The organism is Synechococcus lacustris Maggiore-St4-Slac, from assembly GCF_024345595.1.
Classification (GTDB): domain Bacteria; phylum Cyanobacteriota; class Cyanobacteriia; order PCC-6307; family Cyanobiaceae; genus Synechococcus_D; species Synechococcus_D lacustris.
Window position 1 is genome coordinate 1 of the sequence record NZ_JAGQBK010000008.1, and the last position, 53,967, is coordinate 53,967.

Sequence of the window (53,967 nt, forward strand, 5' to 3'; positions counted from 1 at the left end):
GCCCTGTGAGGATCACATCCATTCGGCTTGGCCGCTGCCCCAAGGTGGCCACTACTTCCGCTTCATCAAGCAACCCATAGGCCAGCGCAAGCCCCAGCTCATCCAGCACCACTAGATCGGCAGCACCTTTACGGCGATCAACGCCATTGCCATCAGCTTTGAATTCATGCCGCCAGCGTTGCAGCGTTGTTAATCCAACGCCCATGAACTTGGCCAGTTCACTTGCTCCTGCGCCAGCAGCAATCCCTTCTGCAAGGATTTGCAATGCCTTCTGGCGATCAGCCGAAGACGTTAGTCATCCCCATCCTCTCCCTTGAAGGCCTGAATCTTTTTTGCAGCATATCGCTGCGCGGAAGCCTGCGGCTACAACAATGCTGCTGCCATGGCCTACGGCCCACTCGGCTATGCCGAGTAAACAGCAAGTGCTTTTTCCTTACGGCGTAGATCCTGTTTTAGTGCCTTAATTTCCTTGTGATCCTGCTGGTGGAGTTTCATTAAATCCCGCTGCTCCGCCATGGTTAGCACTGCGTTTGCATTTGCATCCTGCCGATTGGGAGGGCTCATCCTTTTACGTACATCAGCTTGAACAGCACTTCTTCATAAACAGCCCGGCTGTAAGCAGTCATTAAGTTGCTTCATTAAGCCCCCAGGGATTCAATTAACAGGGGTGACAACTTTGCTGGCAGAGGGGGCCCCGTGAGCAGGGCTTCCTCGCGGGTCGGCTGCTCGGCAAACCAGCGCTGCACGGTCCCAACATCAAAGTGAACCTCCCTCGTTTTCAAGGTCAGTAGCCAAAGAGTTGCTTTCGGTAGCTACCAGCGATGTTGTCTGATTTGTTGGTATCCATTTGCTTGCACAATCCTAACGGCCGCAACCCTCGAATCAGACTAGAATTCTGGTCTAAAGTTCAAGGATGGACTCCGTGGATCAGGCAGTGTCTCTATCGACAGCAAAAACCCACTTAGCCGGCTTGGTGCAGGCGGCGGAAACAGGCGAGGTTGTTCACATTTCACGCCATGGCAAACCTGTGGCCGTTCTGATCTCAGAGCAGGCCTACTCCTCATTGCAGGGCCACCAGTCAAAACGAGGTGTGTGGTCTGCCATCGCGGATTGGCGTGCAGTTGTCCATGGGCGCCATGCCGATGATTGGCCCCTGGACTCAGGCCCAGTTGGCACACAGGAGATCCAAGCCTGGCGCGATCGCTCATCGGGCCGGGAGGTGCAGCTCGGATGAACGTGCTGCTGGATACCAATGTGCTGTCTGAACCCCTGCGAGAGCTGCCAGATCCGGCTGTGATGGCACAGCTGGAATCTGAAGAGCATGTTTTGCATACAGCCAGCGTGGTGATCCACGAACTGAGCTACGGCATCCACCGTTTGCCTTCCGGGCGCAAGCAGCAACGGTTCAACAGCTATCTGCAGGGGTTGCTGAGCAGTGGCCTCACCGTGTTGCCCTACGACGGAAAGGCTGCTCTGTGGCATGGCGAACAGCGTGCCAGGTTGGATGCCAGGGGTCTGCGCCCAGCGTTTGCGGATGGCCAGATCGCGGCCATCGCCGCAACAAAGGCCTTGGTGGTGGTAACGCGCAATACCCCTGATTTCGGAGTCTTTGAGGGCTTAGATGTGCTGAATTGGTTCTCACATGGAACAGCAGCGGCTCGATAATTTCGAGACTGCGGTAGCTGTCCGGAAAGATGTCGTCTCTACCGCGAGCTCCCGGTCCAGCAGCAATGGGCTTCCCCCGTTTTTGTGGATAGTTGCTTAAGCAACTTTTTTGATTACCCTACCTTTGTTAAAGCACGATTTTCGTAGTTAATCGGAATTAGGTAGTCATTACTTGAATGTCGTCTATTTAAACTGTAATATTTTTCGATTCAACCAATGGTTTCGCTTTCTAACTAAAATTCTAACTGCAATGGTGTTGGTAGAATTTTGCTATTACAATCATTTAGTACGCCTTAAATATAAATTAATTCAAATCATAAGATAATGTTCGGTTGAATTTACGCGATAAAACATTTGTTGTAATTTATTTCCCTCCTCCATTTTAGTTCAATACCTAAAGTATTTCAATGGCTTTAGTAGTTATTAATGCCAGTAGTATTATAGGTATTGCTGGAATGCTTAGATCAAATCCATTCACATCTTCGCTAAGGTAACCCTTTCCGGTTGATCTTGATATTTACCGGCCCTATCTTGATAGGTGGTTTCACAGGGGTCACCTTCAAAAAATAATAGTTGACAGATGCCTTCATCGGCATAGATGCGGCAATCAGCGCCAGAGCTATTGCTAAATTCCAAGGTTAAATGACCCTCCCAGCCGGCTTCTGCTGGTGTTGTATTTACTATTATGCCAAGCCTTGCATAGGTGCTTTTACCAAGGCAAATCACGGTGATATTACTTGGCACTTTCATCTTTTCTAATGCCACACCCAAGCCATAGGAATGGGCTGGCAGGATGAAATAAGCACCATCAGCATCATTTTGTAGTGGTGCTGGTTCTAAATTTGCTGGATTGAATCTCTTTGGATTCATTACCGTGCCTGGCACATGCCTAAATATCAGGAATTCCTTTGCTGATAGGCGTAGGTCGTAGCCATAACTTGAGCATCCAAAACTCAATACCGGATTTGCCCTGTTATCAGGATCCAAATGGCGCACCAAGGTGGCTTGGAATGGATCCAACAGGCCATTTGCAGCCTGTTCGTTTATCCAGCGGTCGTTTTTTAGCATCGGTCGCGGCGCAATTCGGTTACTTGATCCGCTAACGCCATCAAAGACGCAGGCATTTCAGGCCCTGTGAGGATCACATCCATTCGGCTTGGCCGCTGCCCCAAGGTGGCCACTACTTCCGCTTCATCAAGCAACCCATAGGCCAGCGCAAGCCCCAGCTCATCCAGCACCACTAGATCGGCAGCACCCTCCAGCAACCAACGGCTGCTTTCTTGCCATAGCTCCTGCACCGCCTGCCTGCTGCTGCCTTCTTCTTCTGGTCCATTTAGGCAGCCCGCCAGCGCCGGCCGCAGCCAGGTGAGCCGGCCGCACATCTGCACCGGCCGGCTAGGCCCTTGATCCACGCCGCCGCGCAAAAACTGACTCACCAGCACCGTGCTACCCAAGCCAGCACTGCGCAGTGCCTGGCTGAACACACTGGGGCAACTGCCGCGATAGGCGGCCGTGTGCACCTGCAATAGCCCCTCCGGTTGGCTAACCAGCAACCGCAGTGCTGCCCCCGCCTGCCTTTGGCTGGGTTGAGCAAGGCTGCTGAGCATAAAAGCACCGGGGGCAAACGAAACCCGAATGTAGCGTTCAAAGCCGTATGCACAAGCTCTTCACACCACAGATAGTGCAAACATTTGTACTGTGCAATATTTGGTGTTAACCGCTACCAGGCACTCCGGCAGCCCTTATTAAGGTTTCGCTAACTGAGCCAGGGCCCATGCTTTCATCAGCCCCACCCCAGCCAACTATTCAAGAGGTGATGCGCAGCCTGGCGGGCACCACCTCCGAAATTGTGGAGCGCGGCAAAACAATTTTTTTCCCTGGTGATCCAGCCGAGCGGGTTTATCTGCTCAAACGCGGTGCCGTGCGCCTATCGCGCGTTTATGAATCCGGCGATGAAATCACCGTTGCTTTATTGCGGGAAAACAGCATTTTTGGTGTGCTCTCCCTGCTAACAGGCCAGCGATCCGATCGTTTTTATCACGCGGTTGCATTCACCAGGGTTGATTTAATCAGTGCCCCCGCCACCTCCGTGCGCCAGGCGATCGAAAAAGATGCCCGCGTTGGCCTATTGCTTTTGCAGGGCCTTTCTTCTCGCATTCTCCAAACCGAAACGATGATCGAAACCCTCACCCATCGCGATATGTCGTCGCGTTTGGTGAGTTTTCTTCTGGTGTTATGCCGTGATTTCGGCATGCCAGGCACCCGTGGCATCACGATCGATCTCAAGCTTTCCCACCAAGCGATCGCAGAAGCAATCGGCTCCACCCGGGTAACGATCACCCGCCTGCTTGGTGATCTACGCAATGCTGGCCTTGTGGAAATCGATCGCAAACGCATCACTGTTTTTGATCCCCTTGCCCTTGCAAAACGCTTTAGCTGATCAACCCTCAGCGATACTGGTTCTCCTTTAGGTGCTCTCTCCGTGACCGGCTGGCTGCTGATTTTGGCGGTGCTGCTGCTCGGTGGAGTGCTCGCCACCATTGGTGATCGCCTCGGCAGCCGCATCGGCAAGGCGCGCCTCAGCTTGTTTCAGTTGCGCCCCCGCAGCACCGCTGTGCTGATCACGGTTTTCACCGGCAGTTTGATCAGTGCCCTAACCCTTGGCTTGATGCTTGCCGTTAGCGAACAGTTGCGGGTTGGTTTATTTCAGCTGGATCAGCTGGAAACAAAACTGAATAATTCGCGTAGAAACCTGCAATTCAGTGTTGAGCAATTAAGCAATAGCCAAAAGCAATTAACCCAGGCGCGCCAAGAGGGCACAAAAGCAGATCAAGGCCGCCTTGCAGCACGGCGCCAACTGCAGCAGGTGGAAGTAAGGGCAAATCAGTTGAGATCTGAACTCGCCCCCCTGCAAGCCCGTAGGCGTGAATTAGAAGCTGAAAGAAACCGGCTTGGTAACGATGTAAAAAGCCGTGATGCGGAATTGCAGCAGCTGCAAACGCGCACCCGCAATGGTTTACAGGAACTAAAACAGTTGGAGGGCAAGGTGCTCGCCCTGCGCAGTGGTGATGTGGTTTTAACCACCGGCCAGGCGCTCACCAGCGCCAGAATGGCAATCCCCCAGCAACGCTTAGTAAAAAAAGCAACCGAGGATGTATTGCGCCAGGCAAATCTGCGCGCTTTTGAACAGGTATTACCTGGCCAGCCGCCAAATCGTCAGCTGCTTTTAATCCCCCGCAGTGAAGTGGCAAAGGTTGAACAGGCCCTAAGTAATGGTGGTGATTGGGTTGTAAGTATTCGCTCCGCCGGCAATGTGTTGCGCGGTGAAACCCAGGTGCTCGCCTTTGCTGATGTGCGCCCTAACCAAAAAGTGGTGAGTAAAGGTGAAGTGCTCGCCAGCATCAGCTTTGATCCCAATGAACGCAGCCCCGAGCAAGTGCAGGCCCGCCTAAATCTGCTGCTTGCCGCTGCCCGCACTGAAATCCTGCGCCAGGGTTCCCTAGCGCCAGCGATTCAATTTGATGTGGAGGCATTTAAGGCCGCCGGCCGCGCCCTTAGTGAACAGCCCCGTCGCCGGCCCCTGTTGGTGCAGGTGGTTTCCGTGCGCGATAGCGACACCGCTGATCCGGTGCTTGTGGAACTAAGGGGCATAAACCCCGCAGAGCAATGACAGCCACCACCCCAACAGCAGGCGGCCATTGGATTGGCCTTGATCCAGGCCGCAGTAAATGCGGGCTGGTGCGCACAGATATCAGCGGCCAGCAGGTGCAAGATCTTTTGGTGTGCACACCCCAGGAAAGCTGGGATTGGCTGCAGCATTGGTGCCACAGTTGCAGTGTGAAGGGCCTGGTATTGGGTGATGGCACCGGCAGTGGCCCCTGGCAGCAGGCCATAGGTGATGCCCTACCTGAATTAACAGTTGTGTTGCAGCCAGAGGCCGGCAGCACCCTTGCCGCCAGGGGCCGTTATTGGCAATTATTTCCGCCCCGTAATTTATGGAAACTATTGCCTGAAGGTTTAAGGCTGCCGCCCCGGCCCCTAGATGATCTAGCGGCCTTGGTGCTGCTGGAGGCCCACCTGGGCCATCGTTTAGGGCTTGCTTAAAACTTTGCCCTCACGGTGAATTGATAATCGCCACCGGGTTCTAATTGATAATCACTTTTTACTAAAAAACGCAATAAAGCATCTTGAATTAAGGCCCGGCCGAGCGATGGTTCCACCACCAATTCACCGCGATCAAAATGCCATCTAAATTCCCAACTAAAACCTCCAGCTGCCACTTCACCCTCCACTAATTTATTACTAAAGCTTTGATGTAAAACCCTTAGCTTGGCATTGGTGGAGGGTAGTTTTGCCATCTCAAGTGCTTGGCCGAAAGCCATTGAGGCGATTGCCAGCTTTCTCTAGGCCATTGGCTTGGATTAATTCAATTCCCCTGCAAACCTCAGCCAGCACCTGTTTAAGCAGCCCCTGTTCGCTTGCCCTGAATGGCCCCAATACATGGCTAACCGTGCGTTCTTTTCGCTCCTGGGGATCACCTAACGGTGCACCAATGCCGATGCGTAGCCTTGCGAATTCTTCACTACCTAAATGTTGAATAGTGCTGCGTAAGCCGTTGTGGCCGCCGGCGCTTCCGCTCGCCCGCAGCCGCAATCGCCCCAGCTCTAGGTCCATGTCGTCTACCAGCACAAGCAATTGTTCAGCGCTCCAGCCAAACCAATCGAGGCAGGCCCTAATCGAGCGGCCGCTGTCGTTCATAAATGTTTGCGGTTTCAATAGCCGCAAACGATTATTGCCCTGGCCGATGTCTGCTAATTCAGCGTGTAATTTCGCTTGGGGCCGAAAATTAGCTCCAGCACTGGCAGCAAGCTGATCAAGCACCATAAAACCAACGTTATGGCGTGTTCCAGCGTAATCAGCGCCTGGATTACCCAGGCCCACCAGCAGCGTCAGTGGCATCGGCTGATTCAAGTTTGCTGGGTTCAGGGGTATCGATTGGTGCATCAACAGCTTTGCGGAATTCCTGCTCGAATTCCTGGGAAGCACTTTGAAAACTTTTCAAAGTACGCCCTAAGCCGCGGCCTAATTCCGGCAGTTTTTTTGGACCAAACACCAGCAGGGCGATGACGGCAATCACCGCCATCTCCGGCAAGCCAACGCCGAAGATGTTCATCGCTTAACCCATGCCGTTCCAGTTCACCGTGATCCCATCAAGCAAGAGGGAGCGGTTATATAGCTGCAGGATCACCAGCAGAAACACCAGAAACAACACCATGAAAATGCCCATCACAGGTGTGGTGCCCCATCCGGGCACCACCTTGCCGTACTCAGAATTGAGGGGGCGAAGCAGATCTCCCAGGCGGGTGCGTTGGGCCATGGGCTGAAAACCTCTCTGGCGGGGTATAGGGCTCGTTACTGTAATAGCAACGGGCCCTCCCTTGCACCCTCTGCAAACCATTGATGGAAACCACCTCCCCTGCAATCTCTGTGGCACTAACAGTGCTGGTGGTTTTACTCGCCCTCACTGGCTTTGGCATCTACACCGCCTTTGGCCCACCCTCCAAGCAGCTAACCGATCCCTTTGACGACCACGAGGATTGATCCCAGCTGCCAATCGCCCAAGCTTTTAAGTGCGCTGTTCTGCAGGGGCTGAGGTTTTGGCCTGTTAGGCGCAGTTGATTTGCTTCATTCCTGTTGATCCCCAGCAATTGCAGATCGGAATTTGGCCAAGCCAGCAATTGGCAACTTTCTGCCTTGATTGCCCCTTGATCAGCGGCTGGCCTTTTCCATAGGGGATTGCGGAAGCTGGCCGCTGCCGCTGGCACCCCTTGCTGCCACCAGCCCCTTGGCGTTGCCATCAGTCCCAGCCTTAAACGATGCAAACCATGGTCGGCACTTGGATCCGGCCAGGTGGGCCCCCTCAGCAAAGAAATGCCAAGGCCATCGGCCGAACCGCTTACCCCCTGAGGGCCATCGAGCAGCACCGCCAGGCCATGGCCAGCCACCCAGCTGATTGCTGCTGCCTCCCAGCGGGCTGCCTCCCTGGCATTGCGGGGATTACTGGCACGGTTTTGCACCCCAGCTGGGCAATCAGCACTCCAAAAATCAGTTGCTTGAGCCAGGGGCAGCTCCAGCCGCAACAGTTCATGGTGTTGTTGCCATTGGCTTTGCAGGCACAGCTCAAGCATTTCACTGCCGGCCTGGAGCCGCAGCATTAGTTGGATTGGGCTTTGGCCGCAATGGCCGCGCCAGCGCAGGGCCGTGCAGAGGGGGCCGCTTTCCAGCACTTCAGGGCCGCTGCACCAGCTAAAAGGCAGCGGCTGGTGTTGGTAGTTGGCGGCTAAATCCCAGGCATCCCAAAATTCACCGCGATCGGCATAGCGCCGCAATTGCAGTGGGCTTTTGAGTAGTTCAGGGCCCCAGCCATCGGCCTGCCAGCCCCGCAGCTGCTCCACCCCTTGGGGCCCCAGCAGCACCTGCAGGCGGCTGTTTTGCAAACACCAGCGCCCTGCACCTAGATCCTCCAAACCCAGCGCCTGCTGGATTGGCAGTGGCTCTTTCCCTGTGGGCTGTTGCACCAGCCGCTGCAATTCCACCCCATCGCCAAAAGGCAGCTGCAGCCAGCAGCCGCCCCCATGGGCCCTCTGGCTTGCTAAGGCCCCATGGGGGCCATGCCAGCAATGGCCCGCCGCCGGCGCTGGCAATTTGAACACCCGTTCAGCTGCCTTAGCCGGCAGCAATTGCCCCACCCACCATTGCTTTTTAAAGCCCCTGCCAATTGCCACCAAGTGGCCGAGGGCTTGGTCACGCCGTTGGCGGCTGGCGCGCCGTGCTGCGCACCATTGCCTTTCGGCCTGCTCGAATACCGCTGGGATTGAGGTGCCGGGCAGGATGTCGTGAAATTGTTGAAACAGCAGGCAGCGCCATGCCGCTTGGCCCCCATCAGCCGGTTTTATTGCCGCTATCGCTTCCGCTAAATCCGCCTCCAGCAACAGCCGCTCCAGCGTGCGGTTGTGTCTTTTTTGATCCGGACGGCTGGTGGCACAGGCGCGATGCAATTCCAAGTAGAGCTCATCTCGCCACACCGGCAATTCAGCCGCCAGCGGTTCCAGCTCCGCCAGATAACTGCGCATGCTGCTGAATTGATGGTTTGGGGCCAGGGCTTGCCCCTGCCATAGCGCCAATTGATCCAGCATTTCCCGGCTGGGGCCGCCGCCGTGGTCGCCCACCCCCGGCAGCCATAAACCCTCGGCTACACCCGTGGCCTCCTGCCATTGGCGGCTGTAGTTGGCCATCGCCAGGGGATCTGCATCAGTGCCGATCGCAGCACTCATTAGCGCTAATACGCTGCTGCCGCTTTGGTGGCGCCAGCGAAACAGCCGGTGGGGGAAGGGATTAGTGGCATTCCAAAACAACTTATGGCTAAGAAACCACTGCACCCCAGTGGCGGCGCACACCTCCACTAGGCCATGGCTAAAGCCAAAACTGTCTGGCAGCCAAGCCAATTTGTGCTCCCATTCAGGAAAGCTTGCGCGGCTATAGGCCTGGCCTTCTTCAAATTGACGCAACAGGGAAGCGGAGCCCACCAGGGTGCAATCGCTTTCTACCCATGGCCCATTCAGCGGTTCCCAGCGCCCTGCCGCCATCGCCTGGCGGATGGCAGCAAATAGCTGCGGCCGGTGCTGGCTCAACCAGTGATACAGAGCCGGGGTGGAATGGCCAAAACAAAGCTCGGGGTGGCTTTTCATCAGGCCCAACACCGATCTGAAGGTGCGTTCCGCCGCCTGCCAGGTATCAGCCACAGGCCATAACCAGGCCAGATCCAGGTGGGCATGGCTCAGTAATTGCAGCGGCGCTGGTTTTGGCAGCTGGGCCAGTTGCGCGCTCAGAAATTCTTGATTGGCAAGGTTTGGTTCTGCCGCAAGGGCATCCGCCAGGGCTTTGAGTTGAGCCGCGGGCAGCAGCTTCTCTAGCCGGCTTAAATCCTGTTGCAACAGGCGCAACTTTGTTAACAGCAGCAGGCCATTGGGATCAGCCGGCTGCTCTGGTTCCCGCTCCAGCCGGGCCAGGATCAAGGCGCCTTCATCGTGGCTGGGGCTGCTTAATTCCAGTTCCAGATTCAGGGCTTCCCCCTGCCAAAACCGCTGCGGCAGCTGCCAGCGGCAGGCGCTATCAAACAAATCCCCCTGCACCACGGTTTTGCCATCCACCCTCAAGGCGGCCGTTTCTGCCCACCAGCGCAGGGCTAATCGGGCTTCACCCCTTGGTTTTTCGCCTAGCCAAGCCCCAGGGCAGCGCAGGCAATGTTGCAATTTGATGATTTGGCCCCCCCGGGGCCAAATCACTAAACCGCGCGCTTCCCAATCGGCTCGATGCAGTTGCCCCCAGGGGTGATGCTGGCCTGGGCTACCGTTCTCCCGCCGCAAAAGGGGCAGCAGATCCAACTCCCGCAGAGGGGCAAACGTTTCAATCCACCCCTTAAGCAGCGCTTCAAGGCCCATTTCCATCCGTAGCCGCGCATGTGGCCCATAGGATGGACCAGCCGCGTTGGGTGCGGCACCAATACCTGTCCTTTCCGGCTGGACCATGCTCGCCCTCAAGATTTCTGTTTACTCGGTTGTTTTCTTCTTCATCGGCATCTTTGTGTTTGGTTTTCTGGCCAGCGACCCGAGCCGGACACCCAGCAGAAAGGACCTAGAAGAATGATTTGGTTGGGATGGCGTGGCAGGATCGCCGCCCCTGAAGCTGGCCAGGATTGAGAGCGCGATTTCACGCCCACAGCCTGGTGCCTGCCGCCATCGCCCTGCTGCTCAGCGTTGCAACTGCTTCAGTTTGCCGCGCCCAGGAAACAAATAAATCACAACAACTTGCACCCCTTGAACTTGAGCTAAAGGCTGATCAACAGGGTTACGACAACCAATTAGAGCGATTTGTTGCCACCGGCAACGTGGTGGTGCTGCTAGCTGGCGGCAGATTGCAGGCCGATCGGCTCGAATACGACACCAGCAGCAGGGTGCTTTGGGCCCGGGGTTCCGTGCGTTTTCAACGGGGCAATCAATACATTCAAGCCAGTGAAATTCGCTACAACCTGCTCCAGGGGGAAGGGGAACTAGACAACGTTTACGGCTTGGTTGATCTACTCACCAGCCAATTGGATTTAAACCCTGATGCACCCTTGCAGGGCAGCCCAGAGGCGTTGGCAGCAGAACAAAAACAAAGGAATGAACTACTGCTTAATCCGCCTAAACCCGGCGTGCAGGTGTCGCCCGCCAGTGTGGCGCCGCTGCCCCCACCGGAGGCAATGGCATGCCCCCCAAATCTGCCGCCCCTAGTGAGCCGTCATCCCCATCCCTGGGCGGTTACCGCCTGGGGCGGCCAGATGACCGATGCAACTTTTGGTGAAACATTCACTTTTAGCGGTAGCCCAAGGCCTGAATATTTAGGCGGGATTGGCTTTAATCGCAAATTATTAGATGCCGACCCTTTTGATATTGAATTAGATGGCAATTTATTTTTCCATTCAGGCGAGCGCAGTAATGATTTGCGCTATCGCAAAGGTGTTCCTGAAGATCAGCGCCTAAATGCATTTATTAATAATCAGCAATTTTGGGAGGTAACTTTTGGCATTGGTTTGCGCTGGTGGATTCAGCCGTGGCTCAGCCTTGGAGTGGTGGAAGGTGTAAGCCTTAACTCCACCCTTAGTAATTATGAAAATGTTTCTTGGCTCAATTCATCGCAATTTCTCAACTACCTAGCCGTTGAACTCGGCGTTGAAGTAAATCCCCAATGGTCTTTGGTGGGACGCATTCACCACCGCTCTGGCGCCTATGGCACCTACGGCGGTGTTTATGAAGGCAGCAATGGTTATTTGCTCGGTGCCCGTTATCGCTTTGGCTCCCCCGCCCCGAAACGGCCCCAAGTTGAAAATCCACCCCCCCTGGGTTGCCCTGATCCCGATCGCGCCAGCCGCCAACCGCTATTGCCCCTGGATGAACAGTTGGAGGCAGTGGCTTTTGATGGCCCCAGTGCCCAGGCTGCACCGGCGCCAAGCCCATCCCCAGAACCAAACAAACTCACCCCAGCTCAACAATTAGTGCTGCGGCGCCAGGAGATTGCTTCCATAGATCAAAGGGTGCTCAATGTGCAGCCCCGCCTTGGCCTAACCATCGATAGACGCTTTGGCACCAATAGCCTCAGCAGCCTCACCGGCACGGAAGCCGCCTATGGCGCCGCCACCCCAGCCCAATTGCAACAGCTGCAAACCACAAAAAACCAAAAGCTGATTAGCGGTTCCGTTACCCATTGGCGTTTTCAAGCACCCCAGGTGCGGCTCACCCCAGAAGGGTGGACGGCCCCGCGGGCCAGCTTCAGCAACGACCCCTTCACCCCAGCTCAGGTGTGGGTGGATATGGAAAATGTGAAATCAAAGCAGGAACTTGATGGCACCACCGTGATTGAATCAGGCCGCAATCGCCTGTTATTGGAAAACAAAATACCTGTGCCACTACCCTCCACTTTTAGGATTAAACCCAAGCAGGAACAGGAGGTGGAAAACCGTTGGGCACTCAAGGTAGATAAATTAGATCGCGATGGTTTTTTTGTTCAATACACCCTGCCTGAATTGCGGCTTGGCAATGCCACTACTTTCTCATTAAGGCCCCAATTCATGATTGAGCGTGCCTTTAATGGCACCACCTCCGCCTACCCAGCTCCAGGCGCCTCCGCCGGATCTGGCACCGTTACTCAAAACAACACAATCGGTGATTTATTTGGCGCCCAGGCATTGCTTGAGGGTTCATTTGGAGAGGGTAAATTCTATGTGCGAACAGATGTTTCTAGCTTTTCTGAACAAAACCTATCCAATGCAACCCGGGTGGTTGGTGAAATTCTAGAGCCGCTTAAATTGCCATTCTTAGGCACTCCGTTGGCCCGTTTATTTGGTGCCTATCGCTTCCGCACTTGGAATGGCTCCCTTGGCGAACAGGATATTTATTCCGCCTATGGCGCCTCCCTTGAAAAACAGGCATCTTTGCCCAATTTTGGTAAGCTTGAAAGTTCATATTTTTGGCGTGCTGGCATAGGTAATTACCAAAGTAATGATTTTATTTCCGGTAATAATGAAAGTAATAACTTTGCTGATCTATGGCGAGCTAATTTCTATGGTGCAATCCGCGCCAATTGGCCCCTCTGGAGCGGTAAGGCATTACCGCTCACATCGGAAGGTGCCTATCGCTATTCAGGTGTGGCGATTGTGCCAGGCCTTTCGTTGAATTTTGTGCCCTTCCTTAATCTATCTGCCTACGGCAGTGGCAAGAGCCAAAATCTTGTGGGCATATCAGGTGGCCCAGTAATTACATTAGGTCATTTCAATAAGCCGATGTTTGATTACACGCGCCTATCTTTATTTGGTAGTTTGGCTGCTAAATCAGGTGATAGCCCCTTCGCTTTTGATCGCTATGTTGATACGGCAACCCTTGGCGTTGGTTTAACCCAGCAGTTGGTTGGTCCCCTGGTGCTTGATGGGGCGGTTAGTTATAACGTTGCCGGTAATTCTGGCTATTACGGCGATGTAACTAATTCCTATGTTGAATTGCGTTGGCAGCGCCGCGCCTATGAATTTGGTTTTTACTACAGCCCATACACCGGCATCGGTGGCATCAGAGTGAAATTAAATGATTTTGGTTTCCGTGGCACCGGCCTCCCATTTGTGCCCTATGAGCCAACTACCGGAGTGGTATTGGGCCCTTGATTAAGATTTAAATGAGTAGTTTTAAGCTAGGTATTTATTGAAAGTTATTTAAATAGGGCAAGGCCATGGCCGTTTTATTTAGGGCTTCATTGTTTGCTATTAGTTGGGCGGTGCCATCCCAGCGGCCACTTAGCAGCATCTGTTGGGAACCACCTGCCAGCTCTAGGTTCCAGCTTTTGCCTGCTGCGCTCACGGAAGCTGTTTTTATATCTAAATTAAAAATAGGTTTTGGATTTTGATTTGCTTCTTCCTGCAATTGCAGGGCAGTTGTTTGATTTGCAATTAAACATGGGATGCCAAGCGCTAAGCAATTGCCGTAGAAGATCTCAGCAAAGCTTTCTGCTACCACGGCTCTTATGCCCCAGCGCATTAATGCCTGTGGTGCATGTTCGCGGCTGGAGCCGCAGCCAAAATTGCGATTAACAAATAATATATTTGCCCCTTGATTTTCTGGTTGATCAAAGGGATGTTCGCCTGCTTCCTTGCGATCATCGGCAAAAACCTGGGCGCCAAGCCCATCAAAACTTACACATTTAAGGAAACGGGCTGGAATTATCCGATCCGTATCGATGTTGTTGCCACTAAGCACCACTGCTTTTCCGCTGATGCTTGTTATTGCTCCTTGGGGATAGCTGTTGTTCATCACTTATTCAGCAGTGTGCGCACATCGGTAACGCAACCTCTAATAGCAGCAGCGGCAACCATCGCCGGGCTCATCAATAGGGTGCGGCCACTGGCCGACCCCTGGCGGCCCTTGAAGTTGCGGTTGCTTGAGCTGGCGCTGATCTGGCGCCCTTCCAGTCGGTCGGGGTTCATGGCAAGGCACATCGAACAGCCCGGTTCGCGCCATTCAAAACCGGCGGCACGAAACAACTGATCCAAGCCCTCCTGTTCCGCCGCCCTCGCCACCTGCTCTGAACCCGGCACCACAAATGCCTTGATGCCAGCTGCCACTTGGCCCCCTTTTGCCACCGCAGCGGCAGCGCGCAAATCACTAAGCCTTCCGTTTGTGCAACTACCGATAAAACACACATCCACCGGCGTGCCTGCTATCGCTGCTCCCGCTTGCAGATCCATGTAGCGGTAGGCCTCCTCCGCCAAGGGTCTCTCCTCTTCTGCGATCTGCTCAAGGGTTGGGATCATTTCATCCACCCCCACCCCCTGCCCTGGGCTGATGCCCCAAGTAACAGTGGGGGCAATCTTGCTGGCATCCACAACCACTTCATCATCAAAAATCGCATCGCTGCCGCTGGCTAATTGGCTCCACCAGGCCACAGCCCTGCCCCAGGCTTCCCCGCTGGGGGCATATTCCCGGTTTTTTAGGTAGGTAAATGTGGTGGCATCAGGATTTACGTAGCCACATCGGGCACCGCCTTCAATCGCCATATTGCAGATCGTCATGCGTTCCTCCATGGAGAGGGCATCGATTGCGGGGCCTGCAAATTCATGGGCATAGCCCACACCTTTTTGCACCCCCAAAAGGCGAATGATGTGCAGCACTAAATCCTTGGCATAAACCCCCGCTTGCAAGCTGCCATCAACCCAGATGCGCCGCACTTTTAATTTCGCCATCGCCAAGCTTTGGCTTGCCAACACATCGCGCACTTGGCTGGTGCCAATGCCAAAGGCGATTGCTCCAAAGGCCCCATGGGTTGAGGTGTGGGAATCGCCGCAGGCCACGGTCATCCCCGGTTGGGTGAGCCCCAATTCCGGGGCGATCACATGCACGATCCCTTGGCGGCCGCTACCTAAGCCATGCAAGGTGATGCCATTTTCGCTGCAATTGCGCTCGAGGGTGGCAAGCATTTCCTCCGCCAATGGATCGGCAAAGGGCCTTGCCTGGGAGCTGGTGGGAACGATGTGATCAACGGTTGCCACCGTGCGTTCCGGGTGGCGCACCTGCAGATTTAATTCCTTCAGGCCAGCAAAAGCCTGGGGGCTTGTTACCTCATGGATTAAATGCAAACCGATAAATAGTTGGGTTGCACCATCGGCTAGTTCAGCCACCTGATGCAATTGCCAAACCTTGTCGTAGAGAGTGCCTGCGCTCAAGATCTTTACCTATTTATCGCTGCAGCCTAAAACTTCAACTAAGCCACTCCAACTAAGCAAGGGCTAAGCGCAATTGATCCAAGGCATCACCAACGCTCAGCCCACGGATCCACTCGCGGCCGCGGCTGGCGCCATATAAACGCATAAAGCCAAAGCTTTTTTCAGGGCCCGCCACGCCGAAATGCACCAAACCCACCGGTTTGCTGGCACTGCCACCAGCGGGGCCGGCGATGCCGGTAACGGCCACACCCCAATCGGCGCCAGTGGTTTGCCGCACCCCCTCGGCCATGGCAATGGCCACCACTTCACTTACAGCCCCATGGTTGGCCAAGGTGTCAGCCGGTACCCCCAGCAGTGTTTGTTTGATCCCATTGGCATAGGCGATCACACCACCAAGAAACACATCGGAGGCACCGGGCACCGCCCCAAGGGCTGCCCCCACCCCACCTGAGGTGCAACTCTCAGCTACAGCAAGGGTTTCACCCCTTTCCCGCAGGCAAGCCAGCACCACCGAAGCGAGGCTGTCGCCATCGGCGCCGAAATAATTACTGCCGCCGATTTGGCGTAATTGCTGCTCCACCGGCGCAATCAAAGCATCAGCGGCTTCGCCGTTATCAGCCCAGGCCGTGATCCTTAATTTCACCTCGCCGCGGCCGGCATAGGGGGCAACGGTGGGATTTTGCTGTTCTAAAAATGGCGCCACCTGTTCCGCCAGGCTGGATTCAGCAATGCCCCAAAAGCGCAACAGGCGGCTGCGAAAGATGCCGCTGGTGAGCCCCTGCTGCTGCAGCCATGGCACCGCCGTTTGCTCCCACATCGCCTGCATTTCAGCAGGCACGCCCGGGAAGGTGAGCAACGAAAAATTTTCCAGGGGCGACCAGATCATGCCCGGAGCTGTGCCGAGGGGATTGCTTAGCACCTTTGCGCCTGCTGGCAGCAGCGCCTGCTTGCAGTTGTTGGCGGCCATCGGTCTACCCCGGGCGCTCAGTTTTGCTTTGATGTCTGCCAGCACTTCGCTGCGTTCCTCAAGGGGTGCATTGAAGGCAGCGGCCAGGGTTTCTGTGGTGAGATCGTCGGGGGTGGGGCCCAAACCACCGGTGCAGATCAACACGCGGCAGCGACGGGAAGCTTCAAGCACCACTTCCATCAACCTTTCGCGGTTATCACCCACCACCGTTTGGCGAAAGTGGGGGATGCCAAGCCGGGCTAATTCCTCAGCTAGCCAGCGGGCATTGCCATTAACGATGTTGCCCAGCAGCAACTCGGTGCCGATGCAAAGCAGTTCAATTTGATTGTTTGTTTTATTACTCACCTTGATCTAGGGGTTCGTCCCCCTGGCTGCGGTGGCTGCGCACCACCACCCAGATCAACACCCCAGTGGCAAGGGCAAGCCATAGAAAACGCAGCTCTGCATTGGCTGCCACCAGGGCGATGGCAGCAAACCACTGGGTGAAGGCATAGATCAACACCACGGTGCGCCGGTGGCTGAAGCCAGCCCGCAGCAGGCGGTGGTGCAGGTGGCGTCGGTCGGGATAAAAAGGCGAGCGGCCAGAGCTCACGCGGCCCATGATCACCGCCGACATATCAGCAAGCGGCAAAGACAAAATCAGTAAAGGTAAAAGCAAACTCACCGTTGTGAGTTCCTTTGCCGGACCCACCAGGCTGATGGCCGCCAGGCTAAAACCAAGAAAATAGGAACCACCATCACCCATAAAGATGCGGGCGGGGTTGAAATTATCCCTTAGAAAACCGAGGCAGGCGCCAGCTAAGGCAGCAGCAAGCAGGCCGGCGCCGGTTTGATGCAAGCTAAAACTCACCGACAACAAACCCACTGCGGCAATGCCGCTCACGCCAGCGGCAAGGCCATCAAGGCCATCAAGCCAATTGATTGCATTGGTGATTCCCACCAACCAAATCACCGTAACGAAGAGGCTCAACCAATCCGGCAGGGTGAGGGAGAGGTTGCTGTCGAAGGGAAGGGTGATCGAGCCAATCTTCACCCCTTGGCTCCAAACAACCGTTGCAACGGCGATCTGTAGGGCTAGCCGCGGCAGCGGGGGCAATTGAAATAGATCATCGCTTAAACCCACCGCAAAAAAGGCCACCCCCCCGAGCAAGGTGCTCCAAATCAATTGGTCGCGGCTGGCGGGCAAGCTGCCAAAGCCCCCCAGTTGCCAGGTAATAAAAAGGGCAAGGCAAAACCCCAGCACGATGCCGATGCCACCAAGGCGCACCATCGGTTCGTTGTGTTGCTTACGGGGATCAGGTTGATCGATCAAACCCCAACGCAAGCCAAGGCGCCGCACCAGCGGCACGATGGCAGCCGTGAACAGACCGGCACCCACCATGGTGGCGATCGCAGGGATCAGGGGGCTGGAATTCACAGGAGGCCAGGGCCTACGGCGGCAGCTTACCCGCAGCTGCCATATAAGGGGAATTCTTGGCAAAGGGCCGCCACCCGTTCACGGCAGCGCTGCTCGATTTGATCGTTCTCTGGATTGATCAAGCGATCGGCGATCACATCCGCCACTTCCCTAAAAGCATCAGCTGTAAAGCCTCGGCTGGTGAGGGCAGCACTACCCAAACGCAGGCCGCTGGTAACAAATGGTGATTCCGGATCAAAGGGCACGGTGTTCTTATTGGCGGTGATGTTCACATCGCTCACCAGCAGGTCGGCCACTTTGCCGGTGAGGCCCACTGAACGCAGATCCAGCAGCACGATGTGGTTATCGGTGCCGCCACTCACCACGGCAATGCCGCGCTCCTGCAACCTTTCAGCCATTGCCTTGGCATTGTTGATTACCTGTTCGCAATAGCTTTTAAAGCTGGGCTGTAGCGCTTCGCCAAAGGCCACCGCCTTTGCTGCGATCACATGTTCTAAGGGCCCCCCCTGGTTGCCGGGAAACACTGCCTTATCAAATTGTTTGCCGAATTCAGCATCAGCGCAAAGGATCAGGCCGCCCCTAGGGCCCCGCAGGGTTTTGTGGGTGGTGGTGGTTACCACATGGCAATGGGGCACTGGGTTTGGATGCACACCAGCGGCCACTAGGCCAGCGATATGGGCCATGTCTGCCAGTAGATAGGCCCCCACCTCATCGGCAATGGCGCGGAAAGCAGCGAAATCAATCCTGCGTGGATAGGCGGAAAATCCACAAATAATTAGCTTTGGCCGTTCTTTTAGGGCTAATTCACGGATGCTTTCGAGATTTAATTGGGCAGTGCTGGGATCAACGCCGTAGTGCACCGCCTTGAACCATTTGCCGCTCACATTCACTGGTGAGCCATGGCTTAGGTGCCCGCCATGGGAGAGGTCCATCCCCATGATTTTGTCGCCGGGTTGCAGCAGGGCAAGAAAAACAGCGAAATTTGCCTGGGCGCCGCTGTGGGGCTGCACATTGGCCCAGGCGGCACCAAACAGTTGCTTGGCCCGCTCGATCGCTAATTCTTCAATGGCATCAACGTGTTCACAACCGCCGTAGTAGCGCTTATGGGGCAAACCCTCGGCGTATTTATTGGTTAATACCGAACCCTGGGCTGCCATCACCGCAGCTGAAGTGAAATTTTCGCTGGCGATCAATTCCAGGTGGGTTTGTTGGCGTTCAAGTTCCTTATCGATCAAAGCCGCCACTTGGGGATCCCCCTCCAGCAGGGCATTGGGCATCCTTTGGCTGGTTTGAATCACGGCTGCTGGCCCCTGGCTAAAAGTTGCAACGATCGTAGAAAGCCAGGGGCCAAAAAAAACCGCCCTTTCAGGCGGCAATTTGGGAGATAAAAAAAAGCGCGCCTGGAGAGATTCGAACTCCCGACCCTCTGATCCGTAGTCAGATGCTCTAATCCGCTGAGCTACAAGCGCTTGAACTATCCATTCTGCCCAGCAGCAACCGGGTTTCGTCAAGTGCCCTTGGTTTTCGTTCAGAATCATTCGAGCGTTGGTTTTGCCTTGCCCCTTGTTGCCACCAGGCCCCCAAATCCCCAAGATCCCGCCTACCAACAGCTGGAGCGTTGGATTAATTTCGCTGTGCATGGCGCCCTATTTGCTGCCCTAAACAGCGGTTTATGGCTCTGGCGCGGTTTGAGGCCGGAAAGCTTGGCCCAGCTGCCGCTGCTCAGTTTGAGTTGGGTAGCGCTTTTGCTTCTGCACCTAGCTTGGTGCTGCAACAAAGCACTTAAATCGGCGTGACCCTTTCTGCTGCTCAGCTGGGGGACCTCAGCGATGCCATCGCTGATCGCATTTATGTGCAGGTGGCTGGTTGGCATTTGTATTTGGGCGATGCCAAGTTGGCCCGGCCCTTGGCGGAGGAGTTGGCCGGCCTGTTAAGCCAAGGCACTGCAGCGGCTGTGCGCATGGCACTGGAGCGGCTTCAGGTGCCAATTGGTGCTGGCAGCACCCGCCTACCCCTGGCCCGTTTGATTCCCCCCGGCCAACTCCTCGATCTCGAGGAGATTCTTGAACCCTTCTGCAGCGATACTGGAAGACCGCCGCTGGCGACGGATGCTCGTGATTGAAGTAACCAACGCCCGTGAAGTGGTGCGTAAACGGGTGGGGCGCCTTGGCGAAAGGCTGTTGGGCACTGTGGTGGATGCGGAAGCGCAGGTGGAGAGGGCCCTGCTGCAGGAGCTGGAAACAGCCTTTCGGGAATTTGGCATCCAGGCCCGCATCTACTCGGTGGAGGGCATGCAGATGATTGGCCGCAGCCATTTGGAATTGCCAGTTACGGTGCGGGATCAACGCACTGTTGATTGATCAGTTTTTTAAGAAAGGTAATTTTGCCGCCAGGGTGCGGCCCAGTTCCCTTGCTTCTGCAACGCCAAGGCCACCGGCGATCAGGCCATAGCTAACGGCGCCCACACCACCGCAGATAGAAACCTGCAGCAATTTGCCGAGCAGGTTTGGCGGCCAGGCCACAGCTGTTGCAAGCAGCCAAGCGAGCAAACCACCCAGCAGTGCTGCCAGCGTGAGTAGGCCGCTGTCTTTAGCCCAAGAGCCAATCGGTAGGGCGCCCAGCTTGCTTCTTAGGGCAAGCAATAGGGCAATGCAGCTCACCACATTCACGCCAACCGTTGCTAACACCAAGCCCGGCGCTTGAAAATTCAATTGCGGCAGCAATAAACCATCAGGGGTGGGGCAACCCACCAGCAACCAATCAAGTGCTGCATTTAAACCAATCCCTGCCATTGAGATCCGAAAGGGGGTGTTGCCATCGCCGAGGGCATAAAAAACCCGCACCAGCACATCCCTGCCCAGATAGGCGGGCATGCCTACCCCATAGGCCATGAGGATGCCCACCACCAAGCTGGCGGCGCTGGCATTAAACGCTCCCCTTTCGTAGATCAGGGCAACGATCGGCCCGGCTAGGGCCACCATCAAAGCGCCCAGGGGCAGCATGCTGGCATTGCTGAGCATCACCCCCTGGCGAATGCGTTGCAGCAGTTGATCGCGATCTTCCGGCGCCGTGAGCCTGGCAAATACCGGCAGCAGCGGCACCAGCAACATGTTGGAGAGGATCCCTAGGGGGGTTTGCACCAAAAGGCCGGCATAACCAAGCCCTGCAGCGGCGCCGCTGATGCCACTGGCAAAGAAGAGATCCACATACACATTGATCTGCAACATGCCGGATGAAAGGGTTGCCGGGCCCATCACCCGCAGCACCTCTGCCACACCCGGTTGTTTCCAGTTAAAACTCAAGCGCAATTGGCCCAGGCCCTGGCGTGCTAACGCCGGCAGCTGGATCAACCATTGCAGGATTGCTCCCCCCAAGGTGCTTAGGGCTAGCACCGCTCCACCGGCAAGGGCCCATGGGGCCGTTCCGATCGCAGGGCCGGCCTGGAACCACAACAGGCCAAGGCCCAGCAGCACCGCCAGGCTGGAAAGCAATGGGCTAATCGCCGGCAGCCAATATTCATCGGCGGCATTTAAGGCGCCAAAGCCAAGGCCGATTAAGCCCGCAAATAGGGCCATGGGTGCCATCAAACGCAACTGCAAAGCGGCGAGATCGTGCAGCTCTTGATCTAAGCCAGGTCCCACAAGGGTGATTAAGGGATCAGCCAGCAACACCAATAAAACGGTGGCCCCGAGTAAACCCAAACCCACCAAGGTGTTGATTGCAGCCAGCAGTCGGGCGCTTTCGGCCCGCTCCTGCTTTGCCATCACACTCACCACAGCGCTGTGGAAGGGGCCGTTGATGCCGCCTAGCAGGATTAATAAGAAGCCAGGCAGCACATAGGCGTAGTTGTAGGCGTCGTAGGCGGCGCCAACCCCAAAGGCAGCTGCGATCGCCTGTTGACGCACAAGCCCCGCCACCTTGCTGAGGGCAGTGGCAACAGCCACCACCAGGGCGATGCGCCGCAGGTTTTTGCTTTCAGCCATGGGTGCCGCCGATTGTGGGGGAGTATGGCCCAGTAGTTGACCAGCCCCGATGCCTGCCGTTGAGGTGCATAGCTTTGAACCGCTGCTGGAAGGCGTTTTGGTTAAACGCTGGAAACGTTTTTTATGCGAGGTGGAACTCGCTGATGGCGAGCTGGTAACTGCCCATTGCGCCAATACAGGCCCCATGGCTGGGGTGTTGCTGCCGGGGGGGAAAGTGCGGATACGCCACGATCCATCTCCCAAGCGCAAGCTGGCCTACACCTGGGAGCAGGCTGAGGTGCCCGCAGCAGGTGGTGGTAGTTGCTGGGTGGGTGTGAACACAGCCCTGCCCAATCGCTTGCTGCGTTTAACAATCGAAGCGGGCCACCTGGAACCGTGGCTCGGGCCGATTGCAGCGATTCGCCCCGAGGTTACCTATGGCTTAAATCGTGGTAGCCGCATTGATTTGTTGTTAACGCCAGCACCCGGGGCAGCGGATCCAAGGCCCATATATGTGGAGGTGAAAAACACCACCTGGAGTGATGGCACAACAGCTCTTTTCCCCGACACCGTTACCGAAAGGGGCCAAAAGCATCTGCAGGAACTGATGGGCGTGTTGCCCGATGCAAGGGGGGTGTTGATCCCATGCGTGAGCCGCCCTGATGTGGATAGTTTTGCCCCCGGTGATAAAGCTGATCCCCGCTATGGGCAGTTATTTCGCCAGGCTCGTGCCGCTGGGGTGGAGGTGCTGCCCTGTCGGTTTGATTTCACTTCCACCGCGGTGAGGTGGTTGGGGCTGGCGGCACTGCAAGATTTGTAATTAATTCAATTCATCAATTGGTTGCCATTTATACATTTGTAATATCAGGTTGGCCCCATTCTGAATCCAGATTTGAAGGCTCTTCAATTTGATTTCATCCCCTAAGTTTCTGCCACCCTCGGCGATGCAAAGCATCGACCATTGGCGATTACAGCAAACCGGATTTATCCATTCCTTGCGCCACAACAGCAGTTTGCAGCGCACTGGTGTGTTTTTGTTGGCTGCTGGTGCTGGCTTGCTGCCCTTGATGGCAGGTTCCGCCAAGGCAGCCCTCACCAAAATGCCCACCGATGGTGCCGACACCCTTCTGATGCTTATGGGTTCAGCTTTGGTGTTGTTGATGACCCCAGGCTTGGCATTTTTCTATGGCGGTTTTACCCGCGCCAAGAATGTGCTCAACACAATGATGATGAGCTTCTTCCTGATGGGTTTAATCGGGGTGCTTTGGGTTGTTATCGGTTACAGCTTGTCTTTTGATCTTGGCTTTAAAAGTCCATTTATTGGTGGCCTCGGCTCCATGTGGTTGAACGGGGTTGGTGGTGAATTAGGTGATGCGCCCCTGGCCGATGGCTTTGCAATCAGCGCCACATCATTTGCTTTATTCCAGGGCATGTTTGCGATTATCACGCCGGCATTGATCTCCGGCGCTGTTGTGGAACGCATCAATTTCAAAGCTTGGTTTTGGTTCTCCCTGCTATGGAGCTTGTTTATTTATTGCCCCATGTGCCACATGGTTTGGGGTGGAGGTTATATCGGACCATTTGGTGAAATTGGCGCCATCGACTTCGCTGGTGGCACCGTTGTGCACATCGCTGCCGGTGTGGCAGCCCTAGTTTCAGCTGCAATTGTTGGACCTCGCACCAGCTACCCAGAATCAAAGCGGCCACCCCACAACGTGCCATTCATTCTTTTAGGTGCTGGTCTGCTCTGGTTTGGTTGGTTTGGTTTCAATGGCGCTAGTTATTTCGCTGCTAAAGGTGCTGGTTTCTCTTTCCTCACCACCACCGCCTCTGCTTCAGCTGCCTTGCTCACCTGGTGCCTAATTGAGTGGTTCACCGATGGCAAACCAACAGCTGTTGGTGCTGCAACCGGTGCGGTGGCAGGCCTTGTGGGTATTACCCCCGCTGCTGGTTTTGTTTACATGGGCCCCGCCCTTTTGATCGGTGCCCTTTCCGCTACGGCCTGTTTAATTGCCGTGCGGGTGAAGATGGCCACAAAACTAGATGATTCCTTGGATGCCTTCATGGTGCATGGCATCGGTGGCACCGTTGGTGCTTTGCTCACTGGCTTATTAGCTGCCCCAGCGCTTGTGCCCGCCGACTACTTCCCAAAATCCGCTGAAATCCTGGCCAAAGGCGGCAATATCGCCCTCTTTGGAGCCCAGTTCAAGGCAGTGTTAATCACCTTCGGCTTTGTGGGCCTTGGTACGGCGATCATCCTTTGGATTGTTGGTGCTGTAGTTGGTTTGCGTGTTAGCCCCCAGGAAGAGGAGCGTGGGCTCGATTTTGTTGCCCATGGCGAAGAGGCCTACGACCCGATTACTTTTTGATATCTAGTTTTTTCTTTTCTCCTAAATCCTTTGCTGTACTGCCATGAAATTGATCACGGCTGTGATTCGTCCATCCCGTTTAGATGCGGTAAAAACCGCCTTGGTTGATGCCTCAATTGTTGGGATGACAGTGTCCGAGGTGCGGGGCTTTGGCCGTCAGAAGGGTCAGGTGGAGCGCTACCGCGGCTCCGAATTCACGATTGATTTTTTGCCCAAGGCAAAAATTGATGTGGTGGTGGAAGACGGCCAAGTTGAAACAGCGATTGCCGTGATCGAAACCGCAGCCCGCAGCGGTGATATCGGGGATGGCAAAATTTTTGTTGTTCCGGTGGAGCAGGTGGTGCGGGTGCGCACCGGTGAAAGGGGCTCCTCTGCCCTTTAAACCAATAGATTGGCCTAACCGGCGCTTTTTCCTGCCATGGACACCCGCGCCTTTAAGCGCTCCCTCCACCATTCGGAGCGTTATAACCGCCGCGGGTTTGGCCGGGCAGAAGAGGTGGCCAGCAGCCTTGAGGAGGCTTACCAGAGCGATCTCATTCAAAGCCTTCGCGATAACGGGCATCAGCTTCAGCAGGGTCGGGTAACGATCCGCCTAGCCCAGGCCTTTGGTTTCTGTTGGGGCGTTGAGCGGGCCGTGGCAATCGCCTACGAAACCCGTCGCCATTACCCCACAGAACGGATCTGGATTACCAACGAAATCATCCATAACCCATCCGTTAATGCCCACCTGCGCCAGATGGATGTGCTTTTTATCCCTGTGGAAGGTGGCGTAAAGGATTTTTCAGCTGTTGATAAAGGAGATGTGGTGATCCTGCCGGCCTTTGGTGCCACCGTGCAGGAGATGCAGCTTTTAAATGAACTGGGCTGCCACATTGTGGACACCACCTGCCCTTGGGTTTCAAAGGTGTGGAACAGTGTTGAACGCCATAAAAAGGAATCATTCACCTCTGTTATTCACGGCAAGGTGAAGCACGAGGAAACCCTTGCCACCAGCTCTTTTGCTGGCACCTATCTGGTGGTGCTCGATTTGGCGGAAGCCCAATTGGTTTGCGACTACATCCTTGGTAATGGCAACCGCAGCAGCTTTTTAGAAAAGTTTGCCGGTGCCACCTCCCCTGGATTTGATCCCGACCTTGATTTGGTGCGCATTGGCGTTGCAAATCAAACCACCATGCTCAAAAGCGAAACGGAGGAGATCGGCCGCCTATTTGAGCGCACCTTGCTGCGTCGTTATGGCCCCACCGAGCTGAACAACCATTTCCTTGCCTTCAACACCATCTGTGATGCCACCCAGGAGCGCCAAGATGCGATGTTTTCCCTAGTGGATGAACCCTTGGATTTGATGGTGGTGATCGGTGGTTACAACTCCTCAAATACCACCCACCTGCAGGAAATCGCCATCAGCCGCGGCATTGCATCGGTGCATATCGATGCACCCGAACGGATCGGCCCTGGTAATTGCGTTGAGCACAAACCATTGGGTGGTGAGCTCACCACCATGAGCCCATTTCTGCCCGAAGGGCCCCTGCGCATCGGCATTACTTCTGGGGCCTCCACCCCTGATCGGGTGGTGGAAGGCGTAATCGATCGATTGTTGCAACTCTCTGAGCTGTAGCGCCCGTTAGATTGGTTGAACCAAGGGTGGATAAAGAGAAGTTGCGCCGTTATGTGAGCAATTTTGCTGATGTGATGGAGATGCGGGCCCCGGCAGCAGCGGTGGCTTCCTACCTCGATGTGCATCAGGGCTGGTTTGTTAGGTGCGCTGCACCGATGCAGGTTGAACCGGTGGGGCAGAACGGCTACCACCTGATCTTGGGTAAGTTTGGCAATTTTGGCTTTGAACTTGAGCCGAGTATTGATCTCGAACTGCTTCCCCAAGCGGAGGGGATCTATCGGATTGAAACGATTCCCGCCTCCCGTTTAGCGGTGGAAAAAGATGGCTATGCCGTTGATTTTCAAGCCAGCCTCCAACTTGTTCCAGAAGGCGAATACACCTTGGTTGAGTGGGAGCTCGACCTTGAGGTGGCAATTCGTTTGCCCGCCTTTATCGACCTGTTGCCCGATGGCTTGGTGCAATCGAGCGGCGACCATCTGCTGCGACAAATTGTGCGGCAGGTTTCCCGGCGGCTCACCTGGAAGGTGCAGGAAGACTTTCACTCCCAGGCTGGGCTTGTGTGCCCTCCCCAAAAAACAGCTTTGTTTTAAGCCTTAACGGTTGGTCCAGATCTTATTAACGATCTGCACACCGCTCACCGCCTGCCAAAGGAAAAGGGTCATCACCAGCATGTTCATGCCCACATGGGCTTTACGGGCAATCAAATTGCCCTGCTGCATCAAAGGTGCAAGCGAGGCTGCTATGGCGATCAAAGCAGTCATGCCAAGGCCCGCTAGCAGGTGGGGCCCCACAAATAATTTGCCGTTGTTTAGGTAAGTAACCGCCATCCCGCCGATGCTGCCCAGCACCATCACCGCCAGCACCAGGCTGCCCATGAAGTAATGCCGTTGGGCGAATTTGCCTTTAATCAGTTCCTTGCGCTGTTCTGGGGTGCCGGTGCGGGTTTTCTTTGCCTTGATGCCAAGAAATAGGGCATAGGCAGAAGCCGCCAGCAGGCTCCACATCAGCAGGGGATGCACAAAATTGAGATTAAAGGCAAGGGCCTCAGGCATGGGAAATAACGAAACTGATTTCAACTGTATGGGTAGGGGGCGGCTAAAAATCGGCTTAATGCAAAAAATGACGGCGGCCCGTGAACACCATCGTTAAACCGGCAGCGTTGCAGGCTGCTATCGAATCGGCATCCCGTTTGCTGCCCCCGGGTTGGATAAAGGCGCTAATGCCATGCTGAGCAGCATTTTCTACGGTGTCGCTAAAGGGGAAAAAGCCATCGCTTGCCAAGCTCGCCCCCTTTGCTGCTTCCCCAGCGGCCCCAAGGGCGATCGCCGCTGAACCCACTCGGTTCATTTGGCCAGCGCCAATGCCAAGGGTTACCCCCTGGCGGGCAATAACAATGGCATTGGAGTGCACATGCCGCACCACCCGCCAGGCAAAGCGCAGATCAAGCCATTCCTCTGGGCTGGGGGAGCGTTCTGTAACCACTTGCCATTGCTGCTCCTGTTGAGGTTCATGGTCTTGTTGCTGGGCCAGCACACCACCTAAAACGGAACGCAGCTGGAGATCAGCTGCTGTGTTGCATAGCTCCGCCGGTAGTTCCAGCAGGCGCAAATTTGGTTTTGCCGCCAGTATTTGCCTTGCTTCTTTGCTGATGGCGGGCGCCACTAAACATTCCAGAAATAAACCTTCCAAGCTGGCGCAGGCAGCTGCATCGAGGCGTTGGTTAACTGCCACGATGCCGCCAAAGGCTGATATGGGATCAGCGCCAATCGCTTTTGCTAGGGCTTCAGCCAAATTTCCAGCGATGGCAACACCACAGGGATTGGTGTGCTTCACCACCACAGCGGCCGCGGCTTCAGCCGCGGGGAAGCGCAGCAGCGCCCCTTGGGCAGCATCGAGATCCAACAAATTATTGAAGCTCAGGGCCTTGCCCTGCAGTTGCAGCGCTGCCCCCCAGCCCTGCTCTGGCTTGCTAAACCAATTAGCTGCCTGGTGGGGGTTTTCGCCGTAGCGCAAACTTTCGCGCAGGGGCAAGCAAAGCTGCAGCTGCGCTGGTTCCCCCAATTGAGCTGCAAGCCAGGTGCTGATGGCAGCGTCGTAGGCGGCGGTGTGGCGGAAGGCTTCAAGGGCAAGTTTTTGACGTTCCTCAAGGCCAATGGGCCAGGCCGCCAGGAAGGTTTCGTATTGGTTGGGATTGGTTAAAACCGCTGTGTGCTGATGGTTTTTTGCTGCGGCCCTCACCATGGCTGGCCCGCCGATATCAATTGTTTCGATCGCCGTTGCCCAACTCACATCAGCCTGGGCAATGGTTTTTTCAAACGGATAAAGATTCACCACCACCAGATCGATTTTTGCTATCTGCTGGGCTTCTAAATCAGCCAGATCAGCCGCTTCATCCATGCGGGCCAAGATGCCGCCATGGATGCGGGGATGGAGGGTTTTAACCCTGCCCCCCAACATTTCGGCAGCGCCGGTGTGGTCTGCCACTTTGGTAACGGGAAGCCCAGCTGCAGCAAGGGCGGCGGCGGTGCCACCGCTGGAGATCAAGGAAAATCCATGCTTTTCCACCAGGGACCTGGCGAATTCCACCACCCCTTGCTTATCGGAAACGCTGATTAGGGCTAAAGGGGCCATGGCCAGTGCTTAAGGGAAAACCGCAATAGGAATGGTATGGGTAGAAGCTGCAGTGGCAGCTTGAACCATGCGGCTAATCCTTTTGCACGGTTGGGGTGCCAGCGGCAATGATCTGGAGCCGTTGGGGGAAAACCTGTTGCAATTGCTGGGGTTAAACCCTGCTGTTGCAACCCTGCGCTGCCTGGAGGCACCAGATCCGCACCCGGCCGGTGCTGGCGCACGCCAGTGGTACAACCTGCAGCAGCCGGGTTGGCCTGAGCTGCCAGCGGCAGTGCAGGCTTTGAAATTGAGGTTGGAGCAGGAAATATTGGCTGCTGGCAGCGATCCCGTGGTGGTGTTGGGTTTTTCGCAAGGGGGCGCCATGGCCCTTGAAGTGGCCACACCAATGCCTGTGGCTGCCGTTTTGGCATTTAGCGGTTATCCCCATCCGGATTGGCAGCCTGGAGCAGATGGATTGGCGCCCGTGTTTCTGGCCCATGGCAGCAATGATCCTGTGGTGCCCCTAGGGGCCCACCAAGAAATCTGCAAACGACTGGAAGCAGCTGGCGCTACGCCGGTTTCCTATGTGTTTAACGGTGAGCACAACATTCCCCCTGGGGCCGTGGCGGCGGCGGCCAAATTCCTCAAGGGGTGCCTTTAATTCAAACGAAGGCGTATTCGTACTCTTCCATTTCTTCCCAATCGTCGGCAACGGCCTCTAGGCCGGCAAACAGGGTTTCTTCACCCACCGAGTCAACGATGGAGCGCAAAGAGGGAAAGAGGAAATGATTTTCTTCAGCGTATTGCGCGCTAAACAAGCCCTTTTCGCCCCAAAAGAAGCGATCGGTGGTGTGCTCATTACGGCGCACATTGATTAGAGCCGGCGGCATCAGGCTTGATTCAGCGATGTAGCGCCGCGCGGCTGTAACCGGTTTGTGTTCACCGGTTTCAAGGTTGAAAGTTGGCACGTGAGCTAAAACCCGCTGGCCTGCTAGGCGGCGGCGGCTGACGCGTTTGCGCTTCTTCGACATGACAAAACCCCCCAACTTGGTGGAGGCGTAATCGGAACGGGATTTTCAAGTCGCTCGGGGCCGCTAAGGCGGACCGGTTTCGGCTTGGGAGCAGGTGGGCCTGCGGCGCCCAAACGTCTGTTGTGCGGAAATTGATCAAAAGATCAAAACCCAGGGGGTGGAGCGAATCCGCCCGTTGCTGCCGCAAAACGGCGAACAACAGAGAGTGAACTACATCTGGTGTAGCCTTTTCGAGAGAAAAGCGCCACAAAAGCTGCAGTGTGTGCTGGATCCAACTCCACGGCACCAAGCTTTCGGCACTGTGATGTGTTGGTCGTAACAATGATCTTAAGACTTTCTCCGGATTTTGCAACCCCTCTGGGTCACTCGTTTTTTGATCTTTTTTCGGCTTTGAGCGGCTGTGGCTTCTGTGATTTCTGAGGGCTTTCGCCGCTTGGTAAGCCAGCAATTAGTCCAATTTTTAGACCGGCCTGAATTGATTTCCTTAGGGGTTTACCTGGCGGTACCCGATGCCTCCGGGGAACTGCAATTGCAGCCAGTGGAGGTTTGGCCCGCCAATGCAGAGCGGCTTGGTCCCGCCGCCAGCGATGAATCCCTGCTGCTTGCCGAGCAGCAGCGCCGTTGGTTGCCCCTGAGGCGGGAATCCCTGGTGATTGGTGCCCTAAGAGTTGATAGCAACATCAACCCTTGGCCCCAGTTGCTGCAGGAGCGCCTGCTGGGGGCGGCCCAGCTGCTCACGGAAGCGCGGCTTTTGGATCTTGAGCAGCAGCGCTGCCAGGCCCAGCTCCAGCAAGATCGGCGCCAGCGCTCCCTTCTGGTGCATCAAATGCGCAACCCCCTTGCGGCTTTGCGCACCTTCACCCAGCTGCTCTTAAGAAGGCTCGATCCCGCCGATGAACGTCGCGATTTGGTGGAACACCTGCTGCAGGAGGAACTCGCCCTCGACCGTTATCTCGAGGCCCTAGCCCAACCGGAAGCCAGCCCCAGCCTCTCCGCTGAACCGGAAGCTCCCTTGTTGTTGCCGCCGGCCCTCACCCCCGACCGGGCTGAACCCCTTAGTGCTGCTTTGCAACCCCTCATGGCCCGGGCCAGCGCCACCGCCAGCCTCCAGGGGCGCCCTTGGCATGGGCCCCAGCAGTTGCCTCAGCTCAATCTCCCCGGCGCGGCAGCGGTGGCCGAAATCCTTGCCAATTTGCTTGAAAATGCCTTTCGCTACAGCGATTCCCAAGCACCACTTGGGCTTTGGTGCCAACGGCGCGATCAATCCCTTGCCCTTGCCATCTGGGATAGCGGCCCAGCCATCGCCTTGGCTGAGCGGGAACGCATTTTTCAGCGGGGCCAACGGGGCAGCAGCAGCCAGCAGCAGCCAGGTTCAGGCCTTGGTTTGGCCCTGGCCCGCGACCAGGCCCAGGCACGGGGCGGCTCCCTTGAGTTGATTGTTCCCGCCAGCAAGCTTGATCCAAAACTGCCCGCCGCCGGCAATGCATTTCTGCTGGTGCTTCCCCTCAACCCAAACCGAGCAAACCAATAAGCCAAATCAGCCATAGGGCTAGGGCTTCTGTCCATTCAACACAGGCGCCATAGCTATCACCGCTGTGGCCCCCGAGGCGCTTGCCAAGCCAAAATGGCACTGCCACAGCCGGAATTAGGCCGCTGATGCCCGCCCCCAGGGGCAGGTTGGGAACAGCAAGGCTCAAGCCCACCATTAGGGCAAAGGCAAAGGCGCTTGGCCGTAGTTCAAGGCTGAGGCCCTGGCTATGTTCCCGGTGAAAGCCAGCGCTGCCGCCGGGCCTTAGGTATGGGAAATGGGCAATCGCCAGCAATGGCGAAACCCTGCCCCAAAAGGCGCTCCACAACAGCGCTGCAGCCGCAGCTCCTGGGGCTAAAGCGATCAGGGCAGCACCCTTGAGCAACAGCAGGATCAACCCCGCCACCAGGCCACTGGCGCCGATGCGGCTATCGGCCATGGCTTCCATTTGGCGCTTGCCAGCGCCGAGGCCATCGCCGCAATCCAGCACTCCATCAAAGTGCAAGCCACCGCTCAGCCAGAGGCCAAAGGCAATCACAAGGGCTGCCAGGCTTGCGGTTGGGAGCCCTAGGGCGCTTCCAGCTAGCCATAGGCAGGCCTGGGCGCCACCTATGAACAGGCCAATCCAGGGGGCAAACCTGGCGATTCGTTCAAAGCGCGGTTGCAGATTTTTGGCTGCCGGTAGGCAGCTGTAGTAGATCCAGCTGCCAAGCAGATCGGGCCACCATTGGGGCACGGCCGCGCCATGCGATTACCACCATCCTGGCGGCCCATAGGGTTGGGTAATTCGACGGCATCAATGTGACCAGCAGCGCCGCTCCGTTTAGCTACGAAGTGCTGCATCAATGCCCCCATACCAAAGCCCGCGTGGGCCGTTTTCACACCCCCCATGGGGTTGTTGATACGCCGCGCTTTATGCCCGTGGGCACCGCCGCCACGGTAAAGGGAATCAGCATTGATCAATTGCGCAGCACCGGAGCGCAGATGGTGCTCAGCAACACCTTTCACCTGCACCTGCAACCGGGGGAGGCAGTTGTTGCCGCCGCCGGTGGCCTGCATCGCTTCATGGGTTGGCACGCACCAATGCTCACCGATTCCGGCGGCTTTCAGGTTTTTAGCTTGGCCAGCCTCAATGCCATCTCCGAGCTGGGGGTAACTTTCAAATCCCCCAGAGATGGCCTGGTGGTGGAGCTCACCCCAGAGCGGGTGATGGCGATTCAAAACAGCCTTGGCGCCGATGTGGCAATGGCATTTGATCAATGCCCGCCCTATCCGGCCAGCCATGCCGATGTGCAGGAGGCAACGGAGCGCACCCATCGCTGGCTTGAGCGTTGTGTTGCCGCCCACAACTGCGCCAACCAGGCCCTGTTTGGCATCGTGCAGGGCGGCTGTTACGAGGATTTGCGCAAGGAATCGGCCCGGGTGGTGGCTGGTTTCAATCTGCCTGGTGTGGCGATTGGTGGGGTGAGTGTGGGGGAGCCTGCCCTTGCAATGCATGAGGTGGTGCGCTGGGTGACACCGCTGCTGCCACTCCACAAACCCCGCTATTTGATGGGGGTGGGCACCTTGCCGGAGATGGCCCAGGCGGTGGCCGAGGGGGTGGATTTATTTGATTGTGTGCTGCCCACCCGCCTTGGTCGCCATGGGGCCGCCCTGGTGGGTGGTGAGCGCTGGAATTTAAAAAATGCCCGCTTCCGCAACGACCACAGCCCCTTAGACAGCACTTGCCCCTGCCCCACCTGCCAGCAGCACAGCAGGGCCTATTTGCATCACCTAATCAAGAGCGATGAAATCCTTGGGCTCACCCTATTGAGCCTCCACAACCTCAGCCAGCTTTTGCGCTTTACCAATGCCATGGCCATGGCCATCAGGGATGGTTGTTTTGCAGAGCATTTCGCTCCGTGGGAGCCGGGCTCAGCGGCTGCTCACACGTGGTAGCGTCGCTTGGTTTCACCCCCTGATGGTGACTGCTGTTATGCCATTGGCTGTTCTTACCCACCTGGCCCAGCTGCCTGAGGCCTATCGCGCCTTCGCACCCCTGGTGGATATTTTGCCGATCATCCCCTTGTTTTTCCTGTTGCTTGCTTTTGTTTGGCAGGCTTCGGTGGGTTTCCGTTAAGCACCGCTAAGGCGAATTGGGGCAAGGCCAACATGCGGCGCCAACGGCTTGGTTCTTGAACGAGTCGGTAGAGCCATTCGATTTGTAGGGCCCCCATCCAACGGGGAGCCCTTTTCTTTTGGCCACTCCACACATCAAAACTGCCGCCAACCCCCATCCAAAGGCCAGCCTGGCCCTGATGCAGGTGATTGATCCAGGTTTCTTGGCGCGGGATGCCAAGGGCCACCAGCACCAGATCTGGCTGCAATTGCAGCAGTTGTTGCTCCAATTGCGGCCAACGCTCCCTGGGTTGGTAGCCATCAATTGTTAGAACAAGTTGGAGGCCAGGGTGTTTTTGGGGCAGCTGTTTTTTTAGTAGCTCCATTACCGCTGCTGAACTACCCACCAGGGCTACCCGCCAGTTGCTGCGAGCGCTATGGGCCAACAACTGATCCGCCAATTCAATGCCGGGGCTGCGTTTTACGCGAATGCCTTGACGCCTCAGGGCCCACACCACCCCAGCGCCATCGGGAATCACCAGCTCCGCTTGGCTGATCGCAGCCCCCAGCTCCGCTTGGGCCAGGGCGGCCATGGTCATTTCAGCGTTCAGCGTTACCAGCTGGCCACCACCTCTGCTGTGCAAAGCAACAGCTGCTGCCAACACATCAGCGCTCACGTCAACTGGCAAGCCGAGCACTTGGCAGCGTTGGGGGATTGTGGGAATGGCTGCCATGGAATTTGGAGTTACCGGAGAGAATCTGGCGGATGACATCACCACTGACAACAAAACAGCTCGCTGCCCTGGGGCAAATCGATGCGGCCGTTGATCGGGTGTTGCTGCAAAGGCAGCATCCAGTGTCTGGTTTGCTGCCCGCCAGCACCGCCCACAACATCCACGGCAATTACGGCGACGCTTGGGTGCGGGATGGGGTTTATACGATCCAGGCGGTGTGGGGGCTGGCAATCGCCTGGCGCCGGGAGGGTTCCAGGCCCCAGCGGGTATTTGAACTAGAGCAAAGCGTATTGGCTTTGATGCGCGGCTTGTTGCGGGCCTTGATGGGCCAGGCGGCCAAGGTGGAACGCTTTAAGCAAAGCCTTAAACCCCTAGATGCCCTCCACGCCAAATACAACACAGCCACCGGTTTGCCTGTGGTTGCCGATAACGCTTGGGGGCACTTGCAGCTTGATGCCACCGCCCTGTTTTTGTTGCAGCTGGCCCAATTCAGCCGTGCCGGTTTGGTGGTGGTGGCCAATCGCGCCCAGGTGGCCTTTGTGCAAAACCTGGTTTTCTACCTCAGTAGGGCCTATCGGGTGGCCGACTACGGCATCTGGGAGCGGGGCGATAAGGGCAATAACGGTGCTCCAGAACGCAATGCCAGCTCGATTGGTTTAGTGAAAGCTGCCCTGGAGGCGGCCCAAGGTTTGGATCTCTATGGGCCCGAGGGAGATGGCAGTGCCCTGCTTTGGGTGCCACCGGATGCAATCGTGCGGTTGAGGCGGGCCCTGGAGGGCCTGCTGCCGCGGGAATCCGCCAGCAAGGAGGTTGATAGCGCTTGCCTCACCACCGTTGGTTATCCCGCCTGGGCCGTTGATCGCCCCGACCTGCGCCAACGCACCTTGGAGGTGATCAGGCGCCAACTGGCCGGCAGCTATGGCTACGCCCGCTTTCGCCGCGATGGCCATCAAACGGTGCTGGAAGACAGCAGCCGTTTGCACTACGAACCGGATGAACTGGCTTGTTTTGAAGCGATTGAATGCCAATGGCCCCTGTTTCTTGCCTTTGAACTGCTCAGTGCCTGCATGGAGGAGCGCTGGGAAGAAGCCAGCGCCTTTCAGCAACGGCTCACCGCTTTGGCCTTGCCCCAGGGCAGTGAATTGCTACTGCCTGAGCTTTACCGGGTGCCCTTGGAATTCGTTGAGGCCGAACGCCGCTATCCGGGCAGTCAACCGCGCCAACCAAATGAAAACCTGCCCCTGTTTTGGACCCAAAGCCTTTGGTTGTTGGGGCAATTATTGCTAGAGGGTTTGGTGCTGCCTGAACAGCTCGATCCCTGCGGCAGGCGCCTGCCCCGGGTGTTGGGTTGCAACAAGGTGAGGATTGTTTTGGTGCCAGGCGATCAAAGCGTTGCTGCAGCCCTGGCGGCAGAGGGCATCCCCATGGCCACACCAGGTGATGCTGGGGTGGAAGTGCAGCCCTCGGCCCGTTTAGCTGAGGCCTTGGCTGGGGTTGGGGCATGGCCTGCCCTGGGCCTATCCGGGCCAGGGGTTGGTGGGGTGGCCACCTTGGCCGTAACAAGGCTTTATCGCTGCGGTGGCGTGCCCACAGCATTTCTGCCGCCCGTGTTGGAGGAGGGCATTTTTTATCTGGCCGACGACCCGGAACAGCTGGCTGATGCGGTGCTGGGCGAATTGCGCATGTTGCAACGCCATTGGCGTGATCAAGGCGATCCCCTGTTGCTTGTGCCCCTGGCGGCAACTGCATTTGCCAGGCAGCCAGCCGGTTTTATGGCCCTGGCGCGGCAACTCCACAGTGGATCCCTTGATGGGGTGGCCGTAGCTGTGGGCACCTTGGCGGAGCACTTGCCGGCTTTGTGCTGGGAGCCGATCCAGTTGCCAGCCCTGTCGCGGGTAATGCCAGCGCGGGTAAGCCCGCTGCGGCTGGCGGAAGCGCGCGGCCACCGCTCCCTCTCCGTTGCCCAAGAGCAACAACTAGAGCTGGAAACCACCTCCGTGCTTGATCTGGCGGCCCAGTTGTGGAGCAGCACCCTGTTGCGGGAACAGGCGGAATTATTGGAGCAATTGCAATTGCGCCTAGGCCCAAGCGGACAACTACAGGCCCCCGACCAGGGCCTGCCCGTTGCCCTATCGCAACTTTTGGAGGCTGTTTATCACCGCAGTTTGGAGGCGGGCGATTGGGAGCCGGTGCGCCGCTGCGCCGGTTTACTCGGTTTGGTGCATCCCCACCTGGAGGATGCCTTAGATGATCTACTGGCCCGCCATAAACAATTGGTGGTGGGCCGTAATTACACGCACCAATCACGGATTAAAGAACCCCTTGATAGCGCTGGCATTGCAGCTCGCATCAGGCGTTTCAGCGGTGAGGACGGCCGCGAAACGATCCTGCAGCAGGAATTGCTGTTGGCCCTTGAGGGCTTAGCAAGGCAAAGGCCAGCCCTATTGCAAGGCACGCTCACATTTCAACTTGGCCAGTTGCTTTTGTTGCTCACCAGTGAACTGGCTACAGAACGCCAACTCACCCCCTCGGAAGCCTTTGAAGCCCTCTGCGCTCTGCCACCCCATGGCATTTCACGGCGCTTGGGGGTGGTGCTAGCCGACCTGGAACGAGCCAGGGCTGCTTTGGATCGTTGCGAGCAGTTGCATGTGAGTGGCCAGGTGCTCTGGCAAGCGCCGGCTCCAGCGGATGAAAAACCGATGGGGGGCTGCTGGTTGCAACACCGCATGCGCCAGGGGGCACTCCAACGGGTGCCAAGGGATTTTTATCCAGGTGTGTGGGGGCTATTGCAACACTGCCGCGGCCTATTAATTGGAGATAAATTAGAACGACGCAATCGCTTAGATAGTGATTTATTAGCTGAAAAAACACCGGGGGAACATAATTTTGCTGTTCTTGTGGATCACTTGCTCAGCAAGATAGAAGCACCTGAATATCGTCAACTTACGATTGAAGCACTGCTTTCTTTAATGGCATTTTTTGAAGCAAACCCAAAGGTTCGCTTTGAAGATCAGTTGGCCCTTGATGTGGTGATTGGCCATGGGGTGAGGCTTGGCTGGCTAGATGAAAACCAACAACTTCCTGCGGCCGCCTACGGTTCCCATAAAGCTGCTGCCTGGCAATCTTTTTACCGTTATTCCCCCACCCGCTGCCGTGAATTGGTGGTGGCAGCATTGCGTCAATTAACTGGCGTTTAGTTCAAAGGGGTTGGGGTAGTTGTTGCAAACTTTGTTGCGGCTGCTCCACCGCTTTTTCGATTAGATCGGCCAGCTGTAGGGCCCTTGAAGCCTGCAAACCATCCACCGCTGGGATTTCAAGGCCCCTCACGCATTGGAGGAAATGCTCCAGTTCTGCATAAAGCGGTTCGGTTGGAGTGATGCTTACCTCTTCAATAAAGCCATCGTGGCGATAGAGCAGTTCACCCCTGTTGGCTGAATACGACTCCTGGGCGCGGCGATGAATGCGTAGGTTGCGATGTAAAAAATCAGCTTCGATCAAGCTGCCGCGGCAATGGGCGCTCAAGCTGCGCACTTTGCGGTGGCTCATCTTGCTGGCGGTGAGGCTGGCGGCCACCCCATTGGCAAAGGAAAGGGTGGCTGTTACGTAATCGATGGGCCCCTCGGTGCTTCTACCACCGGCGGCGGCAAAACCCACCACTGGCGCCTGGGCTAGTTCCAGCACCAGATCGATGTCGTGAATCATTAAATCCAACACCACAGACACATCATTGGCCCGATCGGCATGGGGGCTATGGCGCCTGCTTTCAAGCACCATTACCTCCTCGTTTGTAACCACATTCAGCAATTCGCGAAATGCGGGGTTAAAGCGTTCGATATGGCCCACCTGCAATAGGCGTGAGGCCGCACTGGCGGCAGCGATTAGTTCTGAGGCTTCCTGCTGGCTGGCGGCAATTGGTTTTTCAATCAGCACATGCACCCCAGCCTTTAGGCAGGCCATGCCCACCGGGTGATGCAACAGGGTGGGAACAGCGATGCAAACCGCCTCCACCTCATTGATCAAGCTGCTGTAATCGGCATACCAGCGGCAGTTGAATTGGGTGCTGGCAAGGCGTCCCCGCGCTTCATCGGGGTCGGCAACACCAATTAACTCTGCATCACGCAACAGGCTCAGCACCCGGGCGTGGTGCCAACCCATGTTGCCAATACCGATCACACCTACCTTTACCGGTTTCATGGGCGGGTGTGGGTGCAGGGTTGTGAGTGCAAGGTATCTAGTCCTTCTGGGGGGTCATTATCACTGCATTCTCGCGGTGGCCTAGCCAGATCTTCACTTCTTCGATACGAGGCCCATCCATGGTTAGCACTTCGAAGTGATGGCCCCCCCAGCGCAAGGCCTCACCGGGGGTGGGGATATGTTGCAACCTCTCTAAGAGAAAACCAGCCAAAGTGTGATGCCCATCGGCTTCAGGCAGCTTTAACCCCAGCTGACGGTTGAGTTCAAAAATCTCCAGATCGCCCGCCACCAGCCAAAGATCTTTGCCGAGGGGTTGCAGATCCGGCGGACTGCCGTCGTCTTCCAATAATTCATCACCAACGATTTCACCGGTGAGATCGGCAATTGTTACGAGCCCTTCGGTGCCGCCGTGTTCATCAACCACCACCAGCAGGGGTTCGCCATTGCGGATCACCGGCAGCAATTCAGCCAGGGAAGCACTCTCTTGAATCCGTTCCACATTGCGGATGTAGGCGGCCAATGGGGTGTGTGGTTGCAGTTCACCGCGGGAAAGTGGTTCCGCCAACAGCCTTAGGTCGAGCAGGCCGCGCACATCATCCAAGGAATCGCCGATCACAGGGAAACGGGCATGGTTGGTGCTGAGCACCGCCTGCATCAATTCGGCAAAGCTCACCCCGAGCGGGAGGGTAACCATGCCGTTGCGGGGCACCATCACCTCCCGCACCTGGGTATCACGCAGCGAAAACACCCCCTCAAGGATGTTGCGTTCATCCGGTTCTAAACCGGTTACTGCATCGTTTTCAATCAAATTTTCCAATTCACCCGCCGACAGCGCTGGCACTAAACGGTCCCATTCCCGCGGGAGGCCAGTGAAAAGCAAGAGCATTTCCGCCAGCCGCTCCAGCGGCGCCAATAGCGGCGTTAAGCATCGATTAACCGCCTCCAGCAAGGGGCCTATCCGCAGGGCTGAAGCCTCTGGATCCCGAAGCACCCAAGCCTTTGGCAGCACCCCACCCAACAGGGTGGCAACGATGGCAAGGCTTAAAAAAACCAACAGCTCCAAGTAGGGATGAAGGCCGTTGGTTGCCAGGCCCACCAACAATTTGTGAACGCCCCAGCCGAGGGCCAATAGAGAAAGGCTTACCCCTAACTGGGTTGCCACCAGGGCGCGCCGCAGGTGCCTTTGTAAGCGTTCAACGGCCAGGGCCCCGTAACTGCCATTTTCAGCTAATTCCTGCACCCGGGTGGGCCGCAGGCGAATTAGGGCAAATTCCGAGGCAACAAAAAATGCCAGCAATGCCAGCAGCAGCACCAGGCCAAGCAACCGCAGGCTTAAACCCATGGAAACCGCTTACCGCGATAACGAACTAAGTGAATTATGGATGTAGAGCGAAAAATTGGAATGGGGGTCCCGAGGATCGAACTCGGCTAAGGCGAATTATGAGTTCGCTGCATTCACCAGATTGCTAGACCCCCACGTTTCTATTCTTCCAGATTCTATTTACCCATGTTGTTGGGGCTATCAGCCACCCGCAGGGGAATCGGTTTGCTTTGCTCTTGCATGAGGGCCTTGGTGGTGTTTTCAACGGCACTGCCGTCCCAAACGATGGTTTGATCGGGAAAACCAAAACCCATCACCTTGGTGCCATCGCCACCACCCATGCTGATGCCGAGGATATCGGTGATTTGATGGGTGATATCAATGCCTCTGGCATAGGGGGAGCTGTAGGAGAAAAAGCGTTGTTCGATTAATTCATTGCTGGTTTGCACTGCACCGCAACGGGTTACCTCCACAGGCATCAGTTTTGAATCAACGCTGCTGGCGGATGGTGCTTCAAAACTGGTGGTGCACACCACAGGGCCAGCAATTGCACTGGAGCTGTTAGTAATGGCTGCAAGGCCAAGCAGTCCCAACAGGGTGCAGCGGGAGCTGAAATTCATGCTTGGTGCCACCTTGCTTACGGGCCAGGTTAAAAACAAAGCATCCATTTCGCCAGTGAGCAATTTTGAGCGCTGATCCCCTACTTCAACTACTGGCGATCCATGCCTATCGGCGTGGCCAGTTCACCTTGGCTTCCGGTGCCAGCAGTGAGCACTATGTGAATTGCAAACCAGTAACCCTTAGCGGTAGAGGTGCCCTGCTTTTGGCACCGCGGCTGTTGGAGCTGGTGGAGCCTGAAGCGCTAGCTGTGGCAGGGCTCACCCTTGGGGCTGATCCAATGGTGAGCTGGGTTGCCCATGCTGCTGCCTTAGCCGGCCGCAACCTCGATGCATTGATCGTGCGTAAAGAAGCAAAGGGCCATGGCACCGGCGCTTGGCTTGAAGGCCCCTTACCCCCAACCGGTTCATTGATCACCCTTTTGGAAGATGTTGTTACCACTGGTGGCTCAGCCCTTAAGGCGGTGCATCAATTGCGGGCGGCAGGCTATGTGGTGCAACGGGTGGTGGCGATTGTTGATCGAGAGGAGGGTGGTGAAGCAGCCCTAGGGGCCGAAGCTTTGCAATTGCATTCGCTTTATCGCCTCACTGAGGTTGCTGCCGCCCATGGCTAGTGAAGATTTGAATCCATGGGCCTTGATGCCATTGCCCTGGCGGTTTTGTTTTGAAGTAACCCGCTTGCCAATGCAGGGCCAGGGCAGCTTGCGATTACTCCACGGCCAAACCAGCCAAGCTCTTTTGGATTTAGCGCCTGGGCAGCAGCGTTCCACCTGTTGCCTCAATGCCACAGCCTGGTTGTTTGCCCTTGGTGAGGTATCAGCAACAGTTGACGGAGCGGAATTGCTGGTTACCGCAGGGGTGGGCGCTGAGGTTTATCGCGCTTTGGATCGGGTTATTTTTCCGGCGGATCAGGTGCACTTGCAACAGCCAGAGCAATTGATTTGGCATGGCTTAGTGGAGGCGGAGGGGCCCCCAACTCAAGCGGGTTGGGGTTTACCGGGCCGCCATTGGCTGCTGCCACCAGAAGCGCCCCTGCCGGAAGCGCTGCAGCAGGTGAAGCAATTAACGGCCCCTGAGCAGGAATGGTTGCGCTTTCGCCAGGGCATTCCAGCCGTACCTGGCGAACTAAATGCAGGCTTAAATCCATTTGAATTGGGCCTTAACGAGCGGGTAAGCCTTGAAAAAGGTTGTTATTTAGGCCAAGAAACCCTTGCAAAATTGCAATCCAGATCTGGGCTAAAGCAGCAACTACGCCGTTTTTATGCACCACCAGGGGTAAACATCCCAGAAACGGGAGCCAAGCTCTTTGGCCCCGGCGGTGAACGGGCTGGCACGGTGAGTTCCTGCCAAGCCAATTGGGGCCTTGCCCTAATTCGCCGTGATTGGTGGCAATGCCAGGAATTGGCAGGTGTTCAGTTGTCGCTGCCGGAGGCGGTGCTGTTTAACAGCCAGTGAGCCACTGCCCAGGTGGCAAGGCAGTCGTCGCGGTTGTATTGAAATATGCGTTTTAGTTGGTGGCGATTACCGCGAGCTAACCATTGGCGCCACCAGAGCACGCAACGGGCGCCCTCCGCTGTTGGTTGGCTCCAGCGAAAACCCCGCCAGCTGGCTACGGCCTTAAGGCCGTAGCTATCCACGGGTAAACGCCAGTGTTGCCGCACCCTTTTATGGAGGTCGATCAACCCCAGCGGCGCTTCAGCACCCTGCCTTGCGGCTAACCGGCTCAGGGCAATGGCCTCTGTTTCGCCGTAGTGCAACACCGGCCAGCCTGGGTAGGCGGCAAAAAGGCGTTGCAGCCGCAGCCATAGGCGAGCTTCGCCATGGTGTTGGAGGGCGAGCAGGGGCCGGTAGGAGGCGTTAGCCGCGCTGGGCCATTCAGGCTTGGCACCCCTGCGCAGGATTAAAAAGCCGTGTAAGAAATCATCTCTGGCATCGGGGTCGGATTCGATGTCGTAGATCAAAACGCCTGGTGCCGTAGCTAATTCAGGCAGGCCATTTTCATCAGCTTGGCTTAGGCGTTCAGCCTGGCCTGCTTCCTGCACCCTGGCCTGGGCAATCAATTCCAGCGCTAATTCCGGGCGTTGTTCACCATTGGCTTCCAGTTGCGCCATCAAGCGATTGGGATCGATGGCGGCAAGGGCGGCGCGGTTGGCAATACCCAGTTGCTGTAGTAGCTCTTGACGCTTACCGCCAATCCCGCTCACTTGGCTCAACTCCCCTGCGGCCTCTGCCACTTGGTTGCAACTGCGGCGCCAGCAGCAAAGGGTGCACTTTTTGCGGTCTTGGGTGAGGGGTGGTGCTTGTTTTTGTTGAAGGTCGATGGCAACGCGGCTAAGGGCTTGATCCAGTTGACGGCTGATTTGGCCGCTTAAGTTCACCGGCTCCTGTTGACCTTGGGGGGTGATCAGTAGTCCGTGGGATACGGCAGCGCCCTGGTGGTGTTCCACTAAACGACCCCAAAAAGCAAGGGTGAGCCGATGTTCGCGGGTGCCGTGGCGGCCCGGCTGCAGTAGTGCAGGTTGATAACTGAAGTTGCCCAGTTGGCTGGCTTTTGGCCTACGCAAGAGCAAGGTGGGTCTACCGAGCAATCGGCCGTGCTGCAGCAGCATTTGCCTGATGGCGCCTGGATTTTGCATTTGCGCTTGCAAGCGCAGTTCCTGGTCGGCTAACTGCAGAGCCCGATGGGGATTCCAGATTTTTTCATTGGGGTTGCCGTGGCGATCGAGCCAGGCTTTGCGGTGGCAGCGCAGCCAGCTACGCAATTGCCGGTCGGTGAGCAGCTGGGTCTCCGGCACCTGCCAACCCCTAGCGGCGGTATTGATCACCCACACTATGGCCAGCTGAATCCAGCCTGATGGCCTCTGTTCCTCTGCCGTTGGAGGCAGCTCCAATCGCCTTTGGCACCGATGGCTGGCGCGGCATCCTCGGCGTAGACATAACCCTGGAGCGTTTATTGCGGGTAGCTGCAGCCGCAGCAGCGGAATTGGCCCATTCCGCCCCCGCAGGGCTTGATAGCCGCACGGTGATAATTGGTTTTGATCGACGGTTCCTTGCCCCTGAATTAGGGGCTGCCATTGCAGCGGCAGTGCGCGGCGTGGGTTTAGAGCCGCTGCTGGCCCAAGAGCCTCTACCCACCCCCGCGGTTAGTTGGGCGGTGGTGGAGCGCAAAGCCTTGGGCGGTTTAGTGATTACGGCAAGCCATAACCCCGCTGAATGGTTGGGTTTAAAGATCAAGGGCCATTTTGGTGGTTCGGTGGAGCCGGAATTCACCGCCAGGGTGGAAAAACGTTTAGCTGCTGGTGGCATCAGCGTGGCGGAAGCGGGAGAAACCGAATGTTTCGATGGTTGGGCTGAATATTTAAAGGGCCTGCGCAGCAAAATAGATCTCAAGGCCCTAAGCCACGGCCTAGAAGCAATGAATATTGCCGTGATTGTTGATCCAATGCATGGTTCTGCCGCCGGCGGTTTACCTGCATTACTTGGCAATAATGTGCAGGAAATACGCTCAAATCGCGATCCATTATTTGGCGGAAATCCCCCTGAACCATTAGCTCCTTATTTGAGTGAATTAATAACAGCTGTAAAACAATCCACGGCAGCGGCTAAACCAGCAGTGGGAATTGTTTTTGATGGAGATGGTGATCGGATTGCCGCAATCGATGAACGGGGAAGATATTGCAGTACGCAGTTATTAATGCCCTTATTTATTGACCATCTCGCCAGGGCAAGGAATCTGCCAGGCAAGGTGGTGAAAACGGTTAGTGGATCGGATTTAATGCAGTTGGTGGCTGAAGATCTGGGTAGGGAAGTTTTGGAGATGCCGGTGGGATTTAAATATATTGCCACTGAAATGTTGAGCTCTGAAGTGTTGGTTGGCGGTGAGGAATCCGGCGGGGTTGGTTTTGGCATGCACCTGCCAGAACGGGACGCCCCCTTTGCGGCACTGCTATTGCTCGAGGCTTTGGTGGAGGGTGGTAAGCCCCTGGGCGAAAGGTTGGATCAATTGCAAGCCCGTTGCGGCGGGGCCAGTTTTTATGATCGCTTAGATCTACGCCTTAAAGATATGGCGAGTAGGCGGCGGCTTGAGCAGCAATTGGCAGAGGCACCACCAGCTGAGGTGGCCGGTGTTGCAGTTAAGGAATACATCCGCACCGATGGCTTGAAATTAAGGTTGGGCTTAAACCATTGGTTGATGCTGCGTTTTTCAGGTACGGAACCCTTGCTCAGGCTTTATTGCGAAGCGCCAGATCCTGAAAGGGTTGCGCTTGTATTGAAATGGGCTCAGCAGTTTGCAGAGGCGTGATTTAAAGTTGGAATTGAACCAGTTATCACTGATCCAGTTGCTACCGATGCATTTGAAGTTAATTTATTCGATTGCTTGATGATATTTTCACCCCGCGCCCAGGCGGCATTGCGGGATAGAAGTTCTAATTCATCAAACCAAGTGGTTTTAGTCATTTGGCCAGGGTGAATGCGTATGTGATACACATAGGAATCAACAATAATACCCGGTGCCGTTGATGTAACCGCGACCATCATGCCTATATCTTCCCCCTGGGGAAGCCCCATCCAGCCGCCCACACTTTTTAAAAGGTTCGATTCAACCAGGAGAGTTGTGGGGCCGAGCGGAATACTTGCTTTTGGTGTGGGCCAAGCGCGCCAAACATCCCCGGCGGAGCTGGGGCCTGCTGCGATAATTATTGGATCGAGTTTGTGGTCATCGGTGCAGTAGCCCGCAGCCCACTTAGCAGCTTGAGAGCTGTTAATAGCCGCTAATCTTTTATCTATTGATAGGGGATATAGCCAGTCGTCATCGTCGGCGCTTGTGATCCAATTGCCACGGGCAATAACCAAACCTAAATTGCGCGCCGCCGCTTGCCCGATGGGCCTTGCGGTTGAAATGATGGTTGCTTGCTTGGCAAGATCACCAGGTAAATTTGCGGCATCTTTACCGTCTATAACAATTACATGTTCCACATCGCAGTTATTACTGCTAAGGCTTGCGTTAAGTTCCACCAGCATATCAAGCCGATCAGGCAAAAGCCTGGTGGGGGTGATCACGCTAACGCTCATTTATTTGCCTGGAAAGTAGTTAGAAGTTAAAAAGATTAAATATGCTTACAGCTAAACAAGCCTTTGCTCATAAGCCCTTTAAAAGTATAGTACATTTTGCTAAAATTGCCCGTGATATGCATTAGAATTCGAATTCATTGCTCAAAACCTACCCTTGGCTGATAACAACAAAAAATCCGCCCCCTGGGCTGGCCCCTTGATTACCTTGGCTGGATTAGGTGGTTTTGCTCTGCTGGCCTGGCTAAGCATTGTGATGCTTGATCTAAAGCACCTCAATACCTCTGGCTTTACACTACCTTGATAATAGCTTACCTTGGGAAATAGCTAATCTTGATAAAATGATTGAAGCGACTTCTTTTGATTTTAGTAAACTTATCATTGCAACCAATAACATTGGCAAGCTCAGGGAGTTTGAGGCATTGCTAGTTGATTTGCCGCTAGTGATTGCAGGGCAACCACAGGATTTAGATGTGGATGAATCCGGCAATAGCTTTGCAGCTAATGCACGCATAAAAGCGGTTGCGGCAGCCCTTGCCACAGGGGAATGGGCCCTCGCCGATGATTCGGGGCTTAGCGTAAACGCTCTTAACGGTGCACCTGGCATATATTCGGCCCGTTATGCAAACTCCGATTCGGAAAGAATTAATCGCTTGTTGATAGAACTTGAGCAGGCCCAACTTTTAAATCCAGAATCTGACCGCACTGCCCAATTTGTTGCTGCTTTAGCCCTTTCAGATCCTAGCGGTAGGGTTGTTTTGGAGGTGGAGGGTTGCTGTAATGGCGAAGTCCTTAAGCAGCCCATAGGTGAGGGCGGTTTTGGTTATGACCCAATATTTTTAGTGCCTAAACTAACTTTAAGCTATGCACAATTAGATAAAGAAACAAAAGCACTTGTTGGCCATCGCGGCAAAGCTTTTGCTCGATTATTGCCAGAATTGCAAGAACTATTAAGCATCAACCCAGCTGCCATGTAAGCCATAGGGAATTGCAAGCGGTAATTCCACAATTGCCTCTTCACTTAAATCAGCGGCATTGAGAATTACTAAGTCGCTGGCGCAGCGTGCACCGTTCCACACAATGCACAACACCCAGCCGTCATCTTCTATGGCTGAATCAGGCCTTGGCACCATAATAGGCTCGCTAACAAAACCCTTGGGGCCAGCACTCCAAATGTGTTTGGAGCCATTAAATAAATCAAGCTTTTTAATTGCTTGCAACGGAGCATTGCCCTGTTCCCTTTCGGCTATTGCCATCCATCCGTAGCGGGCTTTTTCACCTTCTTTGTGTGGATTGACCATCGCAAATTCGCAGCAGCGTTCACTTAATCTTTCGGTTTCAACGCTGTTGGTTTCTAGGTTGATACTGCAGCGCTCTAAAAGGCCCTCTGGGATTAAATCAAAATCAACCTCTCGGAAATCTTGATCTGGGCCAATCGAGGGGAAATCTGCATAGTAAATACTTTCAACTACTAAATTATTGCCATCCTCCCATGCATTTAGGTGGTGAAAAACAAATCCAGCTGGTGCGGGTATCAGCCTGGGCTGCTCGCCGGCATGGGCTCCTTCCGCCCTTGGAATTAACCAGAATTGGGCTTCACCGCCCGCTTTTGATTGCAGGCATTGGGCTGCACCCTTTTGGCCAAAAACAAAAGGCAATGGATTAAATGCAATCGCATTTTGTAGAAATATTGCCCAATTCGGTGTAATTGCAAAATCATGCAGAAAGGCAAAACCTGGAAATGTGTCTTGGCGATCGTGTAGTAATTGTCCAGCTTTAATTCCATTGCTTGGATCGGCTTTGCAGGCAAATTCCATTAAACGTATGGAACTGCGCGGGCCAGTTTTTACACCAAAAGTAACCATCTTTTCTTTGCCATGGTGGCCTGGATCAAAGCGGGGATGGGCGCTGAATGCCTCTCCGGGTTTGAGCACTCCATCCAGCAAACAGAGGCCTTTGGTTTCTAAACTGATTGGATCAAGGGCATAGGGCTCAGCTGCTTCCCAAAGGGCTAACAGTTGATCACCTAGGCGTACAACATGGGTATTTGCAATATTTTTTAAGCGGAGATCAAAGGCATTTGCTAACAGTCCGCCTGGTTTTTTACTGCCAAATACGCCCCGATATAAAACTTTGTTTGCTTTCTCCTCCGCCAGCCAGCCTTCCGTGCGCACAAAGCGATTACTTAACTCAACCCCTTGCTGGTGAAAGCGCAGGGCCGTAACCATGCCATCACCATCAAAGGGATGATGCACCCAATGGCCGCCGCGCTCTAAACGGCCAGGGCCATTGCGGTAGAGGGTGCCCGCTAGTTCCTTGGGTATTGAACCGCTAGTTGCTTTGAGGGCGGCGCCAGTGAGCTCTTGCCCCACGTTGCGAAAGGCACTGGCCCAATCGGCACGGCTATAGGCAACTGTCATGGCGAGCTCAAAGCTGCCGCCATCCTCGCGTAACGGAGTGTTAAGTGTGGGCTTGGCCCGCCTGCTCCAAAACCCCTTTGCTGCTGGGTATGGCCCCTGCCCGGCGCGGATCAATTTCAACCGCCAGGCGCAAGGCCCTTGCAAAGGCTTTAAAGCAGGCTTCCACGATGTGGTGTGAATTAACGCCAGCCAACTGGCGGATGTGCAGGGTTAGGCCGGAATTATTCACTACGGCTACAAAAAATTCCTTCACCAATTCGGTGTCGTAGCTGCCGATTTTGGCGGCGGGTATTTGCAAGCCATAGCTGAGGTGGGGCCTACCACTGCAATCAAGGGCCACCTGCACAAGGGCCTCATCGAGGGGGGCCACAAAGTGTCCAAAACGCTGGATGCCGCGCCGATCCCCCAGGGCTTGGCTTAGGGCTTGCCCCACGGCAATACCAACGTCTTCATTGCTGTGGTGATCATCAATATGGGTGTCGCCAACGGCAGTGATCTCCAAATCCAGCAGGCCGTGGCTGGCGAGCTGGTTGAGCATGTGATCAAGAAAAGCCACCCCAGTGCTCACTTGGCAGCGGCCAGTGCCATCGAGATTTAGTTGCACTTGCACATTCGTTTCAGCGGTTGTGCGATGCACCTGGCCCTGGCGGTTTTTGGTCATGCTGTTAGGTCCAGATGAGTGCAGATTGATTTTGCGGGGGTGTGGCAAGCGGGTGATTAGCAGTTAGCAGATTACTGCTAATCGTGGCGCAAATGCGATTCATGGGTAGGCCAAATATTCCATCAACAAATGGATTTTCCGTGTAGGCACCAAGCCTTTCTGCCAAAACAAAACCAAATAGGCAAAGAAAGCCAATAAGGGCACCGCCTGGATCGTGCATGGAATCAAGGCGAATAAATAATAAATAACCAAATATCCACACAATTGCTTTGATAAAGAGATCATAGGATGCGGGTAGTGGCTGATTGCGAATGCGCTCAAGCCCACCCAGGAAGTTGCATGTTTCTTTCTGAACGTTTAGTAAGTTGAGCCGCCCGAGGCCGTCAATGCGGCCAAGGTCGCACAACTTAAGAAGCTCAGCAGACAATAATTGCAATAAATCCTGACTGCTGCTGTTCTTGCCAAGGCCAAGCTGTTGGCGTAGATCATCTATTTTGGGGGCACAAGTGGGATGATAAGAGCCTCTTAGCTCTCCGTTTAAGGTCCAAACAAGTAATACTTGTAGCCCTAAAAGTTTGTTTAATTCCGCTGTTCTATCGCTGTCGTTTGGTAGTAGCGCCAGCAAGCCGTTGCGCCAGTTGCGGCTGCCGTTAACCAGGCCGCCCCAAAGGGTTCGTGCTTCCCACCAACGGTTGTAGGCCTGAGTGTTTCTAAATGCAGTAAATACAGAAACTGATATGCCCAGCACCGGTAAAAGTATCTCAGGCAATATTTGTTTGGCCAGATTAGGAGCTATTGGAATGCTGATAAAGCAAAGCACTAGGGCAAATAATATTTCTTTGCCCATCGATTTAACTATCCACCAAGCCATCACAAGGAACGACCAACGGCCAACGGGATGAAGCACGGGGGATAATCTGTTTACACAAAGATTATCTCCCTATGGTCGCCGCATCCCCGTTGCAACAAAATCCCCAGCAAGTTTTTGAATTGTTGTTAGATGGTCACCAACGCTTTTTGGATGGCCATTCGCTTCATCCCCACTCCAGTGTTGAGCGGTTACATCAAGTGGCTGCAGGGCAACACCCCATGGCAGCGGTGCTGGGCTGCGCTGATTCACGGGTGCCGTTGGAATTGTTATTTGATGCGGGCCTTGGTGATTTATTTGTGGTTCGCAGTGCTGGTAATACGGTTTTCACTTCAGCGATCGGCTCTTTGGAGTATGCCGTGGCGCATTTGGGTATTGGTTTAATAATTGTGTTGGGCCATGAACGTTGTGGTGCCGTGTCTGCTGCCCTTGATTTTTCAACACATTTGCCCCCTGCCCTCGGCCAGGTTGTGGGCCAGGTGCGGATGCAATTAATGGCGGGCGGAGTGCTACCTGAAAATCAAGCTTATCAAGATCAAAATTCAAAGGATATCCTTCTTGATCGGGCCTGCAGGGCTAATGCAATGCAATCCGGCTGTAATTTGGTTAATTCCAGTGTGTTATTAACAGATCGGGTGCGCGCTGGTTCATTGCTGGTGAAAACCGGCCACTACGACCTTGATACAGGTGAAATTGACTGGCTGGATTCAGTTCAAGCTTAGTTTTATTAAAAACTATTTTTGCCCATTTCACATACCTGTTATGCAGTAACCAGCATCCACATAGAGCACTTGGCCTGTAATTCCTGAACTCAATGGGCTAGCCAAAAAGGCTGCAGTGTTGCCAACTTCCTCTTGGCTAACTGTGCGGCGTAGGGGCGCCTTTTCTTCAACATTGTGAATCATGTCGAGGATGCCGCCGATGGCACTACTGGCCAATGTGCGGATTGGGCCTGCACTGATTGCATTCACCCGCACTTGTTTTTCTGGCCCCAATTCAGCAGCTAGATAGCGCACAGATGCCTCTAGGGCCGCTTTAGCAACACCCATCACGTTGTAATTGGGGATCGCCCGCTCAGAACCCAAATAACTCAAGGTGATCACACTCCCACCCGGATTAAAAAGCGGTTTGGCAAAGCGGCATAGGGGAGCCAATGAATAGGCGCTCACCTCAAGGGCTCGGCTAAAACCCTCGGGGCTGATGGCGCTGTAATCACCAATCAATTCCTCCTTGCCAGCAAAGGCAAGGCAGTGCACCAGCACATCAATGGAACCCCATTGCTCGGCAACCCGCTTGAAAACGGCCTCAATTTGGTCTGGATCCTGCACATTGAGGGGTTCAAACAAGCTTGGTGCCAGTGGTGCGGTGAGTTCACGCACCTTGCCTTCAAATCGGCCCTTTTCATCGGGTAGGTAGGTAACCCCTAATTCACAGCCTGCCCGATGCAGCTGCTGGGCAATACCCCAGGCGATTGATTTGTTATTTGCAATACCGGTAACTAGGGCTTTCTTGCCGCGGAGATCAAGGAGCATGGAAAAGGCACCAACTATTAGGCGATTCTCCCCCAGCGGCGGCAGCATGGGGAAATGGCCCTGCATCGATCCCTGCCTCTACCCGAACAGGGCGACTTAACCCGGGGCTTCCCCGATCGCAATTGCCTGCTGCAATACCTGCGCCAGGAATTTCCAGCTGCGGCTGCCATTGATGGCCAGCTGAGCCCAGTTATTGGTGGCCGCAAGGCGGCGGAACTAGCCCTGCGCCGGGTGGATCCTCTGGCCTATGGCCGCAGCCGTAATTTTTTAAAAGGGGCGGTTACGCAACTCTCGCCATATATCCGCCACGGCCTGTTGGGTTTAGCAGAATTAAAGCAATGGTTGGTTGATCAAAAGCGACCCTGGCGGGATCAAGAAAAATTAATTAGCGAGTTGGCTTGGCGAGATTTTTGGCAGCGGGTGTGGCAACAAATTGGAGACGGCATTTGGCAAAATATTGAAGAGCTTAAAACAGGTCATTCAGCCGAAAGTTATGGCGATTCGCTACCTTTAGATCTGCGCAATGGTGAAACAAAACTTGCTTGCATTGATGCTTTTCAACGGCAACTAGTTAACACTGGCTGGCTCCATAACCATGCCAGGCTCTGGCTTGCTGCCTATGTGGTGCACTGGCGCCGAGTGCGATGGCAAATGGGCGCCCGATGGTTTTTGCAGCACTTGATCGATGCAGATCCAGCTAGCAATAACCTCAGCTGGCAGTGGGTGGCAAGTTGTTTTAGCGCTAAGCCCTATGTATTTAATCGGGCCAACTTGGAGAAATATGCTGGCGATAGCTTTTGCCGCAGTTGCGCGATGGTGAATTCCTGCCCATTCGATGGTAGCTATGAACAGATTCAGGGGCAGCTTTTTATTCCAGTACAGCCTAACACTAATAAATCAAATGACAACAAGTTGCGGGCAGAAAATAGTAATTTAGCTAATCATAATTTAGGTAAAGAAAAGTTAGTTAAACCTTTGCTTTGGATCCATCAAGAGAGCTTGGGTCCCGCCAATCCCCTCTGGCGTGCCTGGCCTGAGGCGCCTGGCTTATTTGTATTTGATCGAGGCTGCATTGAGGATGGACAGATCGGTTTAAAACGGCTGGGTTTTGTATATGAAAGCCTTCTGGAATTGCCTCTGGTGTTGCGCAATGGTGATCCGGTGCTTGAAATTCAAGCATTTGCTAAACGCTGTGGTTGCGATGGTGTGCTAACTCAAGCCCCATTGGATCCACATTTAAAAAGTATCATTGCCGCTCTGCAGCAACAGCTTCCTGTGGTTGAAGTGGCTTGTGAACCATTTGTTGATTTGCCCAGCCCACCCCAATTGCAAAGGTTCACGAAGTTTTGGAAATTAGCTGAACCTTTATTGCGTGAACAGTTCATCAATGAATAATTCAAAGTTTGCTGCCCTCTAGCATTTTTTGCTCCTCTTCCCGGATCAGATTTGGATCCGGCAGCAGGTCTTGCTCTTGAAGGGCTGGCAGGGGTTCAGCCACCACTTCAGATGCCCTGCGGGGCGGGCTTTGCCATTGGAAGCTTGCCTCTGGAGCGCGGCTTTTACAAAGCGCTTCGCTTTCGTGCCGCAACTGGTTTTTCACTTGCCAATGGCCCACTGCCTCAAAAAATTCCCTGCGGCTGGCTAGGCCTGAACTAAAAGGTGAGGATCCATTGCCATTGAATAGGCGGGCGGGATCGGCAGTCCAGCGTGGTTTGCAAATGCCAGCTTCAGTGGTGTTGGTGTCTAACCAAATGTGGATGCCATAGCCATCCGGTTGATTAACTACCGCAAGGCCGTCGTGGGGTTCATGGCGGCTTAGGGGATAGGTTTTCCAGCCCAATGGCGATTTGCTGGTGCCAACTACGGCCACAAATATCAAAGCACCGCCAATGGCTAAGGCTTTCCAGGGCATATCCATGGTGTTAAACAACAATTTTCGGCAAGGGGCATCCATGGAGCATTTAAGGTGGGCCCCATGGCAATTCCTCCCTTTGATCTGAGTGTTCAGCTGGCCGAGCTGGGGGAGGAGCTCGATCAGGCGGTGCTCCAGGTGCTCCGCAGTGGTCAATACATAGGCGGGCCAGTTATTGCCAGCTTTGAAGAAGCATTTGCGGCTGCTTGTGATGTGCCCTATGCGATTGGCTGCAACAGCGGCACCGATGCCCTAGTGCTTGCTTTGCGGGCCCTTGATGTGGGGGTTGGCGATGAGGTGATCACCAGTTCATTCAGCTTTTTTGCTACGGCAGAAGCGATCAGCGCCGTGGGAGCCACGCCGGTTTTTGTAGATGTAAACCCCAGCACCTATTTGATCGATTTGGATCAGGTGGAAGCTGCCATTACCCCCGCCACCAAAGCGCTGTTGCCCGTCCATTTATTTGGCCGACCAGTGGATATGGAGCGGTTGATGCAATTGGCTAATCGCCACAACCTATTGGTGGTGGAGGATTGCGCCCAAGCCACCGGTGCTAGCTGGGCTGGTAGAGCGGTTGGTAGTTGGGGGGATGCCGGTTGCTTTAGTTTTTTCCCCACCAAAAACCTTGGTGCAGCGGGAGATGGCGGAGCTGTTACCTGCCGTGATGGGGCCCTGGCCCAAAGGGTGAGGGAATTGGCAGTGCACGGTATGCCGAAGCGCTATTTACACACGAATCTTGGCTACAACAGCCGCCTTGATGCCCTGCAGGCGGCGGTGCTGCTTGTGAAATTACCCAAATTGCAGGAGTGGATCCAGCGCCGCCGGGCCATAGCCAGCGCCTACCTTGCTTCCCTTAGCGATTTAGCCAATCTGCAAGTGCCAGATCCTGGCCCTGAAGGCCATAGTTGGAATCAATTTGTATTGCGTATTCCGGCCTGCCCGAATGGCGCTAATGCTTGTGACAATGCACATTCAGCAACTTGTATTGCTTGCCCCACCAGTGAGATGCATGGCCTACCTGAAGGCCGTTGCCGCAATTGGTTGCAGAGTCAATTGCAACAGCGTGGTGTAAACACAATTATTTATTATCCAATTCCAATTCATCGCCAACCCGCCTATGTTGATCTTGGCTATGGCCCCGGCAGCCTGCCAGTTACTGAGCGCTTGGCTTCTGAAGTGCTCAGTTTGCCGATTTTTCCAGAATTGAATAATGCGCAATTTCAGCAGATATTAGAGGCGCTAGGTGTTGAATTTAATTAGTTTTAAGTTCTATGGCCCCAGGGATTTAAAGCTAGCGCAGCATTGCTTAAATCACCCCTATCGCTGATTTCTTCGCCGCACCAATCTGGAATATTAATGTTGCTATCTGCTGTAGTTAATTCCACTTCTGCAATAATCAGGGGTGCATTTTCCTCCTCAAATACATCTACCACCCAATCACCACCAGCCAGGTGAAGGTGATGGCGAATTTTTTGTAATTTGCATGGGGCTAATGATAATAATTGCTTTGCTTCCCCATGGGGCATGGCCAGTTCAAATTCATGGCGCACCACCACATCAGCGGTGGGTGCCTTCA

General features: G+C 55.2%; 60 protein-coding genes and 2 tRNA genes (1 of these 62 only partly in view). 29 read left to right on the top strand and 33 right to left on the bottom strand.

The annotated features are described in order from the left end of the window. A partial coding sequence (locus KBY68_RS12360) for a cob(I)yrinic acid a,c-diamide adenosyltransferase (RefSeq protein ID WP_390634983.1) occupies positions 1–265 on the bottom strand: 265 nt, incomplete at its 3' end. A gap of 137 nt (positions 266–402) precedes the next feature. Next, entirely contained in the window at positions 403–564 is a 162-nt protein-coding gene (locus KBY68_RS07255) for a hypothetical protein (RefSeq protein ID WP_255096535.1), read from the bottom strand. Between the two features lie 370 nt (positions 565–934). Here KBY68_RS07255 and KBY68_RS07260 point away from each other — a divergent pair, with 370 nt between their 5' ends. Both KBY68_RS07260 and KBY68_RS07265 read left to right on the top strand, forming a co-directional pair. Then, a complete protein-coding gene (locus KBY68_RS07260) occupies positions 935–1,234 on the top strand; it encodes a type II toxin-antitoxin system Phd/YefM family antitoxin (protein WP_255096536.1) in 300 nt (99 codons plus the stop codon). Then, positions 1,231–1,665 (top strand): type II toxin-antitoxin system VapC family toxin, encoded by a 435-nt coding sequence (locus tag KBY68_RS07265; RefSeq protein ID WP_255096537.1) that lies wholly within the window; start codon positions 1,231–1,233, stop codon positions 1,663–1,665. Before KBY68_RS07260 ends, KBY68_RS07265 begins: the two co-directional genes overlap by 4 nt. Positions 1,666–2,139: 474 nt before the next feature. Here the strand turns inward: KBY68_RS07265 and dcd are convergent, their stop codons facing one another. Both dcd and KBY68_RS07275 read right to left on the bottom strand, forming a co-directional pair. Beyond that, positions 2,140–2,733, bottom strand: coding sequence for a dCTP deaminase (dcd, locus tag KBY68_RS07270; protein ID WP_255096538.1), 594 nt, complete (start codon positions 2,731–2,733; stop codon positions 2,140–2,142). After that, on the bottom strand, positions 2,727–3,272 hold the full coding sequence (locus tag KBY68_RS07275) for a cob(I)yrinic acid a,c-diamide adenosyltransferase (protein WP_255096539.1): 546 nt from the start codon (positions 3,270–3,272) through the stop codon (positions 2,727–2,729). Before KBY68_RS07275 ends, dcd begins: the two co-directional genes overlap by 7 nt. A gap of 167 nt (positions 3,273–3,439) precedes the next feature. On the opposite strand from KBY68_RS07275, the gene ntcA reads away from it, so the two are divergent. From ntcA to KBY68_RS07290, 3 genes are read left to right on the top strand one after another with little or no spacing between them, the layout of a single operon-like run. Continuing rightward, the gene (gene ntcA / locus KBY68_RS07280; protein WP_106500560.1) at positions 3,440–4,105 is read left to right on the top strand and encodes a global nitrogen regulator NtcA; all 666 of its coding nucleotides are present in this window, start codon (positions 3,440–3,442) and stop codon (positions 4,103–4,105) included. Between the two features lie 42 nt (positions 4,106–4,147). After that, on the top strand, positions 4,148–5,335 hold the full coding sequence (locus KBY68_RS07285) for a DUF3084 family protein (RefSeq protein WP_255096540.1): 1,188 nt from the start codon (positions 4,148–4,150) through the stop codon (positions 5,333–5,335). After that, complete coding sequence (locus KBY68_RS07290; protein ID WP_106500558.1) at positions 5,332–5,769, top strand: RuvC family protein; 438 nt, start codon at positions 5,332–5,334, stop codon at positions 5,767–5,769. The genes KBY68_RS07285 and KBY68_RS07290 overlap by 4 nt, the downstream gene beginning before the upstream one ends. Here the strand turns inward: KBY68_RS07290 and KBY68_RS07295 are convergent. Genes KBY68_RS07295 through psbH form a run of 4 tightly spaced genes read right to left on the bottom strand, consistent with a single transcriptional unit; the run spans position 5,766 to position 7,042 of the window. Then, positions 5,766–6,023: a DUF3146 family protein gene (locus KBY68_RS07295; RefSeq protein ID WP_106500567.1), complete on the bottom strand. Its 258-nt coding sequence runs from the start codon at positions 6,021–6,023 to the stop codon at positions 5,766–5,768. The genes KBY68_RS07290 and KBY68_RS07295 overlap by 4 nt on opposite strands. 1 nt (position 6,024) lies before the next feature. Next, positions 6,025–6,624, bottom strand: a complete 600-nt coding sequence (gene pth, locus KBY68_RS07300) for an aminoacyl-tRNA hydrolase (RefSeq protein ID WP_255096541.1) — start codon at positions 6,622–6,624, stop codon at positions 6,025–6,027. Then, positions 6,593–6,838 (bottom strand): TatA/E family twin arginine-targeting protein translocase, encoded by a 246-nt coding sequence (locus KBY68_RS07305; RefSeq protein ID WP_255096542.1) that lies wholly within the window; start codon positions 6,836–6,838, stop codon positions 6,593–6,595. Before KBY68_RS07305 ends, pth begins: the two co-directional genes overlap by 32 nt. Positions 6,839–6,841: 3 nt before the next feature. Continuing rightward, positions 6,842–7,042, bottom strand: coding sequence for a photosystem II reaction center phosphoprotein PsbH (gene psbH, locus KBY68_RS07310; RefSeq protein WP_106500555.1), 201 nt, complete (start codon positions 7,040–7,042; stop codon positions 6,842–6,844). Between the two features lie 83 nt (positions 7,043–7,125). On the opposite strand from psbH, the gene psbN reads away from it, so the two are divergent. Further along, a complete protein-coding gene (gene psbN, locus KBY68_RS07315; protein ID WP_106500554.1) occupies positions 7,126–7,266 on the top strand; it encodes a photosystem II reaction center protein PsbN in 141 nt (46 codons plus the stop codon). On the opposite strand, the gene KBY68_RS07320 is transcribed toward psbN, so the two are convergent. After that, positions 7,203–10,172 (bottom strand): alpha-mannosidase, encoded by a 2,970-nt coding sequence (locus KBY68_RS07320; RefSeq protein WP_255096543.1) that lies wholly within the window; start codon positions 10,170–10,172, stop codon positions 7,203–7,205. The two genes, psbN and KBY68_RS07320, sit on opposite strands and share 64 nt — an antisense overlap. 79 nt (positions 10,173–10,251) lie before the next feature. Between KBY68_RS07320 and KBY68_RS07325 the strand changes: the two genes are divergently transcribed. Continuing rightward, positions 10,252–10,371: a photosystem II reaction center protein I gene (locus tag KBY68_RS07325; protein ID WP_010312075.1), complete on the top strand. Its 120-nt coding sequence runs from the start codon at positions 10,252–10,254 to the stop codon at positions 10,369–10,371. A 49-nt stretch (positions 10,372–10,420) separates the two neighbouring features. After that, complete coding sequence (locus KBY68_RS07330) at positions 10,421–13,414, top strand: DUF3769 domain-containing protein (RefSeq protein ID WP_255096544.1); 2,994 nt, start codon at positions 10,421–10,423, stop codon at positions 13,412–13,414. Positions 13,415–13,448: 34 nt separating this feature from the next. Here KBY68_RS07330 and KBY68_RS07335 read toward each other — a convergent pair whose 3' ends face one another. From KBY68_RS07335 to KBY68_RS07360, 6 genes are all read right to left on the bottom strand, one after another. Continuing rightward, a complete protein-coding gene (locus tag KBY68_RS07335; RefSeq protein WP_255096545.1) occupies positions 13,449–14,057 on the bottom strand; it encodes a 3-isopropylmalate dehydratase small subunit in 609 nt (202 codons plus the stop codon). Further along, the gene (leuC, locus tag KBY68_RS07340; RefSeq protein ID WP_255096547.1) at positions 14,057–15,466 is read right to left on the bottom strand and encodes a 3-isopropylmalate dehydratase large subunit; all 1,410 of its coding nucleotides are present in this window, start codon (positions 15,464–15,466) and stop codon (positions 14,057–14,059) included. Before leuC ends, KBY68_RS07335 begins: the two co-directional genes overlap by 1 nt. 52 nt (positions 15,467–15,518) lie before the next feature. Beyond that, positions 15,519–16,778, bottom strand: a complete 1,260-nt coding sequence (locus tag KBY68_RS07345) for a competence/damage-inducible protein A (RefSeq protein ID WP_255096548.1) — start codon at positions 16,776–16,778, stop codon at positions 15,519–15,521. Then, positions 16,771–17,814 (bottom strand): glycosyltransferase family 4 protein, encoded by a 1,044-nt coding sequence (locus KBY68_RS07350; protein ID WP_106498904.1) that lies wholly within the window; start codon positions 17,812–17,814, stop codon positions 16,771–16,773. The genes KBY68_RS07345 and KBY68_RS07350 overlap by 8 nt, the downstream gene beginning before the upstream one ends. 62 nt (positions 17,815–17,876) lie before the next feature. Beyond that, on the bottom strand, positions 17,877–19,127 hold the full coding sequence (gene glyA, locus KBY68_RS07355; RefSeq protein WP_106498903.1) for a serine hydroxymethyltransferase: 1,251 nt from the start codon (positions 19,125–19,127) through the stop codon (positions 17,877–17,879). A 118-nt stretch (positions 19,128–19,245) separates the two neighbouring features. Then, positions 19,246–19,319: transfer RNA gene (locus tag KBY68_RS07360), tRNA-Arg, on the bottom strand. Between the two features lie 48 nt (positions 19,320–19,367). On the opposite strand from KBY68_RS07360, the gene KBY68_RS07365 reads away from it, so the two are divergent. Genes KBY68_RS07365 through KBY68_RS07375 form a run of 3 tightly spaced genes read left to right on the top strand, consistent with a single transcriptional unit; the run spans position 19,368 to position 20,210 of the window. Beyond that, positions 19,368–19,646 (top strand): hypothetical protein, encoded by a 279-nt coding sequence (locus KBY68_RS07365; protein WP_255096549.1) that lies wholly within the window; start codon positions 19,368–19,370, stop codon positions 19,644–19,646. Beyond that, the gene (locus tag KBY68_RS07370; RefSeq protein WP_106498892.1) at positions 19,643–19,972 is read left to right on the top strand and encodes a DUF3181 family protein; all 330 of its coding nucleotides are present in this window, start codon (positions 19,643–19,645) and stop codon (positions 19,970–19,972) included. Before KBY68_RS07365 ends, KBY68_RS07370 begins: the two co-directional genes overlap by 4 nt. Continuing rightward, a complete protein-coding gene (locus KBY68_RS07375; RefSeq protein ID WP_106498891.1) occupies positions 19,959–20,210 on the top strand; it encodes a cytochrome-c oxidase in 252 nt (83 codons plus the stop codon). The genes KBY68_RS07370 and KBY68_RS07375 overlap by 14 nt, the downstream gene beginning before the upstream one ends. Here the strand turns inward: KBY68_RS07375 and murJ are convergent, their stop codons facing one another. After that, positions 20,211–21,833, bottom strand: a complete 1,623-nt coding sequence (gene murJ / locus KBY68_RS07380; RefSeq protein WP_255096550.1) for a murein biosynthesis integral membrane protein MurJ — start codon at positions 21,831–21,833, stop codon at positions 20,211–20,213. Between the two features lie 49 nt (positions 21,834–21,882). On the opposite strand from murJ, the gene sfsA reads away from it, so the two are divergent. The 5 genes from sfsA to KBY68_RS07405 all read left to right on the top strand — a co-directional run bounded on the left by sfsA (position 21,883) and on the right by KBY68_RS07405 (position 26,386). After that, positions 21,883–22,632, top strand: a complete 750-nt coding sequence (gene sfsA, locus KBY68_RS07385; RefSeq protein ID WP_255096551.1) for a DNA/RNA nuclease SfsA — start codon at positions 21,883–21,885, stop codon at positions 22,630–22,632. Between the two features lie 124 nt (positions 22,633–22,756). Beyond that, positions 22,757–24,181 carry an ammonium transporter gene (locus KBY68_RS07390; RefSeq protein ID WP_255096552.1) on the top strand — a complete coding sequence of 475 codons (1,425 nt, stop codon included), beginning with the start codon at positions 22,757–22,759 and terminating at the stop codon, positions 24,179–24,181. Positions 24,182–24,224: 43 nt separating this feature from the next. After that, positions 24,225–24,563, top strand: coding sequence for a P-II family nitrogen regulator (locus KBY68_RS07395; protein ID WP_106498888.1), 339 nt, complete (start codon positions 24,225–24,227; stop codon positions 24,561–24,563). Positions 24,564–24,599: 36 nt separating this feature from the next. Beyond that, positions 24,600–25,796 carry a 4-hydroxy-3-methylbut-2-enyl diphosphate reductase gene (locus KBY68_RS07400; protein WP_106498900.1) on the top strand — a complete coding sequence of 399 codons (1,197 nt, stop codon included), beginning with the start codon at positions 24,600–24,602 and terminating at the stop codon, positions 25,794–25,796. 11 nt (positions 25,797–25,807) lie between these two features. Further along, positions 25,808–26,386: a DUF1997 domain-containing protein gene (locus KBY68_RS07405; protein ID WP_255096554.1), complete on the top strand. Its 579-nt coding sequence runs from the start codon at positions 25,808–25,810 to the stop codon at positions 26,384–26,386. Between the two features lie 3 nt (positions 26,387–26,389). Here KBY68_RS07405 and KBY68_RS07410 read toward each other — a convergent pair whose 3' ends face one another. Next, the gene (locus tag KBY68_RS07410) at positions 26,390–26,848 is read right to left on the bottom strand and encodes a DUF4079 domain-containing protein (RefSeq protein ID WP_106498887.1); all 459 of its coding nucleotides are present in this window, start codon (positions 26,846–26,848) and stop codon (positions 26,390–26,392) included. Positions 26,849–26,903: 55 nt separating this feature from the next. Beyond that, a complete protein-coding gene (gene purH, locus KBY68_RS07415; RefSeq protein WP_255096555.1) occupies positions 26,904–28,427 on the bottom strand; it encodes a bifunctional phosphoribosylaminoimidazolecarboxamide formyltransferase/IMP cyclohydrolase in 1,524 nt (507 codons plus the stop codon). Between the two features lie 67 nt (positions 28,428–28,494). Here purH and KBY68_RS07420 point away from each other — a divergent pair, with 67 nt between their 5' ends. Continuing rightward, a complete protein-coding gene (locus tag KBY68_RS07420; RefSeq protein WP_255096557.1) occupies positions 28,495–29,067 on the top strand; it encodes an alpha/beta hydrolase in 573 nt (190 codons plus the stop codon). 1 nt (position 29,068) lies between these two features. Here the strand turns inward: KBY68_RS07420 and KBY68_RS07425 are convergent, their stop codons facing one another. After that, positions 29,069–29,437: a DUF3155 domain-containing protein gene (locus KBY68_RS07425; protein WP_106498884.1), complete on the bottom strand. Its 369-nt coding sequence runs from the start codon at positions 29,435–29,437 to the stop codon at positions 29,069–29,071. Positions 29,438–29,837: 400 nt separating this feature from the next. Here KBY68_RS07425 and KBY68_RS07430 point away from each other — a divergent pair, with 400 nt between their 5' ends. After that, positions 29,838–30,968, top strand: coding sequence for a sensor histidine kinase (locus KBY68_RS07430; protein WP_255096559.1), 1,131 nt, complete (start codon positions 29,838–29,840; stop codon positions 30,966–30,968). On the opposite strand, the gene KBY68_RS07435 is transcribed toward KBY68_RS07430, so the two are convergent. Then, positions 30,943–31,701: an adenosylcobinamide-GDP ribazoletransferase gene (locus KBY68_RS07435; RefSeq protein WP_255096560.1), complete on the bottom strand. Its 759-nt coding sequence runs from the start codon at positions 31,699–31,701 to the stop codon at positions 30,943–30,945. The genes KBY68_RS07430 and KBY68_RS07435 overlap by 26 nt on opposite strands. Positions 31,702–31,766: 65 nt before the next feature. On the opposite strand from KBY68_RS07435, the gene tgt reads away from it, so the two are divergent. Together tgt and KBY68_RS07445 are read left to right on the top strand one after the other, a co-directional pair. After that, on the top strand, positions 31,767–32,903 hold the full coding sequence (gene tgt, locus KBY68_RS07440; protein ID WP_255096561.1) for a tRNA guanosine(34) transglycosylase Tgt: 1,137 nt from the start codon (positions 31,767–31,769) through the stop codon (positions 32,901–32,903). Positions 32,904–32,940: 37 nt separating this feature from the next. After that, positions 32,941–33,084: a photosystem II reaction center protein K gene (locus KBY68_RS07445; protein ID WP_117434625.1), complete on the top strand. Its 144-nt coding sequence runs from the start codon at positions 32,941–32,943 to the stop codon at positions 33,082–33,084. Here the strand turns inward: KBY68_RS07445 and KBY68_RS07450 are convergent. After that, positions 33,023–33,796 (bottom strand): WecB/TagA/CpsF family glycosyltransferase, encoded by a 774-nt coding sequence (locus KBY68_RS07450; protein ID WP_255096563.1) that lies wholly within the window; start codon positions 33,794–33,796, stop codon positions 33,023–33,025. The genes KBY68_RS07445 and KBY68_RS07450 overlap by 62 nt on opposite strands. A 32-nt stretch (positions 33,797–33,828) precedes the next feature. Between KBY68_RS07450 and KBY68_RS07455 the strand changes: the two genes are divergently transcribed. After that, complete coding sequence (locus KBY68_RS07455; protein WP_255096565.1) at positions 33,829–36,993, top strand: glycoside hydrolase family 15 protein; 3,165 nt, start codon at positions 33,829–33,831, stop codon at positions 36,991–36,993. Between the two features lies 1 nt (position 36,994). Here KBY68_RS07455 and KBY68_RS07460 read toward each other — a convergent pair whose 3' ends face one another. The 4 genes from KBY68_RS07460 to KBY68_RS07475 form a co-directional block, all read right to left on the bottom strand. Continuing rightward, complete coding sequence (locus KBY68_RS07460) at positions 36,995–37,990, bottom strand: Gfo/Idh/MocA family protein (protein WP_106498877.1); 996 nt, start codon at positions 37,988–37,990, stop codon at positions 36,995–36,997. Between the two features lie 37 nt (positions 37,991–38,027). Next, a complete protein-coding gene (locus tag KBY68_RS07465; RefSeq protein WP_193464799.1) occupies positions 38,028–39,332 on the bottom strand; it encodes a hemolysin family protein in 1,305 nt (434 codons plus the stop codon). A 61-nt stretch (positions 39,333–39,393) separates the two neighbouring features. Then, positions 39,394–39,466, bottom strand: a tRNA-Ile gene (locus KBY68_RS07470). A 21-nt stretch (positions 39,467–39,487) separates the two neighbouring features. Then, a complete protein-coding gene (locus KBY68_RS07475) occupies positions 39,488–39,994 on the bottom strand; it encodes an Occludin/ELL family protein (RefSeq protein ID WP_255096567.1) in 507 nt (168 codons plus the stop codon). Between KBY68_RS07475 and pyrE the strand changes: the two genes are divergently transcribed. Further along, entirely contained in the window at positions 39,994–40,542 is a 549-nt protein-coding gene (pyrE, locus tag KBY68_RS07480) for an orotate phosphoribosyltransferase (protein ID WP_106498876.1), read from the top strand. The genes KBY68_RS07475 and pyrE overlap by 1 nt on opposite strands. Then, positions 40,535–41,383, top strand: coding sequence for a CAF17-like 4Fe-4S cluster assembly/insertion protein YgfZ (gene ygfZ, locus KBY68_RS07485; RefSeq protein WP_255096568.1), 849 nt, complete (start codon positions 40,535–40,537; stop codon positions 41,381–41,383). The genes pyrE and ygfZ overlap by 8 nt, the downstream gene beginning before the upstream one ends. Here ygfZ and KBY68_RS07490 read toward each other — a convergent pair. After that, positions 41,341–42,753, bottom strand: coding sequence for a TM0106 family RecB-like putative nuclease (locus KBY68_RS07490; protein WP_255096570.1), 1,413 nt, complete (start codon positions 42,751–42,753; stop codon positions 41,341–41,343). The two genes, ygfZ and KBY68_RS07490, sit on opposite strands and share 43 nt — an antisense overlap. A 29-nt stretch (positions 42,754–42,782) precedes the next feature. Between KBY68_RS07490 and KBY68_RS07495 the strand changes: the two genes are divergently transcribed. Next, a complete protein-coding gene (locus tag KBY68_RS07495) occupies positions 42,783–44,231 on the top strand; it encodes a phosphohexomutase domain-containing protein (RefSeq protein WP_255096571.1) in 1,449 nt (482 codons plus the stop codon). Here KBY68_RS07495 and KBY68_RS07500 read toward each other — a convergent pair. Continuing rightward, complete coding sequence (locus tag KBY68_RS07500) at positions 44,210–45,001, bottom strand: glycosyltransferase family 2 protein (protein ID WP_255096572.1); 792 nt, start codon at positions 44,999–45,001, stop codon at positions 44,210–44,212. The genes KBY68_RS07495 and KBY68_RS07500 overlap by 22 nt on opposite strands. A 154-nt stretch (positions 45,002–45,155) precedes the next feature. Here KBY68_RS07500 and KBY68_RS07505 point away from each other — a divergent pair, with 154 nt between their 5' ends. Together KBY68_RS07505 and rdgB are read left to right on the top strand one after the other, a co-directional pair. Beyond that, positions 45,156–45,302, top strand: a complete 147-nt coding sequence (locus KBY68_RS07505) for a hypothetical protein (RefSeq protein ID WP_255096573.1) — start codon at positions 45,156–45,158, stop codon at positions 45,300–45,302. 37 nt (positions 45,303–45,339) lie between these two features. Further along, the gene (rdgB, locus tag KBY68_RS07510) at positions 45,340–45,975 is read left to right on the top strand and encodes an RdgB/HAM1 family non-canonical purine NTP pyrophosphatase (RefSeq protein ID WP_255096574.1); all 636 of its coding nucleotides are present in this window, start codon (positions 45,340–45,342) and stop codon (positions 45,973–45,975) included. On the opposite strand, the gene KBY68_RS07515 is transcribed toward rdgB, so the two are convergent. Genes KBY68_RS07515 through KBY68_RS07525 form a run of 3 tightly spaced genes read right to left on the bottom strand, consistent with a single transcriptional unit; the run spans position 45,949 to position 48,986 of the window. Beyond that, the gene (locus KBY68_RS07515; RefSeq protein WP_255096576.1) at positions 45,949–47,418 is read right to left on the bottom strand and encodes a carotenoid oxygenase family protein; all 1,470 of its coding nucleotides are present in this window, start codon (positions 47,416–47,418) and stop codon (positions 45,949–45,951) included. The two genes, rdgB and KBY68_RS07515, sit on opposite strands and share 27 nt — an antisense overlap. Positions 47,419–47,458: 40 nt before the next feature. After that, positions 47,459–48,079, bottom strand: coding sequence for an imidazoleglycerol-phosphate dehydratase HisB (gene hisB, locus KBY68_RS07520; protein ID WP_255096578.1), 621 nt, complete (start codon positions 48,077–48,079; stop codon positions 47,459–47,461). 4 nt (positions 48,080–48,083) lie between these two features. Continuing rightward, positions 48,084–48,986 carry a bestrophin family protein gene (locus tag KBY68_RS07525; RefSeq protein WP_255096580.1) on the bottom strand — a complete coding sequence of 301 codons (903 nt, stop codon included), beginning with the start codon at positions 48,984–48,986 and terminating at the stop codon, positions 48,084–48,086. 35 nt (positions 48,987–49,021) lie between these two features. Here KBY68_RS07525 and KBY68_RS07530 point away from each other — a divergent pair, with 35 nt between their 5' ends. Beyond that, positions 49,022–49,669, top strand: a complete 648-nt coding sequence (locus tag KBY68_RS07530) for a carbonic anhydrase (protein WP_255096582.1) — start codon at positions 49,022–49,024, stop codon at positions 49,667–49,669. A 27-nt stretch (positions 49,670–49,696) separates the two neighbouring features. On the opposite strand, the gene fabI is transcribed toward KBY68_RS07530, so the two are convergent. Further along, positions 49,697–50,479, bottom strand: a complete 783-nt coding sequence (gene fabI, locus KBY68_RS07535; protein WP_255096583.1) for an enoyl-ACP reductase FabI — start codon at positions 50,477–50,479, stop codon at positions 49,697–49,699. 54 nt (positions 50,480–50,533) lie between these two features. On the opposite strand from fabI, the gene KBY68_RS07540 reads away from it, so the two are divergent. Continuing rightward, entirely contained in the window at positions 50,534–51,874 is a 1,341-nt protein-coding gene (locus KBY68_RS07540) for an FAD-binding domain-containing protein (protein WP_255096584.1), read from the top strand. Between the two features lies 1 nt (position 51,875). Here the strand turns inward: KBY68_RS07540 and KBY68_RS07545 are convergent, their stop codons facing one another. Beyond that, positions 51,876–52,397, bottom strand: coding sequence for a hypothetical protein (locus KBY68_RS07545; RefSeq protein ID WP_315855655.1), 522 nt, complete (start codon positions 52,395–52,397; stop codon positions 51,876–51,878). 57 nt (positions 52,398–52,454) lie between these two features. On the opposite strand from KBY68_RS07545, the gene KBY68_RS07550 reads away from it, so the two are divergent. Next, positions 52,455–53,651: a DegT/DnrJ/EryC1/StrS family aminotransferase gene (locus tag KBY68_RS07550; RefSeq protein WP_255096585.1), complete on the top strand. Its 1,197-nt coding sequence runs from the start codon at positions 52,455–52,457 to the stop codon at positions 53,649–53,651. 2 nt (positions 53,652–53,653) lie between these two features. On the opposite strand, the gene KBY68_RS07555 is transcribed toward KBY68_RS07550, so the two are convergent. Next, on the bottom strand, positions 53,654–53,967 hold the 3' portion of the coding sequence (locus tag KBY68_RS07555; protein ID WP_255096586.1) for a CYTH domain-containing protein. It continues 157 nt past the right edge of the window; 314 of the gene's 471 nt are visible here — the last part of the coding sequence; its start codon lies off the right edge, out of view — the gene reads right to left on this strand; it ends in the stop codon at positions 53,654–53,656.

Coding starts and splice junctions, on each gene's coding strand:
- KBY68_RS07450 (WP_255096563.1), bottom strand. CDS start 33,796: ATGGCAGCCATTCCCACAATCCCCCAACGCTGCCAAGTGCTCGGCTTG.
- KBY68_RS07335 (WP_255096545.1), bottom strand. CDS start 14,057: ATGAACAACAGCTATCCCCAAGGAGCAATAACAAGCATCAGCGGAAAA.
- KBY68_RS07410 (WP_106498887.1), bottom strand. CDS start 26,848: ATGCCTGAGGCCCTTGCCTTTAATCTCAATTTTGTGCATCCCCTGCTG.
- sfsA (WP_255096551.1), top strand. CDS start 21,883: ATGCCTGCCGTTGAGGTGCATAGCTTTGAACCGCTGCTGGAAGGCGTT.
- KBY68_RS07465 (WP_193464799.1), bottom strand. CDS start 39,332: ATGGGTTTAAGCCTGCGGTTGCTTGGCCTGGTGCTGCTGCTGGCATTG.
- ygfZ (WP_255096568.1), top strand. CDS start 40,535: ATGGCTAGTGAAGATTTGAATCCATGGGCCTTGATGCCATTGCCCTGG.
- KBY68_RS07395 (WP_106498888.1), top strand. CDS start 24,225: ATGAAATTGATCACGGCTGTGATTCGTCCATCCCGTTTAGATGCGGTA.
- KBY68_RS07375 (WP_106498891.1), top strand. CDS start 19,959: ATGCTCGTGATTGAAGTAACCAACGCCCGTGAAGTGGTGCGTAAACGG.
- KBY68_RS07550 (WP_255096585.1), top strand. CDS start 52,455: ATGGCAATTCCTCCCTTTGATCTGAGTGTTCAGCTGGCCGAGCTGGGG.
- purH (WP_255096555.1), bottom strand. CDS start 28,427: ATGGCCCCTTTAGCCCTAATCAGCGTTTCCGATAAGCAAGGGGTGGTG.
- KBY68_RS07500 (WP_255096572.1), bottom strand. CDS start 45,001: ATGAGCGTTAGCGTGATCACCCCCACCAGGCTTTTGCCTGATCGGCTT.
- KBY68_RS07515 (WP_255096576.1), bottom strand. CDS start 47,418: ATGACAGTTGCCTATAGCCGTGCCGATTGGGCCAGTGCCTTTCGCAAC.
- KBY68_RS07495 (WP_255096571.1), top strand. CDS start 42,783: ATGGCCTCTGTTCCTCTGCCGTTGGAGGCAGCTCCAATCGCCTTTGGC.
- murJ (WP_255096550.1), bottom strand. CDS start 21,833: ATGGCTGAAAGCAAAAACCTGCGGCGCATCGCCCTGGTGGTGGCTGTT.
- hisB (WP_255096578.1), bottom strand. CDS start 48,079: ATGACCAAAAACCGCCAGGGCCAGGTGCATCGCACAACCGCTGAAACG.
- KBY68_RS07350 (WP_106498904.1), bottom strand. CDS start 17,814: ATGGTGGGTGCCGGTCTGTTCACGGCTGCCATCGTGCCGCTGGTGCGG.
- KBY68_RS07460 (WP_106498877.1), bottom strand. CDS start 37,990: ATGAAACCGGTAAAGGTAGGTGTGATCGGTATTGGCAACATGGGTTGG.
- dcd (WP_255096538.1), bottom strand. CDS start 2,733: ATGCTAAAAAACGACCGCTGGATAAACGAACAGGCTGCAAATGGCCTG.
- KBY68_RS07425 (WP_106498884.1), bottom strand. CDS start 29,437: ATGTCGAAGAAGCGCAAACGCGTCAGCCGCCGCCGCCTAGCAGGCCAG.
- KBY68_RS07275 (WP_255096539.1), bottom strand. CDS start 3,272: ATGCTCAGCAGCCTTGCTCAACCCAGCCAAAGGCAGGCGGGGGCAGCA.
- KBY68_RS07320 (WP_255096543.1), bottom strand. CDS start 10,172: ATGGAAATGGGCCTTGAAGCGCTGCTTAAGGGGTGGATTGAAACGTTT.
- ntcA (WP_106500560.1), top strand. CDS start 3,440: ATGCTTTCATCAGCCCCACCCCAGCCAACTATTCAAGAGGTGATGCGC.
- pth (WP_255096541.1), bottom strand. CDS start 6,624: ATGCCACTGACGCTGCTGGTGGGCCTGGGTAATCCAGGCGCTGATTAC.
- KBY68_RS07540 (WP_255096584.1), top strand. CDS start 50,534: ATGGCCCTGCATCGATCCCTGCCTCTACCCGAACAGGGCGACTTAACC.
- KBY68_RS07290 (WP_106500558.1), top strand. CDS start 5,332: ATGACAGCCACCACCCCAACAGCAGGCGGCCATTGGATTGGCCTTGAT.
- rdgB (WP_255096574.1), top strand. CDS start 45,340: ATGATTGAAGCGACTTCTTTTGATTTTAGTAAACTTATCATTGCAACC.
- KBY68_RS07455 (WP_255096565.1), top strand. CDS start 33,829: ATGACATCACCACTGACAACAAAACAGCTCGCTGCCCTGGGGCAAATC.
- fabI (WP_255096583.1), bottom strand. CDS start 50,479: ATGCTCCTTGATCTCCGCGGCAAGAAAGCCCTAGTTACCGGTATTGCA.
- KBY68_RS07305 (WP_255096542.1), bottom strand. CDS start 6,838: ATGAACATCTTCGGCGTTGGCTTGCCGGAGATGGCGGTGATTGCCGTC.
- KBY68_RS07265 (WP_255096537.1), top strand. CDS start 1,231: ATGAACGTGCTGCTGGATACCAATGTGCTGTCTGAACCCCTGCGAGAG.
- KBY68_RS07255 (WP_255096535.1), bottom strand. CDS start 564: ATGAGCCCTCCCAATCGGCAGGATGCAAATGCAAACGCAGTGCTAACC.
- psbH (WP_106500555.1), bottom strand. CDS start 7,042: ATGGCCCAACGCACCCGCCTGGGAGATCTGCTTCGCCCCCTCAATTCT.
- KBY68_RS07530 (WP_255096582.1), top strand. CDS start 49,022: ATGGTCGCCGCATCCCCGTTGCAACAAAATCCCCAGCAAGTTTTTGAA.
- KBY68_RS07445 (WP_117434625.1), top strand. CDS start 32,941: ATGCCATTGGCTGTTCTTACCCACCTGGCCCAGCTGCCTGAGGCCTAT.
- KBY68_RS07325 (WP_010312075.1), top strand. CDS start 10,252: ATGCTCGCCCTCAAGATTTCTGTTTACTCGGTTGTTTTCTTCTTCATC.
- glyA (WP_106498903.1), bottom strand. CDS start 19,127: ATGCCCAATGCCCTGCTGGAGGGGGATCCCCAAGTGGCGGCTTTGATC.
- KBY68_RS07390 (WP_255096552.1), top strand. CDS start 22,757: ATGCAAAGCATCGACCATTGGCGATTACAGCAAACCGGATTTATCCAT.
- KBY68_RS07295 (WP_106500567.1), bottom strand. CDS start 6,023: ATGGCAAAACTACCCTCCACCAATGCCAAGCTAAGGGTTTTACATCAA.
- KBY68_RS07420 (WP_255096557.1), top strand. CDS start 28,495: ATGCGGCTAATCCTTTTGCACGGTTGGGGTGCCAGCGGCAATGATCTG.
- psbN (WP_106500554.1), top strand. CDS start 7,126: ATGGAAACCACCTCCCCTGCAATCTCTGTGGCACTAACAGTGCTGGTG.
- KBY68_RS07545 (WP_315855655.1), bottom strand. CDS start 52,397: ATGGATATGCCCTGGAAAGCCTTAGCCATTGGCGGTGCTTTGATATTT.
- KBY68_RS07400 (WP_106498900.1), top strand. CDS start 24,600: ATGGACACCCGCGCCTTTAAGCGCTCCCTCCACCATTCGGAGCGTTAT.